General features: G+C 53.1%; 56 protein-coding genes and 2 tRNA genes (2 of these 58 running past the window's edge). 26 read left to right on the top strand and 32 right to left on the bottom strand.

Annotated elements, in window-relative coordinates; translation table 11 throughout:
• The 3 genes from BJ887_RS06205 to BJ887_RS06195 all read left to right on the top strand — a co-directional run.
• Positions 1–579, top strand: partial view of an NADPH-dependent F420 reductase gene (locus BJ887_RS06205; protein WP_074164907.1) — the 3' portion only. It extends 87 nt beyond the left edge of the window; the window shows 579 of its 666 coding nt (coding positions 88–666); the start codon falls outside the window, past its left edge; it ends in the stop codon at positions 577–579.
• A gap of 18 nt (positions 580–597) precedes the next feature.
• Positions 598–1,479 (top strand): helix-turn-helix transcriptional regulator, encoded by an 882-nt coding sequence (locus BJ887_RS06200; RefSeq protein WP_049023757.1) that lies wholly within the window; start codon positions 598–600, stop codon positions 1,477–1,479.
• Positions 1,480–1,581: 102 nt separating this feature from the next.
• A complete protein-coding gene (locus BJ887_RS06195; RefSeq protein WP_020882399.1) occupies positions 1,582–2,328 on the top strand; it encodes an SDR family oxidoreductase in 747 nt (248 codons plus the stop codon).
• Between the two features lie 140 nt (positions 2,329–2,468).
• Here the strand turns inward: BJ887_RS06195 and BJ887_RS06190 are convergent, their stop codons facing one another.
• Complete coding sequence (locus BJ887_RS06190; RefSeq protein WP_121339587.1) at positions 2,469–3,191, bottom strand: SDR family oxidoreductase; 723 nt, start codon at positions 3,189–3,191, stop codon at positions 2,469–2,471.
• Between the two features lie 98 nt (positions 3,192–3,289).
• Between BJ887_RS06190 and BJ887_RS06185 the strand changes: the two genes are divergently transcribed.
• Entirely contained in the window at positions 3,290–4,192 is a 903-nt protein-coding gene (locus BJ887_RS06185; RefSeq protein WP_049023762.1) for a LysR family transcriptional regulator, read from the top strand.
• A gap of 161 nt (positions 4,193–4,353) precedes the next feature.
• Here the strand turns inward: BJ887_RS06185 and BJ887_RS06180 are convergent, their stop codons facing one another.
• The gene (locus BJ887_RS06180) at positions 4,354–5,253 is read right to left on the bottom strand and encodes a LysR family transcriptional regulator (protein WP_049023764.1); all 900 of its coding nucleotides are present in this window, start codon (positions 5,251–5,253) and stop codon (positions 4,354–4,356) included.
• Positions 5,254–5,414: 161 nt separating this feature from the next.
• Here BJ887_RS06180 and attM point away from each other — a divergent pair, with 161 nt between their 5' ends.
• The gene (gene attM, locus BJ887_RS06175) at positions 5,415–6,206 is read left to right on the top strand and encodes an N-acyl homoserine lactonase AttM (protein ID WP_049023765.1); all 792 of its coding nucleotides are present in this window, start codon (positions 5,415–5,417) and stop codon (positions 6,204–6,206) included.
• 87 nt (positions 6,207–6,293) lie between these two features.
• Here attM and BJ887_RS06170 read toward each other — a convergent pair whose 3' ends face one another.
• The 4 genes from BJ887_RS06170 to BJ887_RS06155 form a co-directional block, all read right to left on the bottom strand.
• The gene (locus BJ887_RS06170; protein WP_121339585.1) at positions 6,294–7,313 is read right to left on the bottom strand and encodes an NADP-dependent oxidoreductase; all 1,020 of its coding nucleotides are present in this window, start codon (positions 7,311–7,313) and stop codon (positions 6,294–6,296) included.
• A complete protein-coding gene (locus BJ887_RS06165) occupies positions 7,310–7,720 on the bottom strand; it encodes a hypothetical protein (protein WP_121339584.1) in 411 nt (136 codons plus the stop codon). Before BJ887_RS06165 ends, BJ887_RS06170 begins: the two co-directional genes overlap by 4 nt.
• Before the next feature lie 4 nt (positions 7,721–7,724).
• Positions 7,725–8,543, bottom strand: a complete 819-nt coding sequence (locus tag BJ887_RS06160; RefSeq protein ID WP_032680853.1) for an oxidoreductase — start codon at positions 8,541–8,543, stop codon at positions 7,725–7,727.
• 98 nt (positions 8,544–8,641) lie between these two features.
• Positions 8,642–9,421, bottom strand: a complete 780-nt coding sequence (locus BJ887_RS06155; protein ID WP_032680852.1) for an SDR family oxidoreductase — start codon at positions 9,419–9,421, stop codon at positions 8,642–8,644.
• Between the two features lie 240 nt (positions 9,422–9,661).
• Here BJ887_RS06155 and BJ887_RS06150 point away from each other — a divergent pair, with 240 nt between their 5' ends.
• The 4 genes from BJ887_RS06150 (at position 9,662) to uspF (ending at position 12,406) form a co-directional block, all read left to right on the top strand.
• Entirely contained in the window at positions 9,662–10,210 is a 549-nt protein-coding gene (locus BJ887_RS06150; RefSeq protein ID WP_032681991.1) for a TetR/AcrR family transcriptional regulator, read from the top strand.
• A 177-nt stretch (positions 10,211–10,387) separates the two neighbouring features.
• Positions 10,388–11,599, top strand: coding sequence for a selenium metabolism membrane protein YedE/FdhT (yedE, locus tag BJ887_RS06145; RefSeq protein ID WP_032680851.1), 1,212 nt, complete (start codon positions 10,388–10,390; stop codon positions 11,597–11,599).
• Complete coding sequence (gene yedF, locus BJ887_RS06140) at positions 11,596–11,829, top strand: sulfurtransferase-like selenium metabolism protein YedF (protein ID WP_014170428.1); 234 nt, start codon at positions 11,596–11,598, stop codon at positions 11,827–11,829. Before yedE ends, yedF begins: the two co-directional genes overlap by 4 nt.
• A gap of 142 nt (positions 11,830–11,971) precedes the next feature.
• Positions 11,972–12,406 carry a universal stress protein UspF gene (gene uspF, locus BJ887_RS06135; protein ID WP_014170429.1) on the top strand — a complete coding sequence of 145 codons (435 nt, stop codon included), beginning with the start codon at positions 11,972–11,974 and terminating at the stop codon, positions 12,404–12,406.
• A 29-nt stretch (positions 12,407–12,435) separates the two neighbouring features.
• On the opposite strand, the gene BJ887_RS06130 is transcribed toward uspF, so the two are convergent.
• Positions 12,436–12,774: an energy transducer TonB gene (locus tag BJ887_RS06130; RefSeq protein ID WP_080975384.1), complete on the bottom strand. Its 339-nt coding sequence runs from the start codon at positions 12,772–12,774 to the stop codon at positions 12,436–12,438.
• Between the two features lie 123 nt (positions 12,775–12,897).
• Between BJ887_RS06130 and BJ887_RS23305 the strand changes: the two genes are divergently transcribed.
• On the top strand, positions 12,898–13,104 hold the full coding sequence (locus BJ887_RS23305; protein WP_320206080.1) for a hypothetical protein: 207 nt from the start codon (positions 12,898–12,900) through the stop codon (positions 13,102–13,104).
• 217 nt (positions 13,105–13,321) lie between these two features.
• On the opposite strand, the gene ompW is transcribed toward BJ887_RS23305, so the two are convergent.
• A complete protein-coding gene (ompW, locus tag BJ887_RS06120; RefSeq protein ID WP_014170432.1) occupies positions 13,322–13,954 on the bottom strand; it encodes an outer membrane protein OmpW in 633 nt (210 codons plus the stop codon).
• A 282-nt stretch (positions 13,955–14,236) separates the two neighbouring features.
• Between ompW and BJ887_RS06115 the strand changes: the two genes are divergently transcribed.
• The 4 genes from BJ887_RS06115 (at position 14,237) to yciA (ending at position 16,502) form a co-directional block, all read left to right on the top strand.
• Positions 14,237–14,641, top strand: coding sequence for a YkgJ family cysteine cluster protein (locus BJ887_RS06115; RefSeq protein ID WP_032680849.1), 405 nt, complete (start codon positions 14,237–14,239; stop codon positions 14,639–14,641).
• A gap of 25 nt (positions 14,642–14,666) precedes the next feature.
• The gene (locus BJ887_RS06110; RefSeq protein WP_121339582.1) at positions 14,667–15,410 is read left to right on the top strand and encodes a YciC family protein; all 744 of its coding nucleotides are present in this window, start codon (positions 14,667–14,669) and stop codon (positions 15,408–15,410) included.
• A 52-nt stretch (positions 15,411–15,462) separates the two neighbouring features.
• Positions 15,463–16,002 carry a septation protein A gene (locus tag BJ887_RS06105; RefSeq protein ID WP_020882387.1) on the top strand — a complete coding sequence of 180 codons (540 nt, stop codon included), beginning with the start codon at positions 15,463–15,465 and terminating at the stop codon, positions 16,000–16,002.
• Positions 16,003–16,106: 104 nt separating this feature from the next.
• A complete protein-coding gene (gene yciA / locus BJ887_RS06100) occupies positions 16,107–16,502 on the top strand; it encodes an acyl-CoA thioester hydrolase YciA (RefSeq protein WP_014170435.1) in 396 nt (131 codons plus the stop codon).
• A gap of 39 nt (positions 16,503–16,541) precedes the next feature.
• Here yciA and tonB read toward each other — a convergent pair whose 3' ends face one another.
• On the bottom strand, positions 16,542–17,264 hold the full coding sequence (gene tonB, locus BJ887_RS06095; protein ID WP_025203933.1) for a TonB system transport protein TonB: 723 nt from the start codon (positions 17,262–17,264) through the stop codon (positions 16,542–16,544).
• Between the two features lie 221 nt (positions 17,265–17,485).
• On the opposite strand from tonB, the gene BJ887_RS06090 reads away from it, so the two are divergent.
• Positions 17,486–17,782: a YciI family protein gene (locus tag BJ887_RS06090; RefSeq protein ID WP_014170437.1), complete on the top strand. Its 297-nt coding sequence runs from the start codon at positions 17,486–17,488 to the stop codon at positions 17,780–17,782.
• A 35-nt stretch (positions 17,783–17,817) separates the two neighbouring features.
• Here BJ887_RS06090 and leuE read toward each other — a convergent pair whose 3' ends face one another.
• From leuE to BJ887_RS23095, 3 genes are all read right to left on the bottom strand, one after another.
• The gene (leuE, locus tag BJ887_RS06085) at positions 17,818–18,453 is read right to left on the bottom strand and encodes a leucine efflux protein LeuE (RefSeq protein ID WP_014170438.1); all 636 of its coding nucleotides are present in this window, start codon (positions 18,451–18,453) and stop codon (positions 17,818–17,820) included.
• A gap of 67 nt (positions 18,454–18,520) precedes the next feature.
• Positions 18,521–18,931: an Exc2 family lipoprotein gene (locus tag BJ887_RS06080; RefSeq protein ID WP_121339581.1), complete on the bottom strand. Its 411-nt coding sequence runs from the start codon at positions 18,929–18,931 to the stop codon at positions 18,521–18,523.
• A 257-nt stretch (positions 18,932–19,188) separates the two neighbouring features.
• Positions 19,189–19,362, bottom strand: a complete 174-nt coding sequence (locus BJ887_RS23095) for a YciY family protein (RefSeq protein ID WP_086463573.1) — start codon at positions 19,360–19,362, stop codon at positions 19,189–19,191.
• 144 nt (positions 19,363–19,506) lie between these two features.
• On the opposite strand from BJ887_RS23095, the gene cls reads away from it, so the two are divergent.
• Together cls and BJ887_RS06070 are read left to right on the top strand one after the other, a co-directional pair.
• A complete protein-coding gene (gene cls / locus BJ887_RS06075; RefSeq protein WP_025203931.1) occupies positions 19,507–20,967 on the top strand; it encodes a cardiolipin synthase in 1,461 nt (486 codons plus the stop codon).
• A 33-nt stretch (positions 20,968–21,000) separates the two neighbouring features.
• Entirely contained in the window at positions 21,001–21,330 is a 330-nt protein-coding gene (locus BJ887_RS06070; RefSeq protein ID WP_121339579.1) for an HI1450 family dsDNA-mimic protein, read from the top strand.
• Between the two features lie 31 nt (positions 21,331–21,361).
• On the opposite strand, the gene BJ887_RS06065 is transcribed toward BJ887_RS06070, so the two are convergent.
• The 7 genes from BJ887_RS06065 to BJ887_RS06035 all read right to left on the bottom strand — a co-directional run bounded on the left by BJ887_RS06065 (position 21,362) and on the right by BJ887_RS06035 (position 29,250).
• A complete protein-coding gene (locus BJ887_RS06065; RefSeq protein ID WP_032678336.1) occupies positions 21,362–22,231 on the bottom strand; it encodes an ion transporter in 870 nt (289 codons plus the stop codon).
• Positions 22,232–22,245: 14 nt separating this feature from the next.
• Positions 22,246–23,250, bottom strand: coding sequence for a murein tripeptide/oligopeptide ABC transporter ATP-binding protein OppF (gene oppF / locus BJ887_RS06060; RefSeq protein ID WP_014170444.1), 1,005 nt, complete (start codon positions 23,248–23,250; stop codon positions 22,246–22,248).
• Complete coding sequence (locus BJ887_RS06055) at positions 23,247–24,260, bottom strand: ABC transporter ATP-binding protein (RefSeq protein ID WP_014170445.1); 1,014 nt, start codon at positions 24,258–24,260, stop codon at positions 23,247–23,249. Before BJ887_RS06055 ends, oppF begins: the two co-directional genes overlap by 4 nt.
• Positions 24,261–24,271: 11 nt before the next feature.
• Positions 24,272–25,180, bottom strand: a complete 909-nt coding sequence (gene oppC / locus BJ887_RS06050) for an oligopeptide ABC transporter permease OppC (RefSeq protein ID WP_014170446.1) — start codon at positions 25,178–25,180, stop codon at positions 24,272–24,274.
• 14 nt (positions 25,181–25,194) lie between these two features.
• Positions 25,195–26,115, bottom strand: coding sequence for an oligopeptide ABC transporter permease OppB (oppB, locus tag BJ887_RS06045; RefSeq protein WP_014170447.1), 921 nt, complete (start codon positions 26,113–26,115; stop codon positions 25,195–25,197).
• Between the two features lie 83 nt (positions 26,116–26,198).
• Positions 26,199–27,830 carry an oligopeptide ABC transporter substrate-binding protein OppA gene (gene oppA, locus BJ887_RS06040; protein WP_020882381.1) on the bottom strand — a complete coding sequence of 544 codons (1,632 nt, stop codon included), beginning with the start codon at positions 27,828–27,830 and terminating at the stop codon, positions 26,199–26,201.
• Positions 27,831–28,602: 772 nt separating this feature from the next.
• Complete coding sequence (locus BJ887_RS06035; RefSeq protein WP_014170449.1) at positions 28,603–29,250, bottom strand: YchE family NAAT transporter; 648 nt, start codon at positions 29,248–29,250, stop codon at positions 28,603–28,605.
• 479 nt (positions 29,251–29,729) lie between these two features.
• On the opposite strand from BJ887_RS06035, the gene adhE reads away from it, so the two are divergent.
• Entirely contained in the window at positions 29,730–32,408 is a 2,679-nt protein-coding gene (adhE, locus tag BJ887_RS06030) for a bifunctional acetaldehyde-CoA/alcohol dehydrogenase (RefSeq protein WP_121339577.1), read from the top strand.
• Positions 32,409–32,473: 65 nt separating this feature from the next.
• Here the strand turns inward: adhE and tdk are convergent, their stop codons facing one another.
• A complete protein-coding gene (gene tdk / locus BJ887_RS06025; protein WP_121339575.1) occupies positions 32,474–33,088 on the bottom strand; it encodes a thymidine kinase in 615 nt (204 codons plus the stop codon).
• A gap of 549 nt (positions 33,089–33,637) precedes the next feature.
• Between tdk and hns the strand changes: the two genes are divergently transcribed.
• Entirely contained in the window at positions 33,638–34,051 is a 414-nt protein-coding gene (hns, locus tag BJ887_RS06020) for a histone-like nucleoid-structuring protein H-NS (protein WP_008502781.1), read from the top strand.
• Positions 34,052–34,251: 200 nt separating this feature from the next.
• Here the strand turns inward: hns and galU are convergent, their stop codons facing one another.
• The 3 genes from galU to rssA form a co-directional block, all read right to left on the bottom strand.
• Positions 34,252–35,160: a UTP--glucose-1-phosphate uridylyltransferase GalU gene (gene galU, locus BJ887_RS06015; protein ID WP_014170452.1), complete on the bottom strand. Its 909-nt coding sequence runs from the start codon at positions 35,158–35,160 to the stop codon at positions 34,252–34,254.
• A gap of 200 nt (positions 35,161–35,360) precedes the next feature.
• Positions 35,361–36,374 (bottom strand): two-component system response regulator RssB, encoded by a 1,014-nt coding sequence (gene rssB, locus BJ887_RS06010; RefSeq protein WP_121339573.1) that lies wholly within the window; start codon positions 36,372–36,374, stop codon positions 35,361–35,363.
• A 91-nt stretch (positions 36,375–36,465) separates the two neighbouring features.
• Positions 36,466–37,368, bottom strand: coding sequence for a patatin-like phospholipase RssA (gene rssA / locus BJ887_RS06005; RefSeq protein ID WP_032669742.1), 903 nt, complete (start codon positions 37,366–37,368; stop codon positions 36,466–36,468).
• Positions 37,369–37,482: 114 nt separating this feature from the next.
• Between rssA and BJ887_RS06000 the strand changes: the two genes are divergently transcribed.
• The 4 genes from BJ887_RS06000 to BJ887_RS05985 all read left to right on the top strand — a co-directional run bounded on the left by BJ887_RS06000 (position 37,483) and on the right by BJ887_RS05985 (position 39,194).
• A complete protein-coding gene (locus BJ887_RS06000; RefSeq protein ID WP_121339571.1) occupies positions 37,483–37,941 on the top strand; it encodes a YchJ family protein in 459 nt (152 codons plus the stop codon).
• A 48-nt stretch (positions 37,942–37,989) separates the two neighbouring features.
• Complete coding sequence (gene purU, locus BJ887_RS05995; RefSeq protein ID WP_014170456.1) at positions 37,990–38,832, top strand: formyltetrahydrofolate deformylase; 843 nt, start codon at positions 37,990–37,992, stop codon at positions 38,830–38,832.
• 157 nt (positions 38,833–38,989) lie between these two features.
• A tRNA-Tyr gene (locus BJ887_RS05990) sits at positions 38,990–39,074 on the top strand.
• Between the two features lie 35 nt (positions 39,075–39,109).
• Positions 39,110–39,194, top strand: a tRNA-Tyr gene (locus tag BJ887_RS05985).
• A 61-nt stretch (positions 39,195–39,255) separates the two neighbouring features.
• On the opposite strand, the gene BJ887_RS05980 is transcribed toward BJ887_RS05985, so the two are convergent.
• Positions 39,256–39,699: an Lrp/AsnC family transcriptional regulator gene (locus BJ887_RS05980; protein ID WP_014170457.1), complete on the bottom strand. Its 444-nt coding sequence runs from the start codon at positions 39,697–39,699 to the stop codon at positions 39,256–39,258.
• Between the two features lie 107 nt (positions 39,700–39,806).
• Here BJ887_RS05980 and BJ887_RS05975 point away from each other — a divergent pair, with 107 nt between their 5' ends.
• Positions 39,807–40,703, top strand: a complete 897-nt coding sequence (locus BJ887_RS05975; protein ID WP_121339569.1) for a DMT family transporter — start codon at positions 39,807–39,809, stop codon at positions 40,701–40,703.
• Here the strand turns inward: BJ887_RS05975 and narI are convergent.
• The 5 genes from narI to BJ887_RS05950 form a co-directional block, all read right to left on the bottom strand.
• Positions 40,700–41,377 carry a respiratory nitrate reductase subunit gamma gene (gene narI / locus BJ887_RS05970; protein WP_014170469.1) on the bottom strand — a complete coding sequence of 226 codons (678 nt, stop codon included), beginning with the start codon at positions 41,375–41,377 and terminating at the stop codon, positions 40,700–40,702. The genes BJ887_RS05975 and narI overlap by 4 nt on opposite strands.
• Positions 41,377–42,087: a nitrate reductase molybdenum cofactor assembly chaperone gene (gene narJ / locus BJ887_RS05965; RefSeq protein WP_014170470.1), complete on the bottom strand. Its 711-nt coding sequence runs from the start codon at positions 42,085–42,087 to the stop codon at positions 41,377–41,379. The genes narI and narJ overlap by 1 nt, the downstream gene beginning before the upstream one ends.
• Positions 42,084–43,619 carry a nitrate reductase subunit beta gene (narH, locus tag BJ887_RS05960; protein ID WP_020882363.1) on the bottom strand — a complete coding sequence of 512 codons (1,536 nt, stop codon included), beginning with the start codon at positions 43,617–43,619 and terminating at the stop codon, positions 42,084–42,086. Before narH ends, narJ begins: the two co-directional genes overlap by 4 nt.
• Positions 43,616–47,359, bottom strand: coding sequence for a nitrate reductase subunit alpha (locus BJ887_RS05955; protein WP_020882362.1), 3,744 nt, complete (start codon positions 47,357–47,359; stop codon positions 43,616–43,618). Before BJ887_RS05955 ends, narH begins: the two co-directional genes overlap by 4 nt.
• Before the next feature lie 380 nt (positions 47,360–47,739).
• Positions 47,740–49,137, bottom strand: coding sequence for a NarK family nitrate/nitrite MFS transporter (locus BJ887_RS05950; RefSeq protein WP_020882361.1), 1,398 nt, complete (start codon positions 49,135–49,137; stop codon positions 47,740–47,742).
• 309 nt (positions 49,138–49,446) lie between these two features.
• Here BJ887_RS05950 and narX point away from each other — a divergent pair, with 309 nt between their 5' ends.
• Positions 49,447–51,243: a nitrate/nitrite two-component system sensor histidine kinase NarX gene (gene narX, locus BJ887_RS05940; RefSeq protein WP_025203922.1), complete on the top strand. Its 1,797-nt coding sequence runs from the start codon at positions 49,447–49,449 to the stop codon at positions 51,241–51,243.
• The gene (gene narL / locus BJ887_RS05935; RefSeq protein ID WP_003856701.1) at positions 51,236–51,886 is read left to right on the top strand and encodes a two-component system response regulator NarL; all 651 of its coding nucleotides are present in this window, start codon (positions 51,236–51,238) and stop codon (positions 51,884–51,886) included. Before narX ends, narL begins: the two co-directional genes overlap by 8 nt.
• Positions 51,887–51,889: 3 nt before the next feature.
• On the opposite strand, the gene BJ887_RS05930 is transcribed toward narL, so the two are convergent.
• The 3 genes from BJ887_RS05930 to nirB all read right to left on the bottom strand — a co-directional run.
• The gene (locus tag BJ887_RS05930) at positions 51,890–53,296 is read right to left on the bottom strand and encodes a YchO/YchP family invasin (RefSeq protein WP_121339567.1); all 1,407 of its coding nucleotides are present in this window, start codon (positions 53,294–53,296) and stop codon (positions 51,890–51,892) included.
• Between the two features lie 75 nt (positions 53,297–53,371).
• Positions 53,372–55,870, bottom strand: a complete 2,499-nt coding sequence (locus BJ887_RS05925; protein WP_121339565.1) for a nitrate reductase — start codon at positions 55,868–55,870, stop codon at positions 53,372–53,374.
• A protein-coding gene (nirB, locus tag BJ887_RS05920; protein ID WP_121339563.1) for a nitrite reductase large subunit NirB crosses the window boundary here: on the bottom strand, positions 55,867–56,207 show its end. The gene runs 3,646 nt beyond the window's last position; the window shows 341 of its 3,987 coding nt (coding positions 3,647–3,987); the start codon falls outside the window, past its right edge; it ends in the stop codon at positions 55,867–55,869. The genes BJ887_RS05925 and nirB overlap by 4 nt, the downstream gene beginning before the upstream one ends.

Below are 56,207 nucleotides of genomic sequence, written 5' to 3'. Positions count from 1 at the left end.
GGTGCAGGCGCCATCGGACAAGCCTTTGCCCACCAGCTGGTCAACGCAGGCGTGAATGTCATCCTCAGTAACAGTCGTGGCCCGGACAGCCTGGCTGAAGTGGTTGAGGCATTAGGCGACAAAGCTCGCGCCGGAACGGTACAACAGGCTGCCGAAGCCGAAATCGTTTTTATAAGTACCAACTGGAACAGAACCGAGGCCGCATTAAGTGGGTTGAACTGGGAGGGTCGTATTCTGATTGACGCGACTAACCCGGTACTTTTGCCGGGCTACACCCTTGCAGATCTGGGGGGTAAAAATTCATCCCAGCGCGTTGCAGAATGGGCAGCGGGAGCCCGGGTCGTCAAAGCCTTCAATACGCTTCTGGCAAACGTTCTTGCGCAAGACCCGTCCCAATCTGGCGGGCGCCGCGTGGTCTTTATGTCCGGCGACCACGCTGATGCAAAAGCAGACGTTGAGGAATTAGCCACCCGAATGGGCTTCGCCAGTATAGACTTAGGGAGTCTTGAGATTGGGGGATATCTGCAACAATTCCCGGGTGGTCCCCTTCCCGCGCTAAACCTTGTGAAACTGGCTTAAGAGACGTTATTGACGAATATGGCTCAACGTACTTCCGCTGAATCATTCGAAGCGTACATTCCGGGCGAATTGCTCAAGGAACATCGGGCACAATCTTCCCGGGATGTCTTCATTCAAATTCTGGCGCGTCGGCAGAGGCAGGACAACGTTATTATCCCGGCCGTGCCAGAGCCTTTTATTGTCTGGATACTCTCTGGGCGGGCCGTCGTTGAAGAACGGCCTCTGGGCGGAGAGTGGTCAGAAAACCACGTTACCGCAGGTGATTTTTTTCTCACGACCGACACCTCTCCGACAGAGATGAGATGGCAAGCCGATCCAGACAGCCCTTTCATCGTTATGCACGTCTATATTGGTGTGTCCATGATGCAGAATATAGAGCTGCGGGAAGTGTCGGGCGAACGCGATGAAACACTGTCAGCCCTGCTGGAACTTATGCGCGCAGAGCTTTATTTTCAGCACCCACCCAGTGGACATTACATCCAGGGTATCGCTCAAGCCCTTGCGGTACACCTCTCCCGTGCTTACCGGACATCGGCAAAGCGACACCACGGCGGGTTGCAGGCATATAAATTACACCGGGTATTTAAGGCGATGCATGAAGAGCTGGCTCACCCCTTTGACTTAGCACGTCTGGCTGCCCTTGCCGAGCTTAGTGAATTCCATTTCAGCCGGGTCTTTAAACAGTCTACCGGGCTTTCGCCTTCCCATTATTTTATCCGCTTGCGAATGGAAGCGGCGCGCCGCCTGTTGTCCGAGACAGAGGATTCGATGATCAGCATTGCCCTGACCGTGGGCTACAACAGCCCCAGCCATTTTGCTGCCATATTCCGCAAGCACACCGGTATTTCGCCCTCTCAGTATCGCCACGAAAATATGCGTAGCAAAACACCGACAGTGTGAGCAAACCACCGCGCGAAGAGAGTGCCTTTTGCAGACATGATTGACCCGAACTTCAGATGTTCTTTGCTGAAGCGCTGAAACAAACGCATAAGAGGATTAATCATGGAACTCAACGGTAAATCAGCCATCGTGACCGGTGCATCAAGCGGTATCGGCGCAGCCACCGCCATTAAATTGGCCAGAGAGGGGGTCAAAGTGGGACTCGCGGCCCGCCGCCGGGATCGTCTCCAGGCGCTGGTGTCAGAAATCAAGGCCTTCGGCGGAGAAGCCATTGCGCTGGAAATGGATGTGACTGACCAGGCGTCAGTCTTCGATGGCGTGAAGAAACTGCACGACGCCTATGGCCACATTGATATCGCCTTCAACAATGCCGGACTCATGCCCATTTCAGACATCGCCAGTCTCAAACTGGAGGAGTGGCATCGTATGGTTGATGTCAATATTAAGGGCTTAATGAACACGGTTGCCGCGGTACTCCCGGTGATGCAAGCGCAAAAGTCAGGGCATATCATCAATACGTCCTCGATTGCGGGCAGAAAAACGTTCGCTGGACTCGGGGTATATTGCGCAACGAAACATGCGGTAGCCGCATTTTCAGATGTATTACGCATGGAGCTTTCGTCTCAATACAATATTCGCGTAACCTCACTTCAGCCAGGCGCGGTTGAAAGTGAATTATTCGAGCACATTACTGACGAAAACTACCGTGCACAGATGGAAAACCTGAAGGAACACATGACGTTCCTGAAGTCAGAGGATATTGCTGATTCCATCCTTTATGTGCTGCGCGCGCCGGACCATGTCGACGTGGCAGAATTGTTCATCATGCCCACAGAGCAGCAGTGGTAAGTTTGTCATGCGGGCCAAACCGGTTGTCTGGCCCGCGTTATGACCTTTTCAATACACATACAATTTTCACCCTGCACTCTGTGACGCGACAAAAAAGCTGCCTTACAGGCAGCTTTCGTGGTGAATATGCGTTAGCCAGTTCAGTTCGCAGACGCGGTAGGTCGAATCGTGATTTCTGTTGTATCAACATTTTCAGGCGCTTCAATCACTTGCCGAACAGCGCGGGCAATATCAGCCGGCTGGAGTGCAATGGAACGGTATACCTCCATTGCCGTCTGCGTTTCCGGATGAGTAATGGTCGAGGCAAGTTCGCTTTCCACCACACCGGGGTTGACGCAGGTGACACGGATGCTGGCACTTTCCTGTCGCAAGCCATCTGAAATCGCCCGAACGGCGAACTTTGTGGCGCAATAGACGGCAGCTGTCGGCACCACAGAGAGCGCGCCGATAGAGCCAATATTGATTATCTGACCGGAGCCCTGCGCTTCCATGGTGGGAAGCACGGCGCCAATCCCCCATAGCACGCCCTTGATATTCACATCAATGGTACGTTCCCATTCATCATATTTACCCGCTGCCAGCGGAGAAAGGGGCATTATTCCCGCGTTGTTGATCAGAACGTCAATACGCCCCCACCTAGTCAGTGCCGCCTGCACGAAATCAGACATCGACTGGCGATTTGTGACATCCAGCTCGCAGGCTTCAGCATGCCCGCCTGTACTGCGGATTTCTGCAGCGATAGCTTCAATACGATCTTTCCTGCGTGCCCCAAGTAATAACTTCGCGCCTGCATTGCCAAGCTCTCGTGCAATACCCTCTCCGATACCGCTGGATGCACCGGTGATCAAGATGACTTTATCCATGACTTACTCCTTCAGTTGAGTTCAGAGGGATAATAGAACGCGGTTATTGTTTCGTGTATCCTGCCTCTGGTGTACACACTGGTTAGCAAACTTAAACAATGAAAATTGACCTTAATCTTTTACCTCTGTTTCTGGCTGTCGCAGAGGAACATAGCTTCAGCGCTGCCGCCGAACGTCTTGGCGTGACGCGATCGGCGGTCAGCCAGGGTATCAGACGCCTGGAGGATACGTTCGGGACCCTGCTTGTCATGCGCACCACACGTTCGGTAAACCTGACTGAAGCGGGAGAACGGCTGCGAAAATCGTTGTCCATACCGCTATCAACGATTGACGCGGCGTGCGAAGACGTTCTCTCTGACAACGGGCCGCGAGGGCATCTGAAAATTGCTGTCACCTCAATTGCAGAAGAATTTCTTTCAGGCCCTCTGCTCGCGTCCTTTGCAGCCGCTAACCCTGCCGTCACCATCGATATCGTCGTGTCGGATGACGAATTTGATATCGTGGCAGCGGGCTATGATGCCGGCGTAAGGCTCGGTGACGTGATCGAAAAAGACATGATTGCTGTCCCTCTGACGGGACAGCAACGGGAAGTGGTGGTGGCATCACCAACGTATCTGGCGGCCCATAGCGCACCGCGCCATCCGCGAGAGCTTATCCGCCATCGCTGTATCGGCTGGCGCCCATCGCCAGACGTCGCGCCCTATCGCTGGGAATTTGAGGAAGCGGGAAGACCTTTCGACGTGGCGGTTGAACCGCATATCACCACCAACGATCTCCGTCTCATGCTCAGGCTCGCGCTTGCGGGGGGAGGAATTACCTTTGCAACCTATGAAACATTCAGGCCATTTATTGAAAAAGGACAGCTTGTTTCATTACTGGATGATTTTCTTCCGCCTTTTCCTGGGTTTTATCTGTACTTCCCGCAACGTCGAAATATGGCCCCCAAGCTGCGGGCTCTGATTGAACACGTCAGGCAGTGGGGGAAGACGTCACTGCAGTAGTTTCAAACCCGCGCAGAATATTTAGCTGCCGGAGAGTTGCCGCGCCGTAGCAGCGAATGACGCATGCTCGACTGGGCAAGCCATTAACCGGGGTGTACCTCAGGCAGGCAAGAAATTTTGTTCAACCGTTTATTTAACAGCCTCATATTCCAGCTTGAGAACTATGGCTGCCCTTTTGTTACCGAGCGCGTAAGGCTTGTGCGAAGTTCGTTTTCAAGGAAAGCGACACATGCTCGTGTTTCAGCGGAGATGATATTAGCCGGAGGATAAAGTAGATATGCAGGGAATGAAGGAACAAGGTAGTCGGGTAACACAGGTACGAGATGCCCGTCGGCAATCTCCTGTCGGCAAACCGGAGACTGCAATACCCCGATTGCCTTTCCTGCCAGAAGCACAGTACGTAACGGCCGCCAGTGGCTGGAAGTGAATGTTATTCTCACAGGGACGGTGAGTAACGCGTTGTCAGGCGCGATCAGCGTCACATGGTTATTCATAAACAGGCCCGAAACACGAGCAAACGCATGTCGGGCGAGTTCATCCGGTGTACGGGGCATATCATAACGCTGCAAATATTCGGGAGAGGCCACCAGCAACCGCTCAATTTTCCCCAACGGGCGGGCAACATAATATCCTTCCCCCGCCTCACCAAGACGTAGCGAGATATCCACACCTTCGGTGACCGGGTCCGTCACTCTGTCACTGAGCACCAGATCAATGTTGATGCCCGGATAGGCCAATTGCAGTTTAAGCAGGGCGGGCATAAGTAACTCTTCCCCGGCACCATAGGGTGCGGCAATGCGCAGGGTTCCACTAATTGCCTCACCATTATCCACGATTGCCAGCGCATGGTCAGCCGCTGCAACGGCGCTTTTGCTCCGTTCATAGAACAGCGTCCCGCTATTGGTGAGAGACATTCGGCGCGTGTGACGTCGCAGCAGGCGGGTATTAAGATGAGCTTCCAGACGCTCTATCCTTTCACTGACCGCCGGCTGTCCGATGCCGAGATCGCGCGCGGCGGCAGACATGCTTCCGCGCTCAACCACCCGAATGAAAATACGCATTGCCGTAAGTAAATCCATTCACCGATTATATTGGTAAAACCGATAAATGAAAGTGGTCCCGCCCCTCTACTGGCAGGCCCTTCTGTTAATGAAAATCTGTGCGTCCACGGCTGTTCTAGCTATGGCGTACAGAAGATTTCATTTTTTACGGGAAAAGAAGCATGTCAGATATCAGGCTTTATATGTTCCAGTCGGGCTATCAGCGTTGTAAATATCACGATATCAGGATGAATCAGGGTGAAGGCGCCGACTACATTATACCTGTCCCCTGGTTTTTACTGACGCATCCGCAGGGGAATGTTGTTATTGACGGTGGTCTTGCGGTGGAAGGGCTGAAGGATCCCCGCGCCTACTGGGGACCGACTGTTGACCAGTATCAACCCATCATGGATACAAACCAGGGCTGTAGAAGACAACTGGCGAAGCTCGGAATAAGGCCAGAATCGGTGCGTTATGTTTTACTCTCCCACCTCCACTCTGACCATACCGGCGCGATTGGCCGCTTTCCTGAAGCCACTCATCTTGTGCAGCGTGCTGAGTATGACTATGCCTTTTCACCGGACTGGTTTACCGCCGGGGCCTACTGTCGGAAAGATTTTCATCGCGAAGGTCTCAAATGGCAGTTTCTGGCAGGAGATGCCGATGACGGTTTTGATCTGTATGGCGACGGCGTTCTGAAAATCATTTACACGCCAGGCCACTCCCCGGGTCATCAATCTTTTGTCGTCTCCCTGCCGAGTGGAAAATCGTTCACCCTGGCGATAGATGCTGCCTATACGCTTGACCATTTTCAGGATAAAGCCCTGCCTGGCTTGATGACATCGGCCGGTGAGGTGGCACGATCGGTGGCAAAACTAAGAGTGGTTACCCAGATGCATAATGCGGAAATTATTCCCGGGCACGATCCTGATATCTGGCCACATTATGCAATGAAGACGGAGGGCTATAACTGATACGAACGGTGATAGTGACAATACCTCTTCCCTGAGGCGATAACCCTGGTCATTTATGCTTAGCGCAGAGGCAAGCCTTCGTTGCTATCACTCATGAATTTTAACCACCACTTTCCCCTTTGCATGCCCGCGAGCCAGATAGGCGAAGGCGTCGCCAGTTTCGGCAAAGGGGAAAACGTTGTCGATAACGGGTTTGATGCGTTGAGCGTCCATGAGTTCAGCGATTTGGCTAAGCTGGCTGCCATCAGGGCGGACAAAGAGAAACGAATAGGTTAACCCTCGTTTTTTTGACAGTCGCATGATTTTGCGGCTCATCAGTCCTAATACGAAACGCAGGAAAACATTAAGGTGTCTTTCCCGTGCGAAAGCCGTATCTAACGGCCCGATCAGGGAAACTATCTTCCCTCCCGGTTTAAGGATTTGGGTGGATTTCTCAATCGCGTCACCTCTGATAGTCCCGAGGACAATATCGTAGCCGCTCAGCACTTTTTCGAATTCCTGCTTTTTATAGTCAACCACCTCATCTGCACCAAGGCGGCTCACCCAGTCAATGTTGGCGGTGCTGGTTGTCGTCCCTACCGTTGCGCCAAGGTGTTTTGCCAGTTGGATAGCAAAACTGCCAATTCCACCGGAGCCTGCCGGGATAAATACTTTCTGCCCCGCTTGCAGCTTCGCGCGTTCCGTCAGCGCTTGCCAGGAGGTGAGACTGACCATCGGAAGCGACGCTGCCTGTACGAAATCCAGAGTGGCGGGTTTTAACGCTGCAAGGTTTTCTGGCACCCGCACAAATTCAGCAAGCGAACCCGTTCCCCTGTCAAAAATACTGGCAAACACCTCGTCGCCTGCTTTGAAACGCGTCACGCGGCGTCCTGTGGCAACGACAACGCCGGACACGTCGCTGCCCAACGTCGCGGGGAGACTGAAATGCAGAACACGTTTGAACATGCCGGTCGGGATCATGTTATCGATCGGGTTCAGACCTACTGCATAAACTTTGACCAGAATTTCATCATCACCAGGGGACGGAAAATCTACGTCGTCGAATCCCAGTTCAGGGGATTTACCATAGCGTTTGAACGTAAATGCTTTCATCGTCTTCTTATTCATTTGTCTTTTACTCTGCCGGGTTTGCCGGTGGCGTGTTTCTTACCAACGCTGTTGCTGAGTAAAAAAGCGATACCCAGGAATAGCTCGATAAATACTGCAATAACGATCTGCCCATTAACGTGTCCTGCATACCACTCAACAACGCCGGACACGGCTAAAATCAAACATAACGTACCGATCCCTGCTGCCAGGGCATAGCGGGCCAGCGTGGGCTCTGCATGCCTGGCGAATAAACACATCACCCCCAGGCCCGCGTACAGGGCGGCAGAGCGATGGCCGAGCACATCAGTTCCCGGTGTTGGCGTGATTCCCCACTGCGTTAACAGCAGTTGCGGGCAGAACATCCATATCGCCGCCAGGATGAAAAACAACCCGGCAGTCAGAATAGCCAGTTGAGAAAATTTCATATTCTTATTCTTTCGCGTCGAGCTGAAGACTGTTGCGTACCACCTTGTCCAGAAGTGAAGCAGGCGCAAAGCGGCGAATGAAATTCAGTTTCCCCGCCAGCGTGCCCGCCGTATAACGCACCTTAGGCCGTAAAGCCTGGGCAGCCTTTACCACCACATCAGCCACCACTTCCGGACGTTCCGCCTCGTCCATTGCCTTGCTGACGACGTTGTTCAGCTTAGCCCGGAGCGGTTCATATTCTTCTAGCTTCGCGTCAGGTTCTATATTGTTTACGTCGAACTGTGTCTTTGTATAGGCCGGCTCGATCACGGAAACCCTGATACCCTGTGTGCGCAGTTCATGGTCCAGCGCGCCCGTATACCCTTCAACCGCATGCTTACTGGCTGCATACAGTGCCACGTAAGGTAGCGGGACAATCCCTAATATCGAACCAATGTTGATGATGCGCCCACTGCCCTGACGGCGCATGTGCGGGATCACTGCCCGCGTCATTCTGACCAGGCCAAGAAAGTTGGTGTCGAAAATACGCCTGGCCTGATCAATCGAACTTTCTTCCGCGGCCGCAGGAGCAACCCCAAAGCCCGCATTATTCACCAGCAAATCTATCCGCCCTTCCAGGTGCAGTAACGCCTCAATGGCGGCGCTCACGGACGCATCGTCCGTCACATCAAGCGTTAATAACGCAAAGGGATGTGTGCCTGCCTGCACAGCGCGCCGGCTGGTGCCATAGACCGTATACCCCGCGGCCAGCAGTTTTTTAGCCGACGCCTCACCGATCCCCGAAGAAGCTCCGGTCACCAGTGCTACACGTTTTTTTGTCATTCTCACTACGCTCTCTTGATGGAGTCCTGCTCACCCTGCAGCGCAACAACACGCTGCAGGGAAACAACGCGGCATAGGGTTATGCCGAATCCCCGTGGCTACACTGTGTACCGTTCTGCCGCTTTAGCCTGATTGATATCCGCCAGCAGAGCCTGACGCGCCGTCTCCAGGTCATCCCAGTGGGCAGCATTTTGTAAAGGAGGGATGGTGACGAGTTCGCGACGATCAAAGCCGGCCAGGGCTGCGTCAACTAACTGACCCACTTCCATCATCTCGGGCGCCTTACTGATATCAATACCTGCACGTTCCCAGATTTCGGTGTAAGTGCCAGCCGGAAGTACCACCTGGACGTAAACGCCCGCGGAGGACAGCTCAAGATGCAATCCCTGCGACAGGAAAAGCACAAAGGCTTTGGTTGCACCGTAAACCGTCATGGCAAATTCCGGGGCGAGCCCAACGACGGAGCTGATATTGACGATTGCGCCTTCTCCGGTTTTGACAAACCGTGGCGCCGCGGCACGAGCAAGCCTCGTCAGCGCAGTGACGTTCAGGGCGATAAGACGCTCAATTGCCTCAGGCGTCTGGCCGGCAAAATTGCCCGACTGTGCCATGCCCGCGTTGTTAATCAGCACCCCTATTTTTTCGTCTTCACGAAGACGAGCTTCCACCGTCGCTAAATCCGCTGCCTGAGTGAGGTCGGCTGGCAGAACATCAACAGAAACGCCCTTCTCCTGTCGCAGACGCTCGGCGAGCGCGTCTAATTTTGTTTTATCGCGGGCAACCAGAACCAGGTCATGTCCACGGCTCGCAAATCTTTGCGCATAGACAGCACCAATACCCGTCGATGCGCCTGTAATGAGAACTGAAGTTTTCGTCATATGTGATCTTCTTTATTCAATGTTGAACAGAATCTGCACTGTTCGATGCAGGTAAATCCGGGGATATGTCCGGCTCTCTTTGCTGATCTCAGTCAGACTGACGGAGCGCGCATACCTCTGCGAAGCGCCGTCGGGGACATGGATTTAATGATGATGATCATAATCTATAAAGTCAACTGGTTTGATTATGATCATCATCAATGTATAATTGAGCCTTGTTTTGTAAGGGGGCGGGAAAGCATGAAAGTGTCAAAAGAGCAGGTTCGGGAAAACCGGATGCGCATTGTTGAAACGGCATCAGAACTTTTTCGTGAGCGCGGCTATGACGGCGTGGGCGTGGCGGAGCTGATGTCTGCGGCGGGTTTAACCCACGGCGGGTTTTATAAGCACTTTGGTTCAAAGGCCGATCTGATGTCAGAAGCCATGAACTGTGGTTTTGTACACGCCGCGGAAAACCTGGCGGGTGTGGATCGAGAAAAATTCATTGAATATTACCTCTCCCGACAGCATCGCGATGATATGGCCAGGGGTTGTGTGATGTCTGCCCTGGGCACCGACACCGCCCGTCAGTCCGAGTCCATCAAAGAGACATTTGCGGCTGGGGTTGAACGTCAGCTGGCAATGTTAAGTGACGAAAATGTCTCACGTGCTGACCTGATAGACACCTTTGCACATCTTGTCGGGGCTCTGGTGTTGTCCCGTGCCTGCCCGGATAATTCTGCGCTCGCTGACGAAATTCTGGATGTCTGCCGCTCGCGTATTCTGCGTGAGGAGCCGCGAAAAGAGTGAATATTTTGCAGCCGGGTGAGTGATTGCCAGGAGATATCAGGAAGATTTGATGACGGAGGTCATAAAAAAGGTAGGTATTTTTGAGAAAAGTTTTGGAGAGGTTTTGGAGAAAGAAAAAAAGTTATATATTCCAGCCCGTTAAATCCAAATATACCTTCTGAGTTCAGAGGCTTACTCATGTCATGGCAATACTTCAAACAGACTTACCTGGTTAAGTTCTGGTCACCTGTACCCGCCGTTATCGCAGCGGGGATCCTGTCTACTTACTATTTCGGCATTACCGGTACGTTCTGGGCTGTAACCGGCGAGTTTACCCGCTGGGGTGGACAGCTGCTGCAGCTTGCCGGTGTGCATGCTGAAGAGTGGGGTTACTTTAAGCTCATTCATCTGGAAGGCACTCCGCTGACCCGCATCGACGGGATGATGATCATCGGCATGTTCGGCGGCTGTTTTGCCGCCGCGCTGTGGGCAAACAACGTTAAGCTGAGAATGCCAAAAAGTCGGATCCGCATCGTACAGGCGGTCATCGGCGGCATGATTGCCGGTTTCGGTGCGCGCCTGGCGATGGGCTGTAACCTTGCCGCCTTCTTTACCGGTATCCCACAGTTTTCGCTACATGCCTGGTTCTTTGCCGTCGCTACCGCCATCGGTTCTTACTTTGGCGCAAAATTTACCCTTTTGCCGCTGTTCCGTATTCCCGTCAGGATGGTTAAGGTCAGCGCCGCATCGCCGCTGACGCAAAAACCAGCTCAGGCACACCGTCGTTTCCGCCTGGGGATGCTGGTCTTTTTCGCCATGGTGGCATGGGCACTGTGTACAGCGCTCAATCAACCTAAACTGGGTCTGGCAATGCTGTTTGGCGTGGGCTTTGGTTTGCTTATTGAACGCGCGCAGATCTGCTTTACTTCAGCGTTTCGCGATATGTGGATCACCGGGCGGACAATGATGGCAAAAGCGATTATTGCCGGGATGGCGGTGAGTGCTATCGGCATCTTCAGCTATGTTCAGTTAGGTGTTGAACCGAAAATCATGTGGGCCGGCCCGAATGCGGTGATTGGCGGCCTGCTGTTTGGCTTCGGGATTGTGCTGGCTGGCGGTTGTGAAACAGGCTGGATGTACCGCGCCGTTGAAGGTCAGGTGCATTACTGGTGGGTTGGCCTGGGGAACGTGCTCGGGTCAACTCTCCTTGCGTACTACTGGGATTCCCTTTCTCCTGTCCTCGCGACGAACTGGGATAAGGTCAACCTGCTCAGCACGTTCGGCCCACTCGGTGGCCTGTTGGTGACGTACGCCCTGCTGCTGGCCGCTTTTTTACTGGTGATTGCGCAGGAGAAACGATTCTTCCGCCGTGCCGCTGTCAAAAATGAAACGCAGGAGAATGCCGCATGAAAGAGATCGTGCCTGACTATCGTCTGGATATGGTGGGCGAACCCTGCCCTTATCCCGCTGTCGCTACGCTGGAAGCCCTGCCTCAGCTCAGGAAAGGGGAAATTCTGGAGGTGGTGAGCGACTGCCCGCAGTCTATCAACAACATTCCTCTGGATGCTAAAAACCACGGTTACACCGTGCTGGACATTCAACAGGATGGGCCAACCATTCGTTATTTGATACAGAAATAATCCCGCCACAGACGCTCCTTAACCGGGGCGTCTTTCCTGCCCCAAAAATCCGCCTTACGTCCCACTTTGGCGGTAAATACAGTCCCCTGTTCTCCCCCGGAACTACACTTAAAGTGGATAAAAAACAAACAGGAGGTGTGGCATGTTTGCGTCAATTCTCGTTCCTGTCGATATTTCAGAGCGTCGCCTGACCGAACAGGTGATTCCCTATGTTCAGGCGAACGCAGCAATCAGTAACGGCAAAGTGCATTTTCTGACTGTCGTTCCTTCTTTCCCCTACTATTCCTCTCTTGGTCTGGCCTATTCCGTTGAGATGCCAAAACTGGAAGAAATGCAGCAGGAGGCGCTGGCGAAATTGAATGAGATCGTTACGCAGTTCAATTTACCGGCCGACCGCATTCAGACCCACGCCATTTCTGGCACGCCTAAAGATCAGATCCTGAAACTGGCTGAGAGTATCAATGCAGACCTGATAATTATTGCGTCTCATCGACCTGATATTTCGACCTATCTGTTAGGCTCTAACGCTGCGGTCGTCGTGCGCCACGCAAAATGCCCGGTGCTGGTGGTGCGTTAGCGTGCCTGCGAGGAAAGATAAGCCCCGGACTATCGGGGCTTATTTACTGTGAAAGTGACCGTTTCTGTTTGACGGTTTTTATTCGGTGATAAACACCATATTTGCACGGCACGCAGCGTTTCGCGTTCAAACACCCCTTCAGGCTGTGCAGAGACAATACGTATATCGTGTGGATGACCATCGTCGCCCACAGAAAAAGAGAAAACAACGTTACCCTCAATGCCCAGCGCCTGTGCCTTTACGGGCATGGCAGGGAAAGGCTTATTCGTTATTCCATTGCACGGTTTCTGCGCCGGTTCAGGTTGCATGGGCTGTTGATGGCAGCCAGAAATGAGCGTAACCGCAGCCGCAATAATTATTCTTTTCAATATTATGTCCTGTAAAATTTAACGTCTCGCTTTTCGAGAACAGTATATTGCGGTATCTGGCATTAATCTCCTCCCAACCCCGATAGCCTGCTTGCGGAATAACTTTCATAAATGGACTTTCTCATGAATCAAATTCTTCCGTCAGTGTGTATTACTGCTGTGCTTGCCGGATGTGTTCCCCTTCCCCCTAAACGCTGTCACAAACAACGTGCCCCCGATGCCTGTACTTATAAGCATTCCGGTAAAGTCTCGGATAACAATATCCACGGGCCACAGGCCTGCGCCATTGAGCAATCACTGGACGCCGTACTGACCGATCCTCACGCATGAAGCGGTAAGCGATGCAATCTGCACCTCGACTTTAAGGATGGTGTGAATAGGTTATGGTCAGGCGTTGACTGACGCGGCTAAACGGGCAGTATTTCCGCCGTTTACGGTTCAGCATGTATTTGATGAGATGAGTACAGCACGCTGGAATATGGAGGGGCAACCTTAATCGCCCCCCGAAGCAAGACTGGCCATAACCAGGCCAGTCTCAGGGGATAAATCAGAAACGATAACCCGCGGAGAACATAAACACCCACGGATCGAGGCGAGTGCTGATACTTTGCTGTTCACCGCCCGCTTTAAAGCGAACGTCGGTATCAATGTCCATGTACCAGACCGAGGCGTTAATTAACCAGTCACGGTTAATCAGATAATCCAGCCCCACCTGCCCCGCAACACCCCACGAGTCTTTCAGGCTGAGATCGGTAAGCCCGGCTTCTTTACCGGTATCGTTAAATTTCTCGTCGAAGAAGGTGGTGTAGTTCACCCCTGCGCCAATATACGGACGCACCTTACTGTTAGCATCACCAAAGTACCACTGCGCCATCAGTGTTGGCGGTAAATGGTGCACCGTCGCGATATCCCCGGTTGGCCCTAAACCGACGCGATGACGGAATGGCGTTGCTGCCAGAAGCTCAACACCAATGTTCTCCGTCGCCATATACGTAAAGGTCAAACCGAGCTGGGTATTGTTGCTGACGTTAAAACCGCCCATACCCAGTACGCTATCAGAGCCTTCTGTTGGACGCACCGTTGCCGAACCGGCACGAATAAAGAATTCACCTGCTTCATGCGCATACGCGCCGCCAGAGAGACTGCTTAATACAAGGGCTGCCACCGCTAATTTTTTCATATCCGCTCCATCGTTGTGGTTTTAGTCGCGGAGGAGAATATACTCACAAATGAGTAATAAGTGATCTGCTACAGATCACATTAAAACCAGTAAGTTAACATTCATTGATCTGGGTTAATTTTTGGTGACACACCGTAAAGCGATAAGTTGTCGTCAGGTCAATTTCTGGCATTTCGGCGTTACAAAATTTTCTCTTTTCACCCTCTTGCTCTTCCTCTCGCGGCTGGATAATTTAGCGCTCTCACAAGTTGATTTGATGCGTTCTTCTTTTGCAGGTGTGCCATGAGTGATGTTAACCCGTGCATGACGTGCGGAGCCTGTTGTGCGTATTTTCGAGTCTCTTTCTACTGGGCCGAAGCCAGCGATGGCGGCGGTACCGTTCCGGTTCATCTCACTGAACCGTTAACGCCTTTTCTGCGCTGCATGAGCGGCACCAACCAAAAACCGTGCCGATGCGCTGCGCTTCAAGGTGAACCTGGGGTGTCCACCCGGTGCTCTATCTACGAGCACCGCCCCAGCCCGTGCCGGGAGTTTTCCATGTCAGGTGAGGATGGGCAGGTCAATGAAGCCTGTAATCGTGCCCGTGCGCGCTTTGGATTACCGCCGCTTTACAAAGATATGCTTTTCCATACAAGCCTTGATGCTGCCACGACAGTGTTATCCGGTGTACAATTGCCGGCTAATTAACACCTGCAATACTCAAGGAGAGTGCATGTCTATCACGGCGAAGTCTGTCTACCGTGACACGGGAAACTTTTTCCGCAATCAGTTCTTAACCTTTTTACTGATCGCGTTGCTATGCGCCTTCATTACAGTGGTGCTTGGCCATGCGTTCTCGCCAAGTGACGAACAGATTGCCAGCCTGAGCCAGGGCGACAACCTTGCAGATAGCGTGGGGTTGTTTGAACTGGTACAAAACATGACGCCGGAGCAGCAACAAATCCTGCTGCGGGCTTCCGCTGCTTCGACATTCTCTGGTCTTATCGGCAATGCGATTCTGGCAGGTGGCGTTCTGCTGATGATTCAGCTGGTTTCCGCCGGTCAGCGCGTCAGCGCCCTGCGGGCGATTGGTGCCAGCGCGCCGGTATTACCGAAGCTGTTTATCCTCATCTTTTTAACCACCATGCTGGTGCAGATGGGGATTATGCTGGTCGTCGTGCCGGGTGTATTACTGGCTATCCTGCTCTCCTTCGCGCCGGTAATGGTCGTGCAGGATAAACTGGGGATCTTTACCGCGATGCGCAGCAGCATCCGGCTCGCCTGGGCAAATATACGCCTGGTGGCACCGGCTGTTATCGGCTGGCTGTTGGCGAAAACGCTCCTGCTGCTGTTTGCCCCGAATTTTGCGGTACTCACGCCAAATGTGGGCGCGGTGGTGGCAAATACGCTGAGCAACCTCATTTCAGCGGTACTGCTGGTCTATCTGTTCCGCCTGTATATGTTAATTCGTCAGTAATCCTGTGGCCGGGAACGTCAGCCCGGCCCTACACAGAAGATGGAATCACAGAATGAAGCAGTTTCTTGATTTTTTACCGCTCGTGGTCTTTTTCGCTTTCTACAAGCTGTATGACATTTATGCCGCCACGACTGCACTGATCGTGGCCACAGCGGTTGTGCTGATCTACAGCTGGGTTCGCTACCGTAAAGTTGAAAAAATGGCGCTGGTGACCTTCGTCCTGGTCGCGGTGTTTGGTGGACTCACCCTGTTCTTCCACAACGATGAATTCATCAAATGGAAAGTCACGGTGATTTACGCTCTGTTTGCGGGTGCGTTACTGATTAGCCAGTGGGTGATGAAGAAGCCGCTGATCCAGCGCATGCTGGGCAAAGAGCTGACGCTGCCTCAGGAAGTGTGGTCCCGACTGAATATCGCCTGGGCGATCTTCTTTATTCTCTGTGGTCTTGCCAATATCTATATTGCTTTCTGGCTGCCGCAGAATATCTGGGTCAACTTCAAGGTCTTTGGCCTGACGGCTCTGACGCTCATCTTCACGCTGTTAAGTGGCGTTTATATCTATCGCCACATGCCACAGGACGACCAGCACTGATCGTTCACCGACCAGAACGTGTGCAGCAGGCGTTCTGGTCTATTCTCTCCAGCCTGAAATCATAGTAGCATCCCGCCTGAAGTCTTCAGTTACGAGTTAAAACAATGACAACAAATAACGCCCCTCAGGGCGAACTGGTTTTACGCACACTGGCAATGCCCGCTGACACCAATGCCAATGGCGATATTTTTGGCGGCTGGCTGATGTCGCAAATGGATATGGGAGGCGCTATTCTGGCAAAAGAGATTGCACATGGCCGGGTAGTGACGGTGAGAGTGGATGGCATGACCTTCCTGCGCCCGGTTGCAGTGGGTGATGTGGTTTGCTGTTACGCGCGTTGCGTAAAACGTGGCAATACCTCCATCTCCATTAACATCGAAGTGTGGGTGAAAAAGGTCTCGTCCGAACCCATTGGACAGCGTTATAAAGCGACAGAAGCGCTGTTTATTTATGTGGCCGTGGACAACGAAGGTAAACCCCGACCGCTTCCTCAGGCCTGATTGCCCGCTAAAAAAAAGCCTCCTTGCGGAGGCTTTTTTTTATTCCATCTGTGCCCCGCCATTCAGGCGGAAGACAATATTCACGATCAGTCCGTTGCCCGGTTTACCGGCTTCATAACGCCATCTGCGCATCGCCGTTTTCACTTCTCTCTCGAACATATTAGACGGCTGCGCGGACAGTATTTCCACGTTCTCAACACGCCCTTCCGGCGTAACATCGAATTTCACCCGTACACGGCCCTCAATACGTAATGCCTGAGCACGAGCCGGATACTGCGGCTGATTACGGCTGACCGCACGCGGTCCCGCGGGTGCGGTGACTGTCGGTTTGGCTGTCGTCGTGGTGTTATTCATCACCGGACGCGAAGGTGCTGCGTTTTCTACCGTCTGCGTGGCGCGGGGTTCAACCGGACGCGTTTCGCGTTTTGGACGTTCTTCTACCTTCTTCACCGGTTTTGGCTTCGGCTTAGGTTTCGGCTTCGGCTCGGGTTTGTGGATCACCACCGGAGCTTCTTTTGGCGGTTCCGGCACCGGTTCAGGTTCGGGTTCCGGTTCGGCGACGGGCTGTGGCGGCGGAGGCGCAACCTGCGGCGGTTCGAGATCCGCTGGCGATACCATCGTCACAGAAATAGGCTGTGCGGGCGCTGGCATTTCAACAACCTGATGAACCGAGGTATAAAGCAAACCCGCCACGACAGCACCGTGAATAACGACAGAAAGCAGCGTCGGCCAGGGAAAGCGGCGAGGTAAATCAAGGGTCATCGAAGTCATAATCATCAACGTTAAAAAACCGAACACTGATTTTAAATGCAAATAGCAATCATATTCAATAAGACACTTTGTCCTGGCGCAATTTAAGCGCAAGAGAGGCCAAAAAAGGCGCATTCAGATCAGGGTTTTAACATTGTTTTTATCTTTACATTGCAGTCAGTTGCCCTTTCACATAACGTTACTGACACTTTTAATGGTTAAGGAGCTTCACCGTGCTTTACGTGATTTACTCTGAAGATGTCGCTGATTCCCTCGAAAAACGCCAGTCCGTTCGCCCTGCCCATCTGGCGCGTTTACAACTGCTCCAGGATGAAGGTCGATTACTGACCGCGGGTCCAATGCCTGCGGTAGACAGCAATGACCCTGGCGCTGCCGGTTTCGCGGGCTCCACGGTGATTGCCGAGTTTGAATCCCTGGAAGCGGCTCAGGCCTGGGCTGATGCAGACCCGTACGTTGCCGCAGGTGTCTATGCGAAGGTGACGGTTCGCCCGTACAAGAAAGTGTTTTGATACAAAAGTGGCTCCGAAAGGAGCCACTCATCTCTTCAGTGCAGTGACGCTAAGCGCGCCGCAAATCCGACAAACAGCAGCCCAATCAGCCCGTTCCCTAGCTTTGCCAGTTTCTTTTTGGTTTTCAGATAACGCGTGACAAACGCACCAGAGAAGATCAGGAAGCTCATATACATAAAGCTAATCAGCTCCAGCGTGGTCGCGAGGATCAGGAAAGACGTGCCCGTGTTTTTCGCATTCACATCGATGAACTGCACAAAGAACGAGACATAGAACAAAATAGCCTTTGGATTCGTCAGGCTCAGCACCAGCGAGCGTTTCATGATCATGCTCGCAGGCTCGGTTCCGCTCTCATGGCTATTCTTCTGACGGGTGATGACTGACCAGAGCATTTTGCCGCCGAGCCACAGGAGATAGAAAGCACCGAGGTAGCGCACAATATTAAACAGAACCGGGGTCGTCTGGATTAATGCTGCGACGCCCGCCCAGGCAAGAAACATCAGCACTGCATCGCCGATAAATACGCCAGTGGCGGCGAGATACCCTTTTTTAACACCGTGCCCAATACCGGTTTTCAGTACAAACAATGTGTTCGGTCCAGGCACCAGCACGATAAAAAATGCCCCTACAACATAGGTCCAGAAATTAAGTACACCAAACTCCGCAAACACCTCTCACTCCTTTTGCTAAAAAACGACGGGAATATCGCTGCAAATACGATATCCCCAAAATCAGACGCTATTGTACGCCGTTATAGCCATCAAGATAAGTCGTAGCCAGTTCGTTACCAAATAAAACGGCGTCCTTCTCTTCCATTTGAGACGTCCATTTATCCGCGGTATTACCGTCGAAAGCATGCTCCGTTTTCGCCTGATTCTTCAGTTGATCGCGAATGCTTTGGGCGTACTGGTTTGCCTCAGACAGTGTGCGTCCTGCAGCGCGATCGGTTTTCCCCTGCTCATACAGCTCACGGAACTGAGGAACATTCAGACGATAATTTTGCGATACACTTGACGTAAAATTGCCGCCAGTAAAATTGGTTTTATGCGACACGAAATAATAAGCATGCCTTTCCGGTGACGTTTTACTGCTGACACAACCGCTCAACACGGCAATCCCAAGAAGGGCAGCAACCACTTTTCCGTTCATCTCTTTTCCTTTTTAGTTTATCCAGTGCGATATCCCGCTGAGCAGTAAATTAATCAACGCGGATAATGACGATAATCCTGCGTTTTCCCTGATCGCATCCAGCGCAAGCAGCACAATAAATACCCAGAGATAAGGATTCATCTTTGAAATGCATAAGATTAAGAGGGCGGAGTATATCGCGGAATGAATCGGGGGAGAGACTGCGAAAAATGATAGCCTGAAAATCAGTGGGCACCTTAACGGTGCCCTGATGGTTCTCAGATAACCTGTGTAGCGAACAGCAACGCGTTACGGTGTCTGGTCATTCCACATTTTCTGATGGCGTGTATACGCATATTGCGGCGGGATTGTGCTTCCAGCCAACGAGCCTTGCGACGACTCACCTGTCGCAACATGCGCCAGCGCCCTACTTCTGTTCTACTGCGCTTCATGTTTACAACTCTTTCTCTAACAGAAACCCCATTATAAACCCAACCCCGCAGCAAACCAGCGCTTTTAACTGGCGTTTTTATTTGCCAGATGATTCCTGATGCGTACACTCATAACAATACGCTTTCAAAAGGATTTTTTTACCTATGACAACCTTCTACACCGTGGTGAGTTGGCTGGTCATTCTGGGATACTGGCTGTTAATCGCGGGTGTGACTTTGCGCATCCTGATGAAGCGCAGAGCCGTACCCTCTGCCATGGCCTGGCTGCTGATAATCTACATCCTGCCGCTGGTGGGGATTATTGCCTATCTCTCTTTCGGTGAGCTACATCTGGGTAAACGCCGTGCCGAGCGTGCCCGCGCCATGTGGCCTTCAACCGCCAAATGGCTCCACGATCTCAAAGCCTGCAAACATATCTTTGCCGAGGAGAACAGCAGTGTTGCCTCCTCGCTGTTTAAGCTGTGCGAACTCCGTCAGGGTATTGGCGGCGTTAAGGGCAACCAGCTCCAGTTGCTGACCTCCTCGGATGACGTCATGCAGGCCCTCATCCGCGATATTCAACTGGCTCGCCATAATATCGAGATGGTGTTCTATATCTGGCAGCCTGGCGGCATGGCCGATCAGGTTGCTGAATCGCTGATGGCCGCTGCGCGTCGGGGCATTCATTGCCGACTGTTGCTGGATTCCGCTGGCAGCGTCGCCTTCTTCCGTAGCCCCTGGGCGGGCATGATGCGTAATGCCGGTATTGAAGTGGTTGAGGCGCTGAAGGTCAATCTCTTGCGTGTGTTTCTGCGCCGGATGGACCTTCGCCAGCACCGTAAAATGATCATGATCGACAACTATATTGCCTATACCGGCAGCATGAACATGGTTGACCCGCGGTTCTTCAAGCAGGACTCGGGTGTCGGGCAATGGGTAGACCTGATGGCGAGAATGGAGGGGCCCATTGCCACCTCGATGGGTATCGTTTATTCCTGCGACTGGGAGATAGAAACCGGGAAACGTATCCTGCCGCCGCCACCGGATGGCAATATCATGCCGTTTGAAGAGGCCAGCGGGCACACCATCCATACTATCGCTTCCGGACCGGGCTTCCCGGAGGACTTGATCCATCAGGCGTTGCTGACGGCCACTTACGCAGCGCGTGAATATTTGATCATGACCACCCCCTACTTTGTTCCCAGCGATGACCTGCTGCACGCCATCTGTACCGCGGCACAGCGCGGTGTCGATGTGAGTATCATCTTGCCACGCAAAAATGACTCGCTTCTGGTGGGCTGGGCCAGCCGGGCATTCTTCAGTGAACTGCTGGCTGCGGGGGTGAAAATCTACCAGTTTGAAGGCGGATTACTCCACACCAAGAGCGTGCTTGTCGACGGTGAGTTAAGTCTGGTGGGTACGGTTAACCTGGATATGCGCAGTCTGTGGCTGAACTTTGAAATCACACTGGTGATCGATGATGCCGGCTTTGGCGGCGATCTGGCCGCGGTCCAGGATGATTATATCTCCCGCTCGCGACTGCTGGATGCCAGACTGTGGGTTAAACGCCCGCTGTGGCAGAGAATTACCGAACGACTGTTTTACTTCTTTAGTCCGTTGCTGTAAAACGTGCCCAACGATGTTAAACAGGTAGTCATCATGGAAATGGATCTGAACAATCGCCTGACCGAAGACGAAACGCTCGAACAGGCCTATGACATTTTTCTCGAACTGGCGGTTGATAACCTCGATCCCGCAGACGTGATCCTCTTTAATCTCCAGTTTGAAGAGCGCGGGGGCGCCGAGTTGTTCGCCCCTTCTGAAGACTGGGCTGAACATGTGGATTTCGACCTTAATCCTGACTTCTTTGCCGAAGTGGTGATTGGCCTGGCCGATGAAGATGGCGGTGAAATTAACGACATCTTCGCCCGCGTCCTGCTGTGTCGCGAGAAAGACCACAAGCTGTGTCATATTCTCTGGCGCGAATAATAAAAAAGGCTGCGATTGCAGCCTTTTTTATTTAATCCGGTAACTCACTTCCGCACTGATTACAAAACCGCGCGCTGTGTTCATGTTCACCCTGGTGACATTTCGGGCATTTTCGTTGCGCCTTACGGTTCTGAAAGGCGCTGCTCATGTGCGTAGTAATGAGCCCTGTCGGGACCGCAATCACCGAATAACCAATCAGAATCAGTACCGAGGCGACAATCCGTCCCAGCGGAGTATGAGGGGCTATATCACCATAGCCAACGGTCGTAACGGTCACAATCGCCCAATAGACAGAAGCATTCAGCGTTGAGAAGCCATTCTTCGGCCCTTCTATCAAATACATCAACGCGCCGAATATCACCATGACGATGGCAATAAATGAGTAGAACAGGATCAGCTGATGCCGCGCGCTGACGATGGCACTCCAAAATATCCGCAATGACGGCATAAACCGCAGCAGTTTAAGAATGCGTAACACCCGAATAACGCGCATCGCTCGCCAGGCAAAAACATAGCTCAGACTGATTTCTGGCCATAGCCACATGACATAGAGCGGCAGGATCGTGGCTAAATCAATAAATCCCCAGAAGCTGAAGACATATTTGGCCGGGTCAGGCCAACAGAATACCCGCAGGAAATATTCAGCGGTAAAGACCAGCGTAATGACCAGCTCCAGCCAGACAAAAAGATGCCATTCTTCCAGCGTCAGGTGATACTGCGTTCCAACGCCCGATTCGATAAAAATGATCACCACGCTGAGCAGCGCAAACAGCGCGCAGAGGGCTTCAAAACGCCTTCCGGTTACCGTTTCAGGATCGAATAAAAGATGATAGAGCCGCCGACGGACGGAGGTGAATAATCGCGACACATTAACCTCGCAAATAATAAGGGCTGACATCATGTCAGCCCTTGCGATTATAACGGGTCTACTTTCAGGCAGGAAACCGCATGTCGGAAACTGCCCTCCAGAACCGGACGTGTTTTTGCACATTCCGGCCCGGCCATCGGGCATCGCGTACGGAATACACAACCGGACGGCGGGTTAATCGGGGACGGTAATTCACCTTCCAGAAGCTGGATGGTTTTATTTTTTTCCAGATCCGGATCGGGAATCGGTACCGCAGACATCAGTGCCCGGGTATAGGGGTGCAGTGGGTTATGGTACACCTCATCGTAAGTCCCTAATTCCACCGCATGGCCAAGATACATCACCAGTACGCGGTCAGAAATGTGTTTCACCACCGCGAGGTCATGCGCAATGAAGATCAGCGACAGCCCCATTTCACGCTGCAGTTTCTGCAGCAGGTTAACCACCTGCGCCTGAATAGAGACGTCCAGCGCCGAGACGGGCTCGTCACAGATAATCAGCTTCGGCTCAAGGATCAAGGCGCGGGCGATACCGATACGCTGGCACTGACCACCGGAGAATTCGTGCGGGTAACGGTTGACGAGGTTAGGCAACAAGCCCACTTTCATCATCATTGCCTTCACACGGTCGCGTACTTCCTGACGCGGCATCTTTGGATGATAGGTCCGCAGTGGCTCAGCAATGATCTCCCCGATGGTCATACGCGGGTTCAATGAGGCCAGCGGATCCTGGAAAATCATCTGGATGTCGCTACGCACATCGCGCCACTCGTCTGGCTTCATGCCCAGCAGATCTTTACCCAGCCAGGCAACTTTGCCGTCGGTGGCTTTCACGAGGCCTATGATGGCACGCGCAAACGTGGATTTACCGCAACCGGACTCACCCACCACCCCCAGGGTTTCCCCTTCATACAGACGAAGCGTTACGCCATCGACCGCTTTCAGGGTTTTCGGCGGCTGCCAGAACCACTGTTTTCCGTCTTTAATGTCGAAATGCACCTTAAGGTCAGCAATTTCGAGCAGGACATTTCTTTTTTCATCTAATGCGTTCATACCAGATCCTCCTGCGGCTTAAAGCAGGCGCGCAGACGGCCTGGTGCAAACTCTTCCAGCGGCGGCGCGGTATTGCAGATTTCCATCGCGTGCGGGCAGCGTGGCTGGAACGGACAGCCTTTCGGCAGACGCAGCAGGTTTGGCGGGTTGCCAGGAATGGTCAGCAGGGATTCCCCTTCTGCATCGAGGCGCGGCACCGCATTCAGCAGACCAATGGAGTAAGGGTGTGCAGGCTGGTAGAACACGTCGCGCGCCTTACCATATTCCATAGTGCGACCGGCATACATCACCAGTACCTTGTCACAGATACCGGCCACGACGCCCAGATCGTGAGTGATCATGATAATCGCGGTGTTGAACTCACGCTTAAGCTCGTTCAGCAGCGTCATGATCTGTGCCTGGACGGTCACATCAAGCGCGGTGGTCGGTTCATCGGCAATCAGCAGTTTTGGCCGGCACATCAGCGCCATCGCAATCATGACACGCTGACGCATACCGCCGGAGAACTCATGCGGGAACATGCGCATACGCTTGCGCGCTTCCGGCATTTTTACCGCGTCGAGCATTTTGACGGACTCCTCAAAGGCTTCCGCTTTGCCCAGGCCTTTGTGCAGCATCAGCACTTCCATCAGCTGCTCTCCGACACGCATATACGGGTTCAGCGAGGTCATCGGGTCCTGGAATATCATCGAAATCTGCTCAGCGCGCAGCTTGTTCAGCTCGTATTCCGGCAGGTTGAGGATCTCACGCCCGTTGAATTTGGCGGAACCGCCAATGACACCGTTAGACGCCAGCAGCCCCATCAACGCAAAGGCGGTTTGGGATTTACCGGAACCCGACTCGCCCACGATCCCCAGCGTTTCACCCGCACGCAGGTTGAAGTTGAGATCGTTCACGGCGGTCACATCGCCATCCGGCGTTTTAAAGGTCACGCGGAGGTCTTTTACGTCCAGCAGAAGGTTACCCTGCTGTTGCGCCTGTGGCGCAGTGGCCGTTTCAATAATCGTCATGACGGCGCTCCTTAACGGTCTTTCGGGTCGAGGGCATCACGCAGGCCATCGCCGATAAAGTTGAAACAAAACAGGGTGACGACCAGGAAGCCCGCCGGGTACAGAAGCAACCACGGTGAGACTTCCATTGAGTTTGCACCATCACTCAGAAGCGCGCCCCAGCTGCTCAGTGGCTCTTGTGTACCCAGCCCCAGGAAGCTCAGGAAAGATTCAAACAGGATCATGCTTGGTACCAGCAGTGAGGCATATACCACCACCACGCCGAGCACGTTAGGAACGATATGGCGAACCACAATATTACCGGTGGAGACACCGCCCACCTGCGCCGCTTCGATAAACTCTTTACGCTTAAGACTCAGCGTCTGACCACGAACGATTCGCGCCATATCCAGCCAGGACACCATCCCGATTGCCACGAAGATCAACAGGATATTCTGGCCAAAGAAGGTCACCAGCAGGATAACGAAGAACATGAACGGGAAGGAGTTTAAGATTTCCAGCATACGCATCATGACGGAGTCCACTTTACCGCCAAGGTAGCCTGAGAGTGAGCCGTAAAGCGTACCCACGATCACCGCCACCAGGGCGGCAGCAATACCGACCATCAGCGAAATGCGGCCACCGATAGCGACACGCACCAGCAGGTCGCGCCCTGAGGAATCCGTACCAAAATAGTGCCCGGACGTCATATCGGGTGCGCTGGACATCATGCCCCAGTCGGTGTCGAAATAGGTAAATTGCGACAGAATCGGCGCCAGGGTGACAAACAGCGCGATGAGCACCAGAACAACCAGGCTGGCGACCGCGGCGCGGTTATGCATAAAGCGACGACGGGCGTCTTGCCAGAGGCTACGACCTTCTACTTCCAGTTTTTCACTGAAGTTTTCCAGCGCCTCGCTGTTTTTCTTACTCAACATCATGGCGTGCTCCAGTATCAGTAACGGATTTTCGGGTCGATAACGGCATACAGCACATCGACGATAGCGTTAAACAAAATGGTCAGTGCGCCGACAAGGATTGTCAGGCTCAGTACCAGTGAATAGTCGCGGTTCAGCGCGCCATTAACGAACAGTTGACCAATGCCCGGCAGACCGTAAATGGTTTCGATAACCATTGAGCCGGTGATGATCCCAACGAATGCCGGCCCCAGGTAGGAGAGCACGGGCAGGAGCGCAGGCTTGAGTGCATGGCGGAATATAATCCGGCGCATCGGCAGCCCTTTCGCACGCGCGGTACGGATGAAGTTCGAGTGCAGGACTTCAATCATGGAACCGCGGGTGATACGCGCGATACTGGCGATATAAGCCAGGGAGAGAGCCACCATTGGCAAAATCATGAACTTCAGCGCCCCACCGTTCCAGCCGCCTCCGGGCAGCCATTTCAGCGTAATGGCAAATATCATCACCAGTAATGGCGCGACAACGAAGCTGGGTATAACCACCCCGGTCATCGCCACCCCCATTACGGTATAATCCCATTTGGTGTTTTGTTTGAGCGCGGCAATAACGCCCGCGGTGACGCCGAGAACGACGGCAAGGATGAATGCCGCAGCACCCAGTTTCGCCGATACAGGGAAGCTGGACGCCACCAGGTCATTAACGGAATAGTCTTTGTATTTGAATGACGGCCCAAAATCACCGTGCGCCAGTTGCTTCAGATAGTTGAAGTACTGCGTGGAGATAGGATCGTTTAAGTGATACTTCGCTTCGATATTGGCCATCACTTCCGGTGGCAGCGTACGTTCACCGGTAAATGGACTTCCCGGCGCGAGACGCATCATAAAGAAGGAAATCGTAATTAGAATAAATAACGTTGGTATCGCTTCTAAGCAGCGACGCAGGATAAATTTCAACATTGCCCGTACCTTCTGGCGTGTGCCTGATGAATGTTACAAAGTAGACACAGTGGGGCAAGCCAGGCCTGCCCCACGTATTGCCATTAATGCTTGATAATATAAAGATTCTTAACGGAAATATTATCCAACGGGTCTTTACCGGTATAACCCCCTACCCACGGTTTCACCAGGCGGGCGTTAACGTAGTAATAGACCGGTACAATTGCAGAGTCTTTATCGAGCTGCTCTTCTGATTTCGCGTACAGATCAGCGCGCTGCGCATCGTCTGTGACTTTCAGCGTATCAGTAATGATCTTATCGAATGCCGGGCTCTTATAGTGCGCGGTGTTATTCGAACTGTCACTCAGCATGGTGTTCAGGAAGGATGTTGGTTCGTTATAGTCCGCACACCAGCCGGCACGCGCCACGTCGAACGTCCCCTGATGGCGGGTATCCAGGAAGGTTTTCCATTCCTGGTTTTCCAGCTTCACGTTCACGCCCAGGTTTTTCTTCCAGATAGACGCGACGGCGATAGCCAGTTTTTTATGCAGGTCAGACGTGTTGTACAGCAGGTTAAACGTCAGCGGCTTGTCAGCAGTATAACCGGCTTCAGCCAGCAGTTTTTTCGCTTCTTCGTTACGTTTTTCCTGTGACCACTTGAACCACTCAGGCTCAACCAGTTTCATACCGTCGGTATAAGGAGGGGTATAGCTGTATGCCGGCAGGTCGCCCTGGTTTTTCACTTTGTTCACGATAATATCGCGATCCAGTGCCAGCTTCAGCGCTGTACGCACGCGCACATCAGTGAATGGTGCTTTCTGGTTGTTGATTTCGTAGTAGTAAGTGCAGAGATACGGATCAACATGCACTTCTTTCGGGATCTCTTTTTTCAGCTTCTGGAACAGTTCAATCGGCATGTTGTTATAGGTCATGTCGATTTCGCCGCTGCGGTAACGGTTAACGTCAGTGACTTCAGAAGAGATTGGCAGGTAGGTTACCTGATTAATGACGGTTTTCGCGTTATCCCAGTACTGCGGGTTACGCTCCAGAACCATACGTTCGTTGACCACCCAGTCTTTCAGTTTATATGCGCCGTTGGTCACGATATTGGCAGGCTGGGTCCATTTTTCACCAAATTTTTCCACCGCGGATTTTGGTACCGGGGAAACGGACGGGTGAACCAGTAATTTGTAGAAGTACGGAACAGGCTCGCTCAACGTCACTTCAAAGGTATTGGCATCAATCGCTTTCACACCCAGGTCGGTGACCGGTTTTTTACCGGCGATGATGTCATCAATATTGGCGATGTGGCCATATTGCAGGTAGCTCGCATACGGAGAGGCGGTGGTTGGATTCGCCAGACGCTGCCAGCTATACACGAAATCTTCGGCGGTAACCGGCGTACCGTCGGACCATTTCGCATCTTTACGCAGATGGAAGGTCCAGACTTTGAAATCTTTATTTTCCCATTTTTCCGCCACACCCGGTGCCGGGTGGCCGTCTACGTCGGTCACCAGCAAGCCTTCGAACAGGTCGCGGTTGACGTTAGACTCCGGAACACCTTCAATTTTGTGCGGGTCAAGAGACTGCACTTCCGCACCGTTGTTACGAACCAGCGTCTGTTTCTCAGCCAGTTGAACGCCTGCAGGAACGTCCGCAGCCATTGCAGCGTTGCCCGCGATTAGCGCAGTTAAAATCCCCGCCGCTACCAGATTTTTTTTTGTGATGATGGACATTGTGTTGGTACTCCACTCATTATAATTACTGGCCTTCGCCAGCTGTGTAATCCCCTGTTGGGGCCTGTACAGCGCAGGAGTTTTTTTTGCTGCTGCCAGGTTCTTCTTTTTACTTCTTGCTATCACCGACTTTTTTATTACTGACCGCTCGTATGGCCGTCTTGCGTCGATTCTTCACAGGTCTCCCCTGTCTGAGGCCTGCGCTGGATATCTGAGAAGAGGACTATATGAAAATAATTCTCATCTGCTTGTTTTATGCTGCAAAATATTAGGCCGGAAAGTATCAAATGGCGTAAACGCGCGCCAATACATTTTGCAAATTTGTTAAGCAATTCTCTTTTACGGTGAGTACCGTATCTCGGGGGGCAGCCCTGCCTGACATCAAATACCGCATAAAAACATTGGTATTCAATATGATAGAGAAAACATTCTCTACAAGCGCGTCGCTGCGCTATCATCGAGTGGTTTTGTACAAAAATTTAACAACTGATTATTATTTAGCACATTCCTCTAGGGGAACGTTGAAATTACTAATATCATTTCGGTTATGGCTCAGCAAGCCCCAGAGTATCATGTGAGTAAAATAACAGATCGATTGAAGGTTTTATGCGCAGAGAGGCACGAGGTAAATTGATAACTTATTGAAATATAAGAAAAGCGGATTATTAGTAGAATTTATTATGATATGTGAGCATTTCAACTTTAGTTATATGATTTGCTGATAATCACGTAAAAAAACGGAGCCGCAGGCCCCGTTCTTTCATTTGAAATATTAGTGCAGTAAGCCGGGGAAAATGCTTTTAATACCGGTGACAATAAATTCGATGCCTAACGCCATCAACAACAGCCCCATGATACGCGTAATGACGTTGATGCCCGTTTGCCCCAGCCAGCGCACCAGCCAGGGTGCCATGCGGAAAACACCCCAACAACACAGTGCGAAGATAGCGATGGCGACAGAAAAGCCAATCAGGTGCATCAGGCTATGGTAACGTGTCCCCCAGACAATGGTGGAACTGATCGCACCAGGCCCTGCCATTAAAGGCAACGCAAGCGGGACCACGCCGATACTTTCGCGAATGGCGGTTTCTGATTTCTCCTGTTTGTTCTGCTTATCCTCACCCAGCTTACCGCTGATCATCGACATGGCAATGGTCACCACCAGGATGCCACCCGCGATGCGGAAAGAATCAATTGAAATGCCGAACAGCTGGAGAATGGCATCACCCAGGAAAAGCGAGGTGAGCAAGATAATGGCCACTGACAGGTTAGCGGTGAGGTTGGTTTTGTTCCTGGCCGCCGCCGTCTGGTAACTGGTCATACTAATGAAGACAGGGATGATCCCTACCGGGTTGACCAGGGCAAACAGACCAATAAAAAATTTAAAATACGTTGGAAAATCAAAGAGCGTTTGGATCACGTTTTGCTCCGCTTATGCACATGCCCGGGACTGACACTTTGTCATGAAAAATCGCGCTGAAGATACGCTTTTTATGAGCATACTTCACCAGAAATCTGTGCCTAAACGTTATCCTTTCAGGATGTTAAACAGATGTAGAATCAGTGATAGCATCACTTCCAATAGTTACTTAATTATTTAACACTGGAAATATCTACAATAAATAACCCTGCTGAAAGGTATCAGCTTGGGGAAAAATTGACGCAGATCATGATTTTCGTACTCAGAAGTGAGTAATCTTGATTACGCCCCCCAGGAAGGTCACCTGTCACAAAGGGATGATGTTAAGGTAAGGCTCTTTTAGTAAGTTAGCGCGCCAGAGCATAAAGTAACTCTTTGTTTTACTTTATCTAACGCAAGTCGTAGTGGCTCTGTCTATACTGTCAGACGTATCGAGCGCTGGTTTACTAAAAGAGTTTAAACATTATCAGGAGAGCATTATGGCTGTTACTAATATCGCTGAACTGAACGCACTCGTCGAGCGCGTGAAAAAAGCCCAGCGTGAATACGCCAATTTCACCCAAGAACAGGTTGATAAAATCTTCCGCGCGGCCGCTCTGGCTGCTGCAGATGCTCGAATCCCTCTCGCTAAAATGGCCGTTGCTGAATCCGGCATGGGTATCGTTGAAGATAAAGTGATCAAAAACCACTTTGCTTCAGAGTATATCTATAACGCCTATAAAGATGAGAAGACTTGCGGCGTCCTGGCTGAAGATCATACCTTCGGTACCATCACCATTGCTGAACCTATCGGTATTATTTGCGGTATCGTTCCAACGACTAACCCAACGTCTACTGCCATCTTCAAATCGCTGATCAGTCTGAAGACCCGTAACGCAATCATCTTCTCCCCTCACCCACGTGCTAAAGATGCCACCAACAAAGCAGCGGATATCGTGCTGCAGGCTGCTATCGCTGCGGGTGCGCCAAAAGATCTGATCGGCTGGATCGACCAACCGTCTGTTGAACTGTCTAACGCCCTGATGCACCACCCGGACATTAACCTGATCCTGGCAACCGGTGGTCCTGGCATGGTTAAAGCAGCATACAGCTCCGGTAAACCGGCTATCGGTGTAGGTGCGGGTAACACGCCTGTTGTTATCGACGAAACGGCCGATATCAAACGTGCTGTTGCATCTGTACTGATGTCTAAAACCTTCGACAACGGTGTTATCTGTGCGTCTGAACAGTCAGTTGTTGTTGTAGACTCCGTCTATGATGCAGTTCGCGAACGTTTCGCCAGCCACGGCGGCTACATACTGCAGGGCAAAGAGCTGAAAGCCGTTCAGGATATCATTCTGAAAAACGGCGCGCTGAACGCCGCCATCGTTGGTCAGCCAGCCTATAAAATCGCTGAACTCGCCGGCTTTACCGTTCCGGCAACCACCAAGATTCTGATCGGCGAAGTTAAAGTTGTCGACGAAAGCGAACCGTTCGCTCACGAAAAACTCTCTCCTACGCTTGCTATGTACCGTGCGAAAGATTTCGAAGACGCGGTAGTAAAAGCGGAGAAACTGGTTGCAATGGGGGGTATCGGTCATACCTCTTGCCTGTACACCGACCAGGATAACCAGCCAGAGCGCGTTGCTCACTTCGGTCAGATGATGAAAACTGCGCGCATCCTGATTAACACCCCGGCTTCTCAGGGTGGTATCGGTGACCTGTACAACTTCAAACTCGCACCTTCCCTGACTCTGGGTTGTGGTTCCTGGGGTGGTAACTCCATCTCTGAAAACGTTGGTCCAAAACACCTGATCAACAAGAAAACCGTTGCTAAGCGAGCTGAAAACATGTTGTGGCACAAACTTCCGAAATCTATCTACTTCCGCCGTGGCTCTCTGCCAATCGCGCTGGATGAAGTGATTACTGATGGCCACAAACGTGCGCTCATCGTGACTGACCGTTTCCTGTTCAACAACGGCTACGCAGATCAGATCACTTCTGTTCTGAAAGCGGCTGGCGTTGAAACTGAAGTGTTCTTTGAAGTTGAAGCTGACCCAACCCTGACCGTAGTGCGTAAAGGTGCTGAACTGGCGAACTCCTTCAAACCCGATGTGATCATCGCACTGGGTGGTGGTTCCCCAATGGACGCCGCGAAAATCATGTGGGTTATGTACGAGCACCCAGAAACACACTTCGAAGAACTGGCGCTGCGCTTTATGGACATCCGTAAACGTATCTACAAGTTCCCGAAAATGGGCGTAAAAGCGAAAATGATCGCCGTTACCACCACTTCCGGTACAGGTTCAGAAGTCACGCCGTTTGCCGTTGTAACCGACGATGCAACCGGTCAGAAATACCCACTGGCTGACTACGCGCTGACGCCAGACATGGCTATCGTTGATGCCAACCTGGTCATGGAAATGCCGAAATCACTCTGTGCGTTCGGTGGTCTGGATGCAGTGACTCACGCCCTGGAAGCTTACGTTTCCGTCCTGGCTTCTGAGTTCTCTGACGGCCAGGCTCTGCAGGCTCTGAAACTGCTGAAAGAAAACCTGCCAGCGTCTTATAATGAAGGGTCTAAAAACCCGGTTGCCCGTGAACGTGTTCACAGTGCAGCAACCATCGCCGGTATCGCGTTTGCTAACGCCTTCCTGGGTGTTTGCCACTCAATGGCACACAAACTGGGTTCACAGTTCCACATTCCTCACGGTCTGGCGAACGCCCTGTTGATCAGCAACGTTATCCGTTATAACGCGAACGACAACCCAACCAAGCAGACTGCTTTCAGCCAGTACGACCGCCCACAGGCACGTCGTCGTTACGCTGAAATCGCAGACCACCTGGGTCTCAGCGCACCGGGCGACCGTACTGCGGCGAAGATTGAGAAACTGCTGGCATGGCTGGAAAGTCTTAAAGCTGAGCTGGGTATTCCTAAATCTATCCGTGAAGCGGGCGTTCAGGAAGCTGACTTCCTCGCGCATGTTGATAAGCTGTCTGAAGATGCATTCGATGACCAGTGTACCGGTGCTAACCCGCGCTACCCGCTGATCTCTGAGCTGAAACAGATCCTGCTGGATACCTTCTACGGCCGCGAGTTCAAAGAAAATGACACTGTTGCTGTGAAAGCCGACGCACCTGTCATTAAAGCTGACAAGAAAGCGAAGAAAAACGCATAACTGACAGCCTGATAAAAAACCCGCCTCTGGCGGGTTTTTTTATGTCTGCATTTTACTGTGAAGGATTATTTGCGGTTGTCAGGCTGAAGCGCCGTCAGTGAGCCGACAATCAACGCTTCCTTATAATGCTTACGGCACACTGATACGTAGCGCTCATTGCCACCTATCACCACCTGCTCGCCATCAGCATAGGGTTTTCCGGCCTGGTCGAGGCGAAGCACCATGCTGGCTTTACGGCCGCAAAAACAGATGGTTTTAAGTTCAACGAGTTTATCCGACCACGCAAGTAAATACTGGCTGCCGGCAAATAGCTCACCGCGAAAGTCAGTGCGCAGTCCATAGCACAGAACGGGAATATCAAGCTCATCGACAACCTCTGAAAGCGCATGAACTTGCTCACGCGTCAGAAACTGGCTTTCATCAACCAGAACACAATGGATAGGCTGTGAAGCATGCGCTGCGCGGATATCCTCCAGCAGGTCGGTTTGCGGGTTAAACAGCCTTGCAGGCGATGAGAGGCCTATTCTGGAACTCACCTTCCCTGCACCAAAGCGGTCGTCAATTTCAGCCGTATAAGCAACGGTACGCATCCCACGTTCCTGGTAATTGTATGAGGATTGCAGTAGCGCTGTCGATTTCCCGGCATTCATTGCCGAATAGTAGAAATAAAGTTGTGCCATTGGCCGTAAAACCCTAATCAATGTGTAATATTACCGATGATTCATTGTACCATATTTTGTCTGGTTATCAGCGATACGACGCACAGACTATGCGGTTCAGCGCGAGGTTTACCGCCGGCATTTTGCAAAAATAATGCGTTAAAACATGAAGTAAACGCATCCAGCCCAGCCAATATGTTATAGGGTCAGCCAAACATAACACTTCATTTTATAGTGGAATCATCGTTCATTAAAATTCACTATTTATTAACTATTTCTGCCTTAACATACCCGGTGTAAACTAATACAAAAGGCTGATATTTATCCGCCGCAACTATAATTCCTGAGGCAAATGTCACAAAAAAAAGATGCAATCGACTGCGTTAAGCCACTTTACGTGATAACAAGCGAGACTGGCGGGTTATGAAATTTAAGTTAGCGTAATTAATAATAGCGGCAATATTCACTATTTTTTGAATTCCTTACATTCCCAGCTATTGCACAACTGAATTTATCGCTCTATTATTAGGACAACAAACCACCCCCCATTATAAGTTTGAGATTACTACAATGAGCGAAGCACTTAAAATTCTGAACAACATCCGTACTCTTCGTGCGCAGGCAAGAGAATGTACCCTCGAAACGCTTGAAGAAATGCTGGAAAAATTAGAAGTTGTAGTTAATGAACGTCGCGAAGAAGAAAGCGCTGCTGCTGCTGAAATCGAAGAGCGTACTCGTAAACTGCAGCAATATCGTGAAATGCTGATTGCTGATGGTATCGATCCAAATGAATTGCTGAACAGCATGGCTGCAGCTAAAACCGGTACCAAAGCAAAACGCGCTGCTCGTCCTGCTAAATATAGCTATGTTGACGAGAACGGCGAAACTAAAACCTGGACCGGCCAGGGTCGTACTCCTGCTGTTATCAAGAAAGCAATGGACGAGCAAGGTAAACAGCTGGATGACTTCCTGATCAAGGATTAATCATCTCGCTTCCAGAAAAATCCCGCGTAATGCGGGATTTTTTTTACCCGCAATTTACCGCAAACATCCCCTTACACTCTGTCATAAAGCGTTATTTGGCTATTTAGCTTGCCTTACAATCGGACGTGATGTCGGTGTGTTATGGGCATAAAAAAACCGGTGGGCAGAGCCTCACCGGTTCAGATCAAATGAAGCCTGAGTTATTTCTTAATACCCGCGCTCTCTTTGAGCCAGGCTTTAAATTCTTCACCGAGCGTATTGTGGCGAATGCCATATTCTACAAACGCCTGCATATAACCGAGCTTATTACCGCAGTCATGGCTCTTACCTTTCATATGGTAAGCTTCAACGGTCTCTTTCTCGATCAGCATATCAATGGCATCGGTAAGCTGGATTTCATCACCCGCTCCTGGAGGCGTTTTCGCCAGCAGAGGCCAGATTTCAGCACTCAGGACATAACGACCTACAACCGCCAGATTAGAAGGCGCTACGTCGGCTTTAGGCTTCTCAACCACGCCAATCATCGGCACGCTCTCACCCGGTTCAAGGTTAACGCCTTTGCAGTCAACAACACCGTATGCGGTAACGTCATCCACAGGTTCAACCATGATCTGGCTGCTGCCTGTTTCATCGAAGCGTTTGATCATCTCAGCCAGATTGTCCTGAGAAAGATCTGATTCATATTCGTCCAGAATAACGTCAGGCAGGATCACCGCAACAGGCTCATCACCTACAACGGGATGCGCACACATGACTGCGTGGCCAAGACCTTTAGCCAGACCCTGACGCACCTGCATAATGGTGACGTGTGGCGGGCAAATAGACTGAACTTCTTCCAGCAGCTGGCGCTTAACACGTTTTTCCAGCATGGCTTCGAGTTCAAAACTTGTATCGAAATGGTTTTCGATAGAGTTTTTTGATGAATGTGTAACCAGCACAATTTCAGTAATGCCGGCCGCGATACATTCGTTAACGACATACTGAATTAATGGCTTATCAACCAGAGGCAGCATCTCTTTAGGAATCGCCTTAGTTGCTGGTAACATCCTGGTCCCCAATCCCGCTACCGGGATGACGGCCTTTCTGACTTTCGAATTTAGGGCAGCCATTCAAATTCTCCTGAGCTGTTCAAGTTTTGAACTTTTATGCAATAAATAACGCGTTAAGTATATCAGCCTCATCCCGCAGTCCGGGTCTGAAAAGAACGCGTTGCCGATCAATTAGGACAAATACGCATGATTCCGGGCTGCGATAGTAGCACTCCCCATAAATCACAGGTAAAGCAATCTTAAAATTAAGATCCAACTGCTTATTCCGTGGACAACATTAAGCGTAGCCGTCCCCCGGCACCCCAAATTTGGCACTGCCAGGAGGAACAGCGATGGCTAATTTGATTAAGATAAGCCGTACCCAATGTTCCAAGCGGGACACCGTTACTGACCTGAATATGATGTTCCCCGGTATTCAGCGAGGCATTAAGCCCCGCGGAAACGAGGATAAGATTTTTCAAACCGCTGTGGTAATAACCTACCAACAGCGGAAACTGTCCGGGTAAATTGGCCTGACGGAAAAGCTGGTTTACCTGTTTGAGTAAACTGCCTAACTCGGGAAGCCGCTGCCCCTGATGGGAGAGTTGTTCCTGCAGCAACCCGTTAAATAGCGCACGAAGTAATAACGCGGCTAATACACCATTATCCCCTGCCCGGGTGACATCAAGACAATAAAATGCAAGGTCCGAATCCGATAATGGCGCAATATCGAGCACCAGCCCTGGCTGGTCAGCGGCCACCAACTGGCGATAATTCACACGACAGTGAGAAATATTTTGCTGTACCGGCGGTTGAAGTTCTTGCAACAGTTTCGCCGCCGCAGAGGGGTTACTCACTAAGGCATCCCAGTCCTGGAAAAGGCGTTCCTCTTCCTCAACCCGGGAATTAAACATATTGGGATAAAGACAGGCTAAGACGGTTTCACGAAGTCGGTTAAGATCTTTAACCGGTTTAAGCAGAATATCCTGAACCCCCAGACGCAAGGCTTTGGCTATATCCGCCATGTTCTCTGTAGCGGAAATCACCAGTATCGGCATCTGGTTGGCTTCATTGCGCAGATGTTCGACCAGCTTCAGTCCATTCATCCGTGGCATCTCAAGGTCACAAATCATCAGATCAGGCGTGATATTGACCATTTTTTCCAGCGCGTCGATGCCATCGTCAGCCAGTGAAGTGTTTGCCCCCAGTGATGATAACCACGAATCCAGTAGCGATCGGAAAACGGGCTCGTCTTCAACAATCAAAATGTGTTTTCCGGCCAATGGCTTCGTCATGGTTCCTCCCCTGGCTGACAGTAACTACATAGTGGCATGCTATCGGCACTGTCGCCTGTCAGATTTTGCTGAAGTAGTCAAAAAAAGGTGCTTAACGTGCTGTTCGCACAAAAGGCAGCAACTCATCTATTTTCTTTTCGACGGCTAACGAGCCCGCTGCGATGGCGGCCTCAGCCCGATGGAAATCAAGGGTAGAAATTTGCGGACAATACGGCTGAAGCAGAATATCCGGCGGGTCGCCAGCCATGCGGTTGCGCTTGAGGCGGTTCTCCAGGACCTGGATTGAGGTCGTCATAATTTCAATCGCCGTGGGTGCAGTTACCGCACGCCGGGCGGCCATGCGCCCGAGACGTCCGCGCAGACGCTCATGCCAGGCCAGTTTTTCGCCCTCGGCATCTTCACTCTGAAGATTGACTGGCATCAGGTCTTGTTGCATCAGATGAGCGTCGTGCTGTAAATCCACAGCAATAACAATATCGGCACCCATAGCGCGGGTCAGGGAAATGGGGACCGGGTTAACAACGCCTCCGTCGACAAGCCAGTAACCGTTGTGCGGAACAGGGGCCATTAAGCCCGGCATGCTGCAGGACGCGCGAACGGCAAGATGGATATCCCCTTCGGTAAGCCAGAGTTCGCGGCCGGTACTGAGGTTCGTCGCAACGGCACCGAAGGGTAACTGACAATGACTGAAGTCATCGAGAGGCATAATCTGACGGAACTGGTTAAAGACCCGTTCACCGCGCAGCAACCCACCGCGCTGCCACGAGAGATCCATCAGGCGCAATACGTCCCAGTAACTGAAGGAGCGTACCCAGGTTTCAAGTTCCGGAAGCTTTCCGCACGCGTATGCGGACCCCACAAGCGATCCGATTGAACACCCTGCAACAATATCAACGTCAATGCCCATCTGCTTTAAGGCATTTATCACGCCGATGTGCGACCATCCCCGGGCTGCACCTGAGCCCAGCGCCAGTCCAATTTTAACCTTTCTCATTAGCCCTGTTTTACGTCCCCTGGATTCCTGACATAGCATCAACGCAACTGCTCAGTTAACATGGTGCTACCCGAAGCGTTTAACGCCCTTATTTTTTGTTCCAGGAAGAGAATCGTGTCTCAACTCTGCCCTTGTGGTAGCGCTCTGGAGTATAGCCTATGTTGTCAGCGATATCTGTCTGGCGATCAGGTTGCACCAGACCCGTCACACCTCATGCGTTCACGGTATACTGCTTTTGTGATCAAAGACGCAGACTACCTGATTAAAACCTGGCACCCATCCTGCCACGCTGCCGATTTCAGACAGGATATTGAAGCCGGGTTTGCTAATACCCAATGGCTCGGCCTTACCGTCTATGAATCGTCAACGGGAAGTGATGCTGATGAAGGTTATGTCAGCTTCGTTGCCCGCTTTATCGAACGCAATAAGCCCGGTGCCATTATCGAACGTTCCCGGTTCTTAAAGGAAAGCGGGCAATGGTATTATATTGACGGAACGCACCCACAGTTTGGTCGTAACGATCCCTGCCCTTGTGGTTCAGGTAAAAAATTTAAAAAGTGTTGCGGGCAGTAATGCCTGACAACCCAGACTTCGCAAATACTCAAACAGGATTTCCCGGCGATGCAATCACTACAACGTAAAGTTCTGCGCACCATCTGTCCCGATCAAAAAGGGCTGATCGCACGAATTACCAACATTTGTTACAAGCATGAACTGAATATCGTGCAGAACAACGAGTTCGTTGACCACCGTACCGGACGCTTCTTTATGCGTACCGAACTCGAAGGGATTTTCAACGACACCACCCTGCTTGCCGATCTCGACAGCGCGCTGCCTGAAGGCTCCGTGCGTGAACTGACCCCCGCTGGCCGTCGTCGCGTTGTTATTCTTGTGACGAAAGAAGCCCACTGTCTTGGCGATCTGTTGATGAAAGCAAACTACGGTGGCCTTGATGTTGAAATCGCTGCCGTTATCGGTAACCACGAGACGCTGCGCACGCTGGTTGAACGTTTTGATATTCCGTTTGAACTGGTCAGCCATGAAGGCCATACCCGTGAAGAACATGACAACCTGATGGCCAATGCTATCGAAGCGCATAACCCGGATTACGTGGTACTGGCGAAATACATGCGTGTGCTGACCCCATCTTTCGTGGCGCGTTTCCCGAACAAGATCATCAACATCCATCACTCATTCCTGCCAGCCTTTATCGGTGCACGTCCTTATCACCAGGCGTACGAACGCGGTGTGAAAATCATCGGCGCCACCGCGCACTACGTGAATGACAACCTGGACGAAGGCCCAATCATTATGCAGGACGTGATTCACGTGGATCACACCTATACCGCAGAAGATATGATGCGCGCCGGGCGTGACGTAGAGAAGAACGTACTCAGTCGTGCGCTCTATCAGGTGCTGGCGCAACGTGTGTTCGTTTACGGTAACAGAACGATTATTCTTTAATCGACAAGAAAATGAACTGGTTAGCTTTACAGCTTAACGCGTAAAATTCAGGCAACCAGTTTATTTTTATTGTGGTAACGCTTTACAGGGGCGTCTCATTTGATATGATGCGCCCCGCTTCCAGCAGGAAGCAGGCCAGTAAATAGCATTACCCCGTGGTGGGGTTCCCGAGCGGCCAAAGGGAGCAGACTGTAAATCTGCCGTCATCGACTTCGAAGGTTCGAATCCTTCCCCCACCACCATCTCTCAGCATTACCTCAAAATTTGAATTACCCCTGGTGGGGTTCCCGAGCGGCCAAAGGGAGCAGACTGTAAATCTGCCGTCATCGACTTCGAAGGTTCGAATCCTTCCCCCACCACCATCATCTCAAAGCTAATCCAGTGATGTATTTCAAACGATGTGTCATGCATAGCAACAGACGATCACATTGGTGGCAACCGACGCTTCACCGGTGAACTTTTCACGATCGACGTATTACACTGAGCATGTTCCGCCAGACCATCAAGCAACGCATCCAGTTGCTCAATCGACCGCACGACCAGCCTGATAACAAAGCAGTCTTCACCGGTGACTTTATCGCTCTCAATACATTCCGGCATGGCCTGAATGTACTTATCTACCTTTTGCAGCAACCCCGGTAAAGGACGAACCCGCACCAGCGCCTGCAACGTATACCCCAACGCCGTCAGATTGACGCGCGCGCCATAACCTTCAATCACCCCACGCTCTTCCAGTCTTTTCAGACGCTCTGCTGTACTGGGAGATGTCAGTCCAATACGTCCGCTGAGTACCTTTAGCGACATGCGCGCATCCTCAACCAGACAGGCCAGGATTTGGCGATCGATATCATCGAGAAGGTTTTCCATCGTTTTTACCTAATTTAAAAAAGTCATCACTGTCTTTCACCTTATATCAGCCATGTTATTCCCGACAGCGGTATTCGACAATATCGTCATTAATCAGGAGGTGAATAATGGGTGATGTGCAAAAAGGCGTCTGGCAGATGAGCCTGGCAATGTTAATTTCCGGCTCGATTGGCGCGTTTGTTCTGCTTTCCGGCCTGCCGGTGACGGAAGTGGTTTTCTGGCGATGCCTGATCGGGGCGATGGCCCTTTTTATTTTCATCCGAATAAGTCGAAAACCATTTAGTCCGCTCACCCGGGTCACGCTACTGCTGGCAATTCTGGGCGGTGTTGCATTAGTGGTGAACTGGTTGCTGCTGTTCGCGGCTTATGAACGTATTTCAATCGGCCTTTCTACCGTGGTTTATAACACTCAGCCGTTTATGCTGGTGTTGATGGGGATGTTTTTAGGTGAACGCGTGAACCTGGTGAAATGGGGTTGGCTCGTTCTCGCCTTTGGCGGCGTGGTCATCCTGCTCTCCAGTGAGCTGAATAGCGCACAGGGCGAAGGCTGGCTCGCAGGAATCGGTCTGGCGATGGGGGCCGCTTTCTTCTACGCACTGACAGCCATAATCGCCCGCAGACTGAAATCAGTTGCGCCCCAGCATATCGCCTTTATTCAGGTACTGACCGGCGTGGTCATGCTGTTGCCCTTCGCCCACCAGCCGGCATTTTCAGTTGATCTCCCATGGCCGATTTTACTGACGTTAGGTGTCGTCCACACTGGGATCATGTATCAGTTGCTGTATAGCGCGATCCAGAAGCTCCCGACGCCCGTTACCGGTTCTCTGTCTTTTATCTATCCCGTGGTGGCCATAATTGTCGATAACGTGGTGTTCGGACACTCGCTGAATATCACGCAACTGGCAGGGGGTGCATTGATACTGTTTGCGGCGGCAGGTAATAACCTGGGCTGGGGCGAGAAAAAACCCCGCGAGTGCGGGGTTGGGATCAAATCAGCAAATTAGCGACGGGCGCGAACAATCTGATATTTGCGCGTCAGATACTCCACCGGTGCGCTCCAGATATGCACCAGACGAGAGAACGGGAACAGCACAAACAGCGTCATCCCGAGCACCAGGTGCACGCGGAAGATAAACGCCACACCGTCAAGGTGCTCAGACGCCCCACCGTGGAAGGTCACCACAGACTGCGCCCAGCCGACCAGCTTCATCATTTCGCTGCCATCCATATGCTGAGCCGAGAACGGAATGGTCAGCAGACCCAGCGCACACTGCACCATCAGCAGGGACAAAATCAGAATGTCCGCACCGGTGGTGGTCGCGCGAACGCGCGGGCTGAACAGACGGCGTTTGAGCAGCAGTAAACCGCCCACCAGCGTCATCACGCCGCAGGCACCGCCGGCAATCATCGCCATTTTCTGCTTCACCTCAATCGGCAGGAATGACTCATACATCCAGTGCGGCGTCAGCATTCCGAGGAAGTGACCCGCAAAAATCCCCAGGATCCCGATGTGGAACAGGTTAGAAGCCAGGTTCATCCCTTTGCGATCGAGCATCTGGCTGGAGGCAGCACGCCAGGTGTACTGGCCGTAGTCATAACGCAGCCAGCTTCCCACCAGGAACACGGTGCCCGCGATATACGGGTAAATGTCAAAGAAGAACATATTCAGGAAGTGCATTATTGCTGTCCTCCGTTAGAGATATTCAAATATTGCGGGGCAACGGCTCCGGCAAAACGACGTTGGTGAGCAGAGATTTCAGACTCACCGCAGTTCTGATCAGCCATGAATTTCACCTGCTCTTCCTCCCAGACCGCATCCAGCGCCTGTGGTGTATCATCGCGGGCTTCATCGGCGATCTTCTCCGCAACTTTTTCACTGTCGACCGATGCGTTGGCGAGTTTCACCAGCAGGTCGAACAGCACCGCGTAACGGCTCTCGCGCTGCTGAAGTCGTGCGCCGAGCAGCGCCAGGATCGGCGCGATGTCCTGCAGCCCCCCCTGCGCCTCCTCTTTAGGCAACTGCGCCAGATACTCAAGGTAGAGCGGCAGGTGGTCCGGCAGCTCGCGGCTGTCGAGCTGCAGGCCGTGTTGCTCGTACTGTCCCATCAGGTCAACCATCGCCTGACCGCGGTCACGTGACTCACCGTGAACATGTTCGAACAGCAGCAGCGACGTCGCGCGTCCGCGGTCAAACAGCTGGCTGTAATCCGCCTGCGCATCCAGTAAATCACGCGCTAACAGGTCCCGGAGGAAAACGGCCAGTGTCTGGGCATCCTCTTTCTCAAGATTTTCAGATGACGCGAGTGCATCAAAGAGCTCCTGCTGATGCTGCGCAAGCGCAGCATCCGGGTACTCGAGCAGACGCGAAACAATGACAAGTTCAATCATTGGTGCGGCTCCGTTTTGCTCGTCACATCCAGGGCATCAATGCGGCGGCTGTTGAAGAGATTGAATTTCGTGTCTGAACCGTGGCAACCGTCGCCAAAGGTAAAGCCACAGCCATTTTTCTCCGGGAAGGCTTCGCGAGCCAGTTCACGATGGCTGCTCGGCACCACGAAACGGTCTTCGTAATTGGCAATCGCCAGGTAACGGTACATCTCCTGCGCCTGGGCTTCGGTCAGACCTACCGCTTCCAGTGCACGGGTATCGTTAACACCGTCAACGGTTTCAGCGCGTTTGAAGTGGCGCATCGCCAGCATACGTTTCAGCGCCAGCAGGACCGGCTGGGTATCCCCTGCGGTTAACAGGTTTGCCAGATACTGAACCGGGATACGCAGGCTTTCCACGTCTGGCAGAATGCCGTTGCTGCCCAGCTCACCCGCATCCGCAGCAGACTGGATCGGAGACAGCGGCGGCACGTACCAGACCATCGGCAGCGTGCGGTATTCCGGATGCAGCGGCAGCGCCAGCTTCCAGTCCATCGCCATTTTGTACACCGGAGACTGCTGCGCCGCGTCAATCACGCTCTGCGGAATGCCGTCTTTCAGCGCCTGCTCAATCACTTTCGGATCGTTAGGATCGAGGAAGACGTCCAGCTGACGCTGATAGAGATCTTTCTCGTTCTCGGTGCTGGCTGCATTTTCAATCGCGTCCGCGTCGTACAGCAGCACGCCGAGGTAACGAATACGGCCCACGCAGCTCTCAGAGCAGACGGTTGGCATACCGGCTTCAATACGCGGATAGCAGAAGATGCACTTCTCAGACTTGCCGCTCTTCCAGTTGAAGTAGATTTTTTTGTACGGGCAACCGGTAATACACATACGCCAGCCGCGGCACTTGTCCTGGTCGATCAGCACAATGCCATCTTCTTCACGCTTATAGATGGCTCCGCTCGGACAGGTCGCCACGCACGCCGGGTTAAGGCAGTGCTCGCACAGACGCGGCAGATACATCATGAAGGTGTTTTCGAACTGGCCGTACATCGCCTTCTGCATGTTCTCGAAGTTCTGGTCTTTGGCGCGTTTTTCGAACTCGCCGCCCAGAATCTCTTCCCAGTTTGGACCGCTGGTGATCTTATCCATACGCTGTCCGGTAATGAGCGAGCGTGGACGTGCGATCGGCTGATGTTTGCTTTCCGGCGCGTTATGCAGGTTCTGGTAGTCGTAATCAAACGGCTCGTAGTAATCATCGATGCCCGGCAGATGCGGGTTGGCGAAGATTTTACCGAGCAGCATCGCACGGTTACCCATGCGCGGCTGCAGTTTACCGTTGATTTTACGGATCCAGCCGCCCTTCCATTTCTCCTGGTTTTCCCAGTCGGTCGGGAAGCCTGTGCCGGGTTTACTTTCCACGTTATTGAACCACGCGTACTCCATCCCTTCGCGGCTGGTCCAGACGTTTTTACAGGTGACTGAGCAGGTATGACAGCCGATGCATTTATCCAGATTCAGCACCATGCCGACTTGTGAACGAATTTTCATTTTACGCTCTCCTGTACCTGGTCATTACCTTCGCCGTCTAACCAGTTAATATTCTTCATCTTACGTACCACCACGAACTCATCGCGGTTAGATCCTACCGTGCCGTAGTAGTTAAAGCCGTAGGCCAGCTGCGCATAGCCGCCGATCATGTGCGTCGGTTTTGGCGTAATACGGGTCACGGAGTTGTGAATGCCGCCGCGCTGCTCGGTGATTTCAGAACCTGGCAGGTTAACGATACGTTCCTGCGCGTGGTACATCATGGTCATCCCGGCCGGGACACGCTGGCTGACAACCGCACGCGCCGTCAGCGCACCGTTGCTGTTGAACACTTCGATCCAGTCGTTATCTTCAATGCCCAGATCTTTGGCGTCCGTCTCGCTCATCCACACAATCGGGCCACCGCGGGACAACGTCAGCATCAGCAGGTTGTCGCTGTAGGTGGAGTGAATGCCCCACTTCTGGTGCGGCGTCAGGAAGTTCAGCGCCTTCTCCGGGTTACCGTTCGATTTCGTACCCATTACCGCTTTCACGGAGCGGGTATCGATTGGCGGACGATAAACCAGCAGGCTCTCACCGAAGTCGCGCATCCACTGGTGATCCTGATACAGGGACTGACGACCGGACAGGGTACGCCATGGGATCAGCTCGTGAACGTTGGTGTAGCCAGCGTTGTAGGAGACGTGTTCATCTTCCAGGCCAGACCAGGTCGGGCTGGAGATAATTTTGCGCGGCTGAGCCTGAATATCGCGGAAGCGGATCTTCTCTTCCTCTTTATTCGTCGCCAGATGGGTATGATCGCGACCGGTAAACTCACTCAATGCCGCCCATGCTTTCACCGCCACGTGACCGTTGGTTTCCGGTGCCAGAGTCAGGATCATTTCTGCAGCATCAATGGCCGTGTTCAGCATTGGCTGGCCTTTGGCCGGGCCGTCCGCTTTGGTGTAATTGAGCTTACGCAGCAGGTCCATTTCGCTCTGGGTATTCCACGCAATCCCTTTACCCCCGTTACCGATTTTTTCCATCAGCGGGCCGATAGAGGTAAAGCGTTCGTACGTTGCCGGGTAGTCACGTTCAACGGGAATAATGTGCGGCGCAGTCACACCCGGGATCAGGTCACACTCGCCTTTTTTCCAGTCCTTCACGTCCAGCGGCTGCGCCAGTTCGGCTGCAGAGTCGTGCTGAATCGGCAGGGTCACCACATCGGTCTCTTTGCCCAGATGTCCTACGCACACTTCGGAGAATTTCTTCGCGATATCTTTGTAGATATCCCAGTCGCTTTTGGATTCCCACGCCGGGTCAACGGCTGCAGACAGCGGATGAATAAACGGATGCATATCCGAGGTATTCATGTCGTCTTTCTCATACCAGGTGGCGGTTGGCAGCACGATATCGGAATACAGGCAGGTACTGGACAGACGGAAGTCCAGCGTCACCACCAGATCCAGCTTGCCGTCCAGACCGTTGTCTTTCCACTCCACTTCCTCTGGTTTCACGCCGCCCTGCTTGCCCAGATCTTTCCCCTGAATACCGTTTTCAGTACCCAGCAGATATTTCAGCATGTACTCGTGGCCTTTACCGGAGGAGCCCAGCAGGTTAGAGCGCCAGATAAACAGGTTACGCGGATGGTTTTTGCCGTTTTCAGGCTGCTCGGCCGCAAAGCGAATGGTGCCTTCTTTCAGTGCCTTGACGGTGTAATCCGCCGGGGTCATGCCCGCTTTCTTCGCCTCGTCGGCAATGCGCAGCGGGTTAGTCCCTAACTGAGGTGCAGACGGCAGCCAGCCCATGCGTTCAGCGCGGACGTTGAAGTCGATCAGGTGGCCGCTGTAGCGGGATTTATCCGCCATTGGCGACAGCAGTTCCTGGGCCGTTACCGTCTCGTAGCGCCACTGACTGGAGTGGTTGTAGAAGTAAGACGTACTGTTCATATGACGCGCCGGACGCTGCCAGTCGAGAGCAAACGCCAGTGGCTGCCAGCCCGTCTGCGGACGCAGTTTTTCCTGGCCGACATAGTGCGCCCAGCCGCCGCCGCTTTGACCCACACAACCGCAGAAGATCAGCATGTTGATCAGGCCACGATAGTTCATATCAAGGTGATACCAGTGGTTCAGACCGGCACCAACAATGATCATTGAACGGCCATGCGTCTTGTCAGCATTTTCAGCGAATTCACGGGCGATACGGGTGATGTGTCCACGCGGCACGCCGGTGATCTGCTCTGCCCAGGCCGGGGTATACGCTTTGATGTCGTCGTAGCTGGTTGCGCAGTTTTCATCATTCAGGCCGCGCTCCAGGCCGTAGTTGGCCAGCGTCAGGTCATACACGGTGGTCACCAGCGCCGTCGACCCATCCGCCAGTTGCAGACGTTTGACCGGCAGCTTATGCATCAGGATGTTCTGCAGCTCAACTTTGTTGAAATGCTCGGACCCTTCGCCGCCGAAGTACGGGAAGCCCACATCAGCAATTTCGTCCTGGCTACCCAACATGCTCAGACGCAGTTCAGTCTCTTCACCGGTGGTACCGTTACGCTGCTCGAGGTTCCACTTGCCCTTCTCGCCCCAGCGGAAACCGATAGAGCCGTTGGGTGCCACCAGCTCGCCGTTATTGTTATAAGCGACCGTTTTCCACTCAGGATTGTTTTCCTGACCCAGCGCATCCACCAGATCGGCGGCACGCAGCGTACGGCCCGCTGCATAGTAGCCATCACGCTCTTCCAGCATGACCAGCATCGGCATGTCGGTATAGCGACGGACATAGTCAGTAAAGTACTGGCTGGGTTTATCGAGGTGGAACTCACGCAGCATCACGTGGCCCATCGCCAGCGCCATCGCGGAGTCGGTACCCTGTTTAGGGGCCAGCCACAGGTCGCACAGCTTGGCAATTTCCGCATAATCCGGGGTTACCGCAACGGTTTTGGTGCCTTTGTAACGCACTTCCGTGAAGAAGTGGGCATCCGGCGTACGGGTCTGTGGAACGTTAGAGCCCCAGGCAATAATGTAGCTAGAGTTGTACCAGTCAGCGGATTCCGGCACGTCGGTCTGCTCGCCCCAGGTCTGCGGAGAGGCTGGCGGCAGGTCGCAGTACCAGTCGTAGAAGCTCAGACAGGTTCCGCCGATAAGCGACAGATAACGAGCACCTGAGGCGTAAGAGACCATCGACATCGCCGGGATAGGCGAGAAGCCTGCAACGCGGTCCGGTCCGTAGGTTTTGACGGTATAAACGTTTGAAGCGGCAATCAGTTCGTTGACCTCTTTCCAGGAAGAACGAACAAAACCACCGCGACCGCGCGCCTGCTTAAAGCTTTTTGCTTTGTCGGCATCTTCGATAATGGATGCCCAGGCATCAACCGGATCGCTGTGCAGCACTTTCGCCTCACGCCACATTTTCATCAGGCGTTTGCGCATCAGAGGGTATTTAAGACGGTTGGCGCTGTACAGATACCAGGAGTAGCTTGCCCCACGCGGGCAGCCACGAGGTTCGTGGTTTGGCATATCCGGACGGGTACGCGGATAGTCGGTCTGCTGCATTTCCCATGTCACCAGGCCGTTTTTAACGAAAATCTTCCAGCTACATGAGCCAGTGCAGTTCACGCCGTGGGTCGAACGGACGACTTTGTCATGCTGCCAGCGCTGACGGTAACCGTCTTCCCAGTCCCGGTTGGTCTCCAGAACCTGGCCGTGCCCATCGGCAAAAGTTTCACCCTTCTGTTTGAAGTAGCGAAACCGGTCCAAAAATTTGCTCATCGGGTATCTCCTGTGTGGAGCCTGTGGCTCTCTAAATCGACATTGCTGATTTGCAGCGAAGGTAACGCTCTGATAGATGGCGAGAATTGATAACGATCAAGGCGGAGAGGGAGTTTCAGGTGGGGTATTAGATCGGATACCACCAAAGCGGTAGATTTTTAATTTTTATAAGCCATTAATTTATAATGATATTTATAATTTATCGTACAAAAAGCAGGGCTAAATTTAACATCTCAGGTATTAAGGGGTAGAACGCCCTGTAAAGCGATGGCGATCACAGTGTTACCCGCAGGCATTGTCCTCAAACGCCATCAGTATGTTGTAACTACTATAATAATAAAAAAACGCGGCCCGAAGGCCGCGCAAACGGATAATCACACTTACTTATTTTTCTTGGTATTACGGCCATATACCAGCCACGTAATCACTACGCAGGCGATATAGAAAACGAGGAAGACTTTCATTGCCCCTGCCGGAGAGCCGGTCAGGTCCAGAGAGATACCGAACGCTTTCGGAATAAAGAAGCCGCCAATTGCGCCGATGGCAGAGATAAAGCCCAGTGCAGCAGCCGTATCCGTCGCGGCTTCACGCATGGCCTGCTCTTCGCTTCCGCCCTGCGCTTTAACGCGATCCATCGTCAGTTTACGGAAGATAACGGAAATCATCTGGAAGGTCGATGCGCTACCCAGACCGGCCGTCAGGAACAGCACCATAAACACGCCGAAGAAGGCGGTAAAGTTCCCCCCCTGGCCATTGGCTGGCAGCGTCAGGAACAGCAGCGCACAGAAAACAGCCATGATCACAAAGTTCACCAGCGTCACGCGTGTTCCGCCCAGACGGTCAGACACCATCCCGCCCAGTGAACGCGCCAGGGCACCGATGAACGGACCAAAGAAGGCAAACTGCAGGATCTGCACTTCCGGGAACTGTGTTTTGGACAGCATGGCAAAGCCTGCGGAGAAACCGATAAACGACCCGAAGGTTGCCAGATAAAGCAGCGCCATGACCCACAGGTGCCCGCGTTTCAGCACCGGCAACTGCTCGCTCAGCGAAGCCTTAGATGCCGACAGATCGTTCATAAAGAACCATGCCGCCAGGGTGAAGACCACCAGGAACGGAACCCAAATCCACGCCGCATTCTGCAGGTACAGGGAAGAACCATCCGCCTGCTCGACGCCACCGCCACCAAAGGCTGCAAAAATGGAGACAGAGATTGCCAGCGGTGCAATTAACTGCATCACGCTTACGCCCATGTTTCCCAGACCGCCGTTAATACCCAGCGCACCGCCCTGCTTCGCTTTCGGGAAGAAGAAGCTGATGTTCGCCATACTGGAGGCGAAGTTAGCGCCAGCAAAACCGCACAGCAGGGAGATAATCACGAACACGCTGAAAGGCGTGGAGGTATCCTGCACCGCAAAACCCAGCCACACGCAAGGTACGATCATGATGCCCGTACTAAACGCCGTCCAGCGACGACCGCCAAACACCGGCACCATAAACGCGTAAGGGACGCGCAGCAGCGCACCGGACAGCGACGGCAACGCGGTCAGCATAAACAGCTGATCGGTCGTAAAGGTAAAACCCACTTTTGGCAGATTGACTGCCACTGCACTAAACAACATCCATACGCAAAACGCTAACAGCAAACACGGAACGGAAATCCACAGATTCCGGCTCGCTATACGATGGCCGCGCTGTTGCCAGAACGCCGGATCCTCTGGACGCCATTCAGTAATAACGGCACCATTTTCCCTTTCGGGAGCGGATGAGTGACTCATAGACACCTCTGATTCTCGAATGATGCTGCAAACATTAGGGTTTTAGGGCGGCGGTAAGTTGATATAAATCAAAGGAAAAGTGGGAGGTTTTACAGCGCGAAAAAAGCCCTTATCCTTAGTGAGTAGGCTATTTCAGTAAAAAAGACGTGGTTTTTCACGGCACTGAAGCGTCTCCGATACTGCCTCCTCCTGCCGCTTACTCCGTTGGCAATTTAGGGGTAATCCTTTATTGGTATGGGTATACTCCTGGGTATGCACCAGAATAGCGCCATTCCTGCAAGCAGGCCACGTCAGGAGCCCGGCAACTCTATGTTAAAAAGATGTTTATCTCCGCTAACACTGGTTAACCAGTTGGCACTGATCGTTATGCTGTCCACCGCCCTCGGTGTGACCGGTATGGCGATTTCTGGCTGGCTGGTACAGGGCGTACAGGGTAATGCGCATGCCATCAACGAGGCAGGCTCTCTACGCATGCAGAGTTATCGCCTGCTGGCGTCGGTACCGCTGACGGAAGACGATCAGCCTCTGATCGACGAAATGGAGCGTACCGCGTTCAGCCCGGAGCTGGAACGTGCCGCCATCCGTGACGGGCAGGAATCACAGCTTAAATCCCTGCAAAACTACTGGCACACCCAGCTTCAGCCCGGTCTGAAACAGGCGCGCAATACGGAGACCGTGGCACGGGACGTCGCGGGCTTTGTGTCGCGCATTGACGCGCTGGTCTCCTCTTTCGATCAGACCACAGAATTGCGTATCGACCGGGTGCTGATGGTTCACCGTGCCATGGCGTTATTTATGGGGCTGCTGCTGATTTTCACCATCCTCTGGCTGCGCGCCCGGCTGTTGAATCCCTGGAAACAGCTGCTGGCGATGGCCCGCGCGGTAACCGCACGCGATTTTACTCAGCGCACGCATATCAGCGGGCGTAATGAAATGGCGATGCTGGGCCAGGCGCTCAATACCATGTCGGAAGAACTCTCCGAAAGCTACGCCGTGCTGGAAAAACGCGTGCAGGAGAAAACAGCAGGGCTGGAGCAGAAAAATGAAATCCTCTCCTTCCTGTGGCAGGCCAATCGTCGTCTGCATATGCAGGTGCCGTTATGTGAACGCCTCTCGCCGGTGCTGAATGGCCTGCAAAATCTGACCTTGCTGCATGACCTGGAGCTGCGGGTCTACGATGTGGAAGATGAAGATAATCATCAGGAATTTACCTGTCAGTCCGACATGTCCTGCGATGACAAAGGCTGTCATCTTTGCCCGCGAGGCTTGCCGCCCCTGACCTCCGGCGGTACGACGCTGAAGTGGCGACTGACGGACAGCCATACCCAGTACGGTATCCTGCTGGCCACGCTGCCCGCCGGGCGGCATCTGAGCCACGATCAGCAGCAGCTGGTCGATACGCTGGTCGAGCAGCTGACCGCTACGCTGGCGCTCGACCGCCATCAGGAAAAGCAACAGCAGCTGATCGTCATGGAAGAGCGTGCGACTATCGCGCGCGAACTGCATGACTCCATCGCCCAGTCGCTCTCCTGTATGAAAATGCAGGTCAGCTGTCTGCAGATGCAGGATGCGGAGATGCCGGAAAGCAACAAACAGCTGCTGAGCCAGATCCGCAACGAACTCAATACCTCATGGATTCAGCTTCGCGAGCTATTAACCACCTTCCGCCTGCAGCTGACCGAGCCTGGCCTGCGCCCCGCGCTGGAGTCCAGCTGCCATGAATTTAGCGCCCGACTGGGGTTCCCGGTGAAGCTTGATTATCAGCTGCCGCCGCGGTTTGTCCCCTCCCATCAGGCGATTCATTTACTGCAGATCGCCCGTGAAGCCCTGAGCAACGTGCTCAAACATGCTGACGCGACGGCGGTCACCGTTACCGTCAGCCAGCACGATAATCAGGTCAGGCTCACGGTTCATGACAACGGCTGCGGCGTGCCGGAAAATGCCGAAAGAACTAACCATTATGGTTTAATTATCATGCGAGACCGCGCCCAAAGCCTGCGCGGTGATTGCCAGGTTCGCCGGCGAGAGACAGGTGGCACGGAAGTCGTGGTCACCTTTATTCCCGAAAAACCGCTCACAACTGCTCAAGGAGAAACCCATGACTAATCAGGAACCGGCATCCATCCTGTTGATCGACGACCATCCGATGCTGCGTACTGGCGTTAAACAGCTGGTCAGCATGGCACCCGATATCACCGTCGTTGGCGAAGCCAGCAATGGCGAACAGGGCATTGAGCTTGCCGAATCGCTTGATCCCGATCTGATTCTGCTCGATCTCAACATGCCGGGCATGAACGGTCTGGAAACGCTCGACAAGCTGCGGGAAAAATCGCTCTCCGGACGCGTAGTGGTTTTTAGCGTCTCGAATCATGAAGAGGATGTGGTGACGGCGCTCAAGCGTGGCGCGGACGGCTACCTGCTGAAAGATATGGAGCCGGAAGATCTGCTCAAGGCCCTGCAACAGGCCGCCGCGGGTGAGATGGTACTGAGCGAAGCCTTAACGCCGGTGCTGGCCGCCAGCCTGCGGGCAAACCGCGCCACCTCGGATCGCGATGTCAGCCAGTTAACGCCACGTGAGCGCGATATTCTGAAGCTGATTGCCCAGGGCCTGCCGAATAAAATGATTGCGCGTCGCCTGGATATCACCGAAAGCACGGTCAAAGTGCATGTGAAACATATGCTGAAGAAAATGAAGTTAAAATCGCGGGTTGAAGCCGCGGTATGGGTACACCAGGAACGTATTTTTTAAGCATTACTCATCCGGCAGCAGCTTCCAGCGCGGATCGTCGGTGGGTAATGCCACAAGCGGTTGCGCCACAGCCAGCGTGATCTCATTGGACGAGACGCGCTTGCCATCATTATCTTCGACCACCACCGAAAGCCGCCAGCGGTTGCTCGCGCCTTCACTGTCATCCCAGGCAGGCATAATCACACTCCAGCCGTCTTCGCTGGTATTGTTGGCCGGCGATGTCAGACTCAGCGCTTGCGTATCTCCCTGCCAGTGCAACTGGCGAATCCCGTGCTTACTGCGGATCTGCAGCTTAAGCATCACGGTTTCGCCCCCTTTAAGATCCCACGGCGGTGTCGCCAGGTAGACGGACAACGTTTTGCTCTGGCGGAACTCCATCACCGGCAGGTTATCCCGCTCTGGCGAATCATAGCGACTGCCGCGCAGAGAACGGGTGACGGCGACTTCACTGGCAGAAAGTTGCTTCACCAGCGGCACGCCAAAGCGGTAGTTGAGCTTGAGGCCAAGATTATTCTGGCTCACCCCACTCTCCCCTTGCTTATGCCCGGCGGTGAGGGTTACCAGCGGAACGGGGGTATAATTCAGCCCCAGATTGACCGCCACCGGGTTGTGATAACCGGTACCGCTGTTGAACAGGTCAACGTTATCACCAAAATATTGCTCAAAGCTGACGCTGGTATTCAGGTGATGGAACCACGGCAGCCACGCTTTAGCGGTCACGTCGTACCCCCGGGCCATGCGCTGCTCCTGAATGTCAGAGCGATCGCGCCAGCCGGCAAAGGGCTGATAATAGTTCGCAGACAGACGCAGGTTCTCGCCCCATACTTCCGCACCTAACCCGGCACGCTGCAGGTTTTCATCCAGCAGGTTGTCGTAAAAGGTGTTGTAGCCGAGCAACCATTTTCCGGCAACCCAGCGCTGCCCAATGCCGGCATTGCTCACCAGACCGTCAGTCTGCTGCGTCAGGCCAAGCTGGCTCCAGCTCAGATAACGGTTGTTATCGTTCCACGGAATAAACCAGCTACCGCTGCTGCCGTTAAATTTGCCGTCGTCATCCACCAGCAAGTTCACGCTGGCGTTCCCCCACGGCGAAAGCCAGGATTCAATATGCTGGTTCACTTCGCCGCTCACCGCGTCACGCACCTTGCCAAAGGCAAACTGACGCGCCTGCTCGCCTGTCGTCAGGCCGTTATCGGTCATACTGGCTTCGCCAAACGCTTTCGCCATTTCTGCCAGATGTTTTTCGCCCTCGGTCGTGGGCGCCGCAATGCCGAGATCGGGCAGATTATCCCCGTTGTTATCAAAGGGGTTCTGTGCCTGTTGCACAAAGGAATTCGGCGCACCGTGAACGGCTCCGACCGGAACGAGGGGGAGTAAAGCAAGCAAACGAAGATGAGATGAAACAGCCATTAACGTCGTAAGAAATACCCGATGCTTACGTGAGAACACCGGGTACCTTACCGTTATTCCTCACGTTTTGCAGCCTTAAGAGGAATTTTCCGGAATATCCTGAAACATTGTTTTTAGTTCAGGCACACAGGAGCCGCAGTTCGTTCCGCAGCGCAGCCTGGCACCCAGCGCCGCGACGGAATCACACCCTCCCCCAATCGCCTCGCGTATGACGTTTTCCCCCACGCTGAAACAGCTGCAGATGATCCGGCCCGGATCGACACTGTCCCCGGTTCCCTGTCCATTCAACAACGCGTGGCGCTCAGCAAGCGTCACGGGAGGTGAACGAAACGCGGCTTCAATTACCGCGTGCGCCAGTGTCGGTAACGCAGTGCCTTCCCAGAACCCGAGCATCAGTTGTCCGTCATGCCAGGCCAGCACGCTGCTGCGCTCGCTGGTCTGCGCGACCTGCAGCTGCCAGCCCCGTTCACTGGCGTACTGCATAACCCACGCCAGCAACGGCTTATCCCCCGCCACCGTCAGACGTGAGACTTTACGCCACCAGCAGACAGAGGGGGGAAGCTCCGGCAGTTCACGGGCATAAAGCTCACCCTGCCAGCCCGGCTGCCAGGGCATAATCCTGACGGCCGTCTGTTTACTCTCGGGCTGACCGGACAGCGGGTCACAACGCCCCTCCACCAGCGCATTCACCTTCCCCTGGCGGGCAAACTGGGCATTCCAGTGCATTGGCACAAACAGCTCACCTTCTCGCTGCCCGTCAGTGATACGCACTCTTGCCAGCATCACCCCACGCGGAGAACTGATGCGCGCCAGCTGTCCGTCGCACAGTGAGAAGCGCATGGCATCTGCGGCGCCGATCTCAACACACGGCTCAGCACTATGCCGCATCAGTTTCGGGACGTACCCCGTCCGGGTCATGGTGTGCCACTGATCGCGGATACGCCCGGTATTGAGAATCAGCGGGTATAGCGCGTTTATTGCCGCACCGTGTGGCTGAGGCTCTATCGGCACAATTTCCCGGCGCGCAAAGGCTCCCGCTGGCCACTGATAAGGCTCAAGCCGGTCCCATTCCTCACGGGTAAGTGACGCCAGTTCATGAAGGTTAAACGCCCGCGCGCCGTCATTTTCAAAGGCCGAGAGCGCTGCATGCTCACAAAAAATTTGCTGCGGATGTTCCCAGGCGAAGGCTTCACCATAGCCCAGCGCCTGTGCCACCCGGGCGATGACCCACCAGTCCGGTTTGGTCTCGCCCGGTGCCGGCAGAAAGGCGCGCTGGCGCGAAATACGCCGCTCGGAATTGGTTACCGTACCGTCTTTCTCCCCCCACGCCTGCACCGGGAAGCGGATATGGGCATAGCGGCTGGTGTCGGTCTCCTGCATCACCTCGGAGAGAATCACCAGCGGGCAATGTTCCAGCGCCTGACACACTGCGTGGCTGTCCGGCAGCGAGACGGCAGGATTGGTGCCCATGATCCACACCGCTTTCACTTCGCCGCGGGCGATCGCATCAAACAACTCCACCGCCATCAGGCCCGGCGTCTGGGCCAGTCTTTCCGTCCCCCAGAAACGCGCCACCCGTGAAAGAGACTCCGGCTCGAAATTCATGTGAGCGGCAAGCTGGTTCGCCAGCCCACCCACCTCCCGCCCCCCCATCGCGTTAGGCTGTCCGGTCAGCGAAAACGGTCCGCAGCCCTGACGGGCGAATTTTCCGCTGGCCAGATGAACGTTGATGATGGCATTACACTTGTCGCTGCCGCTTGAGGACTGATTAATTCCCATGGTGTAGAGCGTGATGGCCCGGGGCGCAGTCACAAACCAGTCGTAGAAGGCCCCCACGTCCTCGGTTGAGAGGCCACAAAACTCAGCCACCCGGGCGATGGGCCACGCGTCGGTTCCCTGAATCAGATTGAGTAAACCGACAAACAGCCCGGCGTCACTGCCGGGCGTAAGCGCCAGATGCAGGTCAGCGATATCACAGGTGGCCGTTTTGCGTGGGTCGATAACCACAACTTTCATCGCAGGGTTGTTCTGGCGCGCCTGTACCAGCCGCTGATACAGCACCGGATGGGTCCATGCCGCATTCGACCCGACCAGCACCACCAGATCGCTGTTTTCCACATCCTCATAGCTGCACGGCACCACATCTTCACCAAACGCGCGCTTGTAGCCTGCCACCGCGGACGACATACAGAGCCGCGAGTTGGTATCAATGTTTGCCGCACCGATAAACCCTTTCATCAGCTTATTGGCGGCGTAATAGTCCTCGGTCAGCAGCTGGCCGGAGGCGTAAAACGCCACCGCCTGCGGTCCCCAGGTGTCGATGATGGTCTGCAGCCGTTCACCTGCCGCCGCCAGCGCCCGGGACCATTCCACCTCCTGCCCATCGACCACCGGGTGCAGCAGTCGCCCCTGCAGACCGGTCGTTTCGCCTAATGCCGAGCCTTTAACGCACAGGCGTCCAAAACTGGCGGGATGGCGTTCATCTCCGCGCACGGTAACCTTCTCACCCTCTACCGTTGCGATCACGCCGCAGCCCACCCCGCAGTAAGGGCACGTCGTTCGGGTTTCATTCATGACGCCTCCGCACGCAAGATCTGCGCGTCGTTCCCGACCCACACCTGACCGTTTTCTATTTTCACCGGCCAGGCGCGCACCGCAGGTTCCCCGTTATCGGCCTGACAGCCGTCGCGCAGACGGATACGCTGCTTATAGAGCGGAGAGATGACCACCGGCTCGCCGGCAGCATCGCCGAGAATGCCGCGTGAAAGCACGTTTGCTGTGCTGCCCGGCTCGAGGTCGTCGAGGGCATAGACAGATTGACCAAAGCGGAAAAGCGCAATCGGTTTTCGCCCCAGCCGGGCGCCGATCCCCGCCTGCTCAGGGATCTCATCGATAGCGCAGACCGCTTGCC

Source organism: Enterobacter sp. WPR_3_1, assembly GCF_003635055.1.
In the GTDB taxonomy this organism is placed as follows: domain Bacteria; phylum Pseudomonadota; class Gammaproteobacteria; order Enterobacterales; family Enterobacteriaceae; genus Enterobacter; species Enterobacter ludwigii.
Note: the sequence above shows the minus strand (reverse complement) of the source record. Positions and strands in the feature narration are given on the sequence as shown.

What these genes read in the sequence shown, in the direction of transcription:
- BJ887_RS06200 (WP_049023757.1), top strand. Translation starts at nt 598, where the DNA reads ATGGCTCAACGTACTTCCGCTGAATCATTCGAAGCGTACATTCCGGGC.
- BJ887_RS06195 (WP_020882399.1), top strand. Translation starts at nt 1,582, where the DNA reads ATGGAACTCAACGGTAAATCAGCCATCGTGACCGGTGCATCAAGCGGT.
- BJ887_RS06190 (WP_121339587.1), bottom strand. Translation starts at nt 3,191, where the DNA reads ATGGATAAAGTCATCTTGATCACCGGTGCATCCAGCGGTATCGGAGAG.
- BJ887_RS06185 (WP_049023762.1), top strand. Translation starts at nt 3,290, where the DNA reads ATGAAAATTGACCTTAATCTTTTACCTCTGTTTCTGGCTGTCGCAGAG.
- BJ887_RS06180 (WP_049023764.1), bottom strand. Translation starts at nt 5,253, where the DNA reads ATGCGTATTTTCATTCGGGTGGTTGAGCGCGGAAGCATGTCTGCCGCC.
- attM (WP_049023765.1), top strand. Translation starts at nt 5,415, where the DNA reads ATGTCAGATATCAGGCTTTATATGTTCCAGTCGGGCTATCAGCGTTGT.
- BJ887_RS06170 (WP_121339585.1), bottom strand. Translation starts at nt 7,313, where the DNA reads ATGAATAAGAAGACGATGAAAGCATTTACGTTCAAACGCTATGGTAAA.
- BJ887_RS06165 (WP_121339584.1), bottom strand. Translation starts at nt 7,720, where the DNA reads ATGAAATTTTCTCAACTGGCTATTCTGACTGCCGGGTTGTTTTTCATC.
- BJ887_RS06160 (WP_032680853.1), bottom strand. Translation starts at nt 8,543, where the DNA reads ATGACAAAAAAACGTGTAGCACTGGTGACCGGAGCTTCTTCGGGGATC.
- BJ887_RS06155 (WP_032680852.1), bottom strand. Translation starts at nt 9,421, where the DNA reads ATGACGAAAACTTCAGTTCTCATTACAGGCGCATCGACGGGTATTGGT.
- BJ887_RS06150 (WP_032681991.1), top strand. Translation starts at nt 9,662, where the DNA reads ATGAAAGTGTCAAAAGAGCAGGTTCGGGAAAACCGGATGCGCATTGTT.
- yedE (WP_032680851.1), top strand. Translation starts at nt 10,388, where the DNA reads ATGTCATGGCAATACTTCAAACAGACTTACCTGGTTAAGTTCTGGTCA.
- yedF (WP_014170428.1), top strand. Translation starts at nt 11,596, where the DNA reads ATGAAAGAGATCGTGCCTGACTATCGTCTGGATATGGTGGGCGAACCC.
- uspF (WP_014170429.1), top strand. Translation starts at nt 11,972, where the DNA reads ATGTTTGCGTCAATTCTCGTTCCTGTCGATATTTCAGAGCGTCGCCTG.
- BJ887_RS23305 (WP_320206080.1), top strand. Translation starts at nt 12,898, where the DNA reads ATGAATCAAATTCTTCCGTCAGTGTGTATTACTGCTGTGCTTGCCGGA.
- ompW (WP_014170432.1), bottom strand. Translation starts at nt 13,954, where the DNA reads ATGAAAAAATTAGCGGTGGCAGCCCTTGTATTAAGCAGTCTCTCTGGC.
- BJ887_RS06115 (WP_032680849.1), top strand. Translation starts at nt 14,237, where the DNA reads ATGAGTGATGTTAACCCGTGCATGACGTGCGGAGCCTGTTGTGCGTAT.
- BJ887_RS06110 (WP_121339582.1), top strand. Translation starts at nt 14,667, where the DNA reads ATGTCTATCACGGCGAAGTCTGTCTACCGTGACACGGGAAACTTTTTC.
- BJ887_RS06105 (WP_020882387.1), top strand. Translation starts at nt 15,463, where the DNA reads ATGAAGCAGTTTCTTGATTTTTTACCGCTCGTGGTCTTTTTCGCTTTC.
- yciA (WP_014170435.1), top strand. Translation starts at nt 16,107, where the DNA reads ATGACAACAAATAACGCCCCTCAGGGCGAACTGGTTTTACGCACACTG.
- tonB (WP_025203933.1), bottom strand. Translation starts at nt 17,264, where the DNA reads ATGACCCTTGATTTACCTCGCCGCTTTCCCTGGCCGACGCTGCTTTCT.
- BJ887_RS06080 (WP_121339581.1), bottom strand. Translation starts at nt 18,931, where the DNA reads ATGAACGGAAAAGTGGTTGCTGCCCTTCTTGGGATTGCCGTGTTGAGC.
- BJ887_RS23095 (WP_086463573.1), bottom strand. Translation starts at nt 19,362, where the DNA reads ATGAAGCGCAGTAGAACAGAAGTAGGGCGCTGGCGCATGTTGCGACAG.
- cls (WP_025203931.1), top strand. Translation starts at nt 19,507, where the DNA reads ATGACAACCTTCTACACCGTGGTGAGTTGGCTGGTCATTCTGGGATAC.
- BJ887_RS06070 (WP_121339579.1), top strand. Translation starts at nt 21,001, where the DNA reads ATGGAAATGGATCTGAACAATCGCCTGACCGAAGACGAAACGCTCGAA.
- BJ887_RS06065 (WP_032678336.1), bottom strand. Translation starts at nt 22,231, where the DNA reads ATGATGTCAGCCCTTATTATTTGCGAGGTTAATGTGTCGCGATTATTC.
- oppF (WP_014170444.1), bottom strand. Translation starts at nt 23,250, where the DNA reads ATGAACGCATTAGATGAAAAAAGAAATGTCCTGCTCGAAATTGCTGAC.
- BJ887_RS06055 (WP_014170445.1), bottom strand. Translation starts at nt 24,260, where the DNA reads ATGACGATTATTGAAACGGCCACTGCGCCACAGGCGCAACAGCAGGGT.
- oppC (WP_014170446.1), bottom strand. Translation starts at nt 25,180, where the DNA reads ATGATGTTGAGTAAGAAAAACAGCGAGGCGCTGGAAAACTTCAGTGAA.
- oppB (WP_014170447.1), bottom strand. Translation starts at nt 26,115, where the DNA reads ATGTTGAAATTTATCCTGCGTCGCTGCTTAGAAGCGATACCAACGTTA.
- oppA (WP_020882381.1), bottom strand. Translation starts at nt 27,830, where the DNA reads ATGTCCATCATCACAAAAAAAAATCTGGTAGCGGCGGGGATTTTAACT.
- adhE (WP_121339577.1), top strand. Translation starts at nt 29,730, where the DNA reads ATGGCTGTTACTAATATCGCTGAACTGAACGCACTCGTCGAGCGCGTG.
- tdk (WP_121339575.1), bottom strand. Translation starts at nt 33,088, where the DNA reads ATGGCACAACTTTATTTCTACTATTCGGCAATGAATGCCGGGAAATCG.
- hns (WP_008502781.1), top strand. Translation starts at nt 33,638, where the DNA reads ATGAGCGAAGCACTTAAAATTCTGAACAACATCCGTACTCTTCGTGCG.
- galU (WP_014170452.1), bottom strand. Translation starts at nt 35,160, where the DNA reads ATGGCTGCCCTAAATTCGAAAGTCAGAAAGGCCGTCATCCCGGTAGCG.
- rssB (WP_121339573.1), bottom strand. Translation starts at nt 36,374, where the DNA reads ATGACGAAGCCATTGGCCGGAAAACACATTTTGATTGTTGAAGACGAG.
- rssA (WP_032669742.1), bottom strand. Translation starts at nt 37,368, where the DNA reads ATGAGAAAGGTTAAAATTGGACTGGCGCTGGGCTCAGGTGCAGCCCGG.
- purU (WP_014170456.1), top strand. Translation starts at nt 37,990, where the DNA reads ATGCAATCACTACAACGTAAAGTTCTGCGCACCATCTGTCCCGATCAA.
- BJ887_RS05980 (WP_014170457.1), bottom strand. Translation starts at nt 39,699, where the DNA reads ATGGAAAACCTTCTCGATGATATCGATCGCCAAATCCTGGCCTGTCTG.
- BJ887_RS05975 (WP_121339569.1), top strand. Translation starts at nt 39,807, where the DNA reads ATGGGTGATGTGCAAAAAGGCGTCTGGCAGATGAGCCTGGCAATGTTA.
- narI (WP_014170469.1), bottom strand. Translation starts at nt 41,377, where the DNA reads ATGCACTTCCTGAATATGTTCTTCTTTGACATTTACCCGTATATCGCG.
- narJ (WP_014170470.1), bottom strand. Translation starts at nt 42,087, where the DNA reads ATGATTGAACTTGTCATTGTTTCGCGTCTGCTCGAGTACCCGGATGCT.
- narH (WP_020882363.1), bottom strand. Translation starts at nt 43,619, where the DNA reads ATGAAAATTCGTTCACAAGTCGGCATGGTGCTGAATCTGGATAAATGC.
- BJ887_RS05955 (WP_020882362.1), bottom strand. Translation starts at nt 47,359, where the DNA reads ATGAGCAAATTTTTGGACCGGTTTCGCTACTTCAAACAGAAGGGTGAA.
- BJ887_RS05950 (WP_020882361.1), bottom strand. Translation starts at nt 49,137, where the DNA reads ATGAGTCACTCATCCGCTCCCGAAAGGGAAAATGGTGCCGTTATTACT.
- narX (WP_025203922.1), top strand. Translation starts at nt 49,447, where the DNA reads ATGTTAAAAAGATGTTTATCTCCGCTAACACTGGTTAACCAGTTGGCA.
- narL (WP_003856701.1), top strand. Translation starts at nt 51,236, where the DNA reads ATGACTAATCAGGAACCGGCATCCATCCTGTTGATCGACGACCATCCG.
- BJ887_RS05930 (WP_121339567.1), bottom strand. Translation starts at nt 53,296, where the DNA reads ATGGCTGTTTCATCTCATCTTCGTTTGCTTGCTTTACTCCCCCTCGTT.
- BJ887_RS05925 (WP_121339565.1), bottom strand. Translation starts at nt 55,870, where the DNA reads ATGAATGAAACCCGAACGACGTGCCCTTACTGCGGGGTGGGCTGCGGC.